This is a genomic window from Paraburkholderia sediminicola, from assembly GCF_046027355.1.
Lineage (GTDB): Bacteria > Pseudomonadota > Gammaproteobacteria > Burkholderiales > Burkholderiaceae > Paraburkholderia > Paraburkholderia sediminicola_B.
The window spans coordinates 1-57263 of the sequence record NZ_JAQQEK010000023.1; the positions used below are offsets into that span (position 1 = coordinate 1).

Sequence of the window (57263 nt, forward strand, 5' to 3'; positions counted from 1 at the left end):
CTGGAATTTATTCAAGGCAGCTTTTTTACCGGCCCCGGCTCGTCGACGACGGACGCTTTCACATCGGGTGCCAAGGCGCGCGCAGCCGACGCACCGATCGTCCAGTCGTGAAGCACGGTATAGGCGACCGCCAGCAAAGTCGGGCCGATGAAAACACCGAGGAAGCCGAAAGCAAATGCGCCGCCGAGGATACCCAGCATCACCAGGATCAAAGGCATGTCGCTATTCTTGCCGATCAGGATCGGCTTGATAACGTTGTCGGACATGCCGACCGCCAGCACGCCCCACACCACCAGAAAGATCGCCCATCCAGTCGCGCCGCCGTGGTACAGCCAGATTGCCGCAGGCAACCAGACGACAACAGGGCCGCCCGGTATCACCGACAGAAAGAATGTCGCCAGCCCGAGCAGCGCCGGCGCCGGCACGCCGGCGATCCAGCATCCGAACCCAGCCAGGATACCTTGCACGAGCGCCGTGCCGAGAATCCCATAGACCACGCCCTTCACCGTGCTGCCAGCCAGCGTCAGCAGATAATCGGCGCGCTCGCCGGCAATACGCCGCATGCCCGCATTCAGCCAGGCCGCTGCGCCCTCTCCCCCCGTATAAAAGAAGAAAGCGAGCACGATGCTCAACGCCAGCAACCCGAGACCATGCGTAACAGCAATCGCAGCCGCCAGAATCCACTTGCCGGCCGGCGCCGCGAGCGTACGTAATTGCGCGATCAGTTCCGAATTGCTGCTTGTGAGCCGCTCCCAGAATGCCTCGATGTTGGAGCCCACCAGCGGGATCCGGGCAACCCACGGGGGCAAATCCGGCAAGCCGGCCTCAAAGAGCCGCTGAACCAGCGCGACGATGTCATGCACGTGCGCCCCGAAGGCAAAGCCCGCATAAACGAACGGTCCAAGCACCACAATCAGAATGATCAACACGATCAAGGTAGCGGCCCATTTACGCCGCCCGCCGAGGGCCGCGGTCAGCCGCCGGTACAAACCCCACGAGCTATAGCTGAGAATGGCGCCCCAAAGGAGCGCGGTCGTGAAAGGCGCCAGCACCAGCAGCGAGCCGCCCACCAGAATAATCAGCGCGAACACCGCGGCAAGACGTTCGATCAGTTGGTCCGATTTCACAATGAATCTCCTGTTGCGCCAAACCCCAGTGACGAGCGGACATAAGCTTGTCGGGCGCCGGCTGAAAGGGTCAGTATAGAAGCGAGTCATGCGCCCGGGGGCGTCTTATATCATCGGGCCAGGTCGCCATGCAACGGCCCCGCAGACACGCTCAGCAGCGCTGATTTTGCGTGTGGAAACGTCCTAATTCATCCGGCATTGCCGGCCAAACAATATGGCGGCATAGAAAAGACTAGAATATAAGGTTCTGTGCACCCCAATTTCCGGATTTATGCGCTCGCGAATCGCCAAACGTCTCCCCCCCGATGCCGACAAGCTTGTCGGTCTCTCGCTCGCGCTTTTCGCGTCGGGCAGCCGCACCGAGGACCGCTTCTGGGAAGCAAAACTCGATGCGCTGCTGGCCAAGATCGTCCGCAACGCCAACCAGACTACGCTGGACGCCGCGCTCGATCATCTGCAGCAAAATCATCCCGATGCTTACGGCGCGCTCGCCGATATGGCGGAAACCCACAGCGAGTCGTTCATCGTCGAACACGAAGGCGTGCCTTACGAAGCGCTGCTGATCGCCGCACCCGTGCTCGCCTGGACGCGCTACATGATTCCGTCCGGTCCGCTCAAGGCCGATGCCGCCGACGCCCTGCGCGCGCATCTGCAGGCGCACGTGCTCGCGGCCAACACACGGGTCGCCATGGCGCCGTTCCTGTACAGCATCGATCAACTGCCGCGTCATCATGTCGAAACCTGGCGAATTGCCCAGCAGCTCGCCCAGGCAGCCATGGCTGGTGGCAACGTCAAGCTGAATTTCGGCGAGTTGCCGGAGACCTCGCCGATCCTGGCCGACCCGCGCTTCCTGCTGGCCGTGGTCGCAGCGCCGGTCGGCGAGCCGACGTTCCGCTGGCAGGAAGAAGAACACGGTAGCCGGATCGAACGTGGGCAATGCCTCGAACAATGGGCCACGCAAGGCGGCGCCAATTTGTCGCTGGTGCTGCCGGGCTGCGAATTCGAGTGCCTGCTGCCGGATGCCTATTACTCGGCCTGCCGCGATGCCGACGAACGCGTACGCCCTCACACGGTGCGCACCGCCGTGCGCTATCTGTTCGACACGATCGGCGCGGCGCCGCAGGAGTTGCGCGCGGTTGTCGCGGGGTTCGGCGAACGCCGCATCGACGAATACCGCGTCGGCTTCACGCGCCGCGGCAGCAATGAGGTGATCTACGGCGTCGTGTGGCCGCTGTACGGCCGTGAGAACGGCGAACCCGGCATCGACGAGGAACCGCAGGAAACCGCCGCCTCGGACGATCCGCTCGAAGAAATCGTCGCGTTGCTCAAGGAGACCGGCGTAACCGAAGTGCGCCGCCACGCCGGCCGCTTCGAGCCGGAATATTGCGACGACTGCGGCGTACCGCTCTATGCCGATCCGCTCGGCGAAATTGTCCACGCCGAAATGCCGGAAGACGCAGAACCCGCGCAGCCGCACTTCCATTGACCTTCCTCGCCGACGCGTTTTGCGCGTTGGAGTCGACACAAAAAAGCCCCGCCGCGCGCGGGGCTTTTTTTGTGCCGGTTCATTTTTACGTCATTCCTCTTATGCCTTTTGGACAGGCCGTCAAGTCGAAGGGAATTTGTCATCATACGAACGGCGACGCATCGCGAACGCATCCGGCTCTCATGTGCCGTGCGCACGCATCGCGCCACTTCGCCCGACTCATCTGGAGACATGCATGCGATTCTCGATACTCAACTCAGACGCGGAACGACGTGATGGGCTCAAAGCGCTGCTGCGGCAAATCGACCGCCTGGCGCGTTTCAACGAGGCACAAGACTGGCGTCAGGTCGAACGCACGCTCAAGCGTCAGCGGCCCGACCTGCTCCTGGTCGATTGGCAGGACTGGATGTCGATCGCCGATATTCGCCATCTGCTCAGCCATTACCCCGACCTGCGCATTGCCGTGCTCAGCGACCAGATCTCGCCGGTCGCCGTGCGAGAACTCATGGACGAAGGCGTGCTCGGCGTCGTGCCGCGCGACACCGATCCTTGTTTGATCGTGCGCGCGTTTGAAATGGTGCTGCTGGGCGGTCACTACGTGCCGCCCGGCGCGCTGGCGCTCGATCCTCCGCTGCCGCCGGACACCACTATCCGGCCGTTCGACGAGAAGAGCCCGCCGCCGCGCCGCACCAGACTGGCCAATGTACTGTCGCCCCGTCAGCAGCAGATCATGCGCTGTGTCCACATGGGCAGCACCAACAAGATGATCGCGCGCACGCTCGGCATCAGCGAAGGCACCGTCAAGATCCATCTGACCAGCATATTCCAGCAGCTCGGCGCGCCGAATCGCGCCGCCGCGGTCGCGCTTTACAACGGCTGGCTGTCGAACCATTTGCAAGTGCTGCGCAATGGCGGCGATGGCCTGCTGCGCCCGATCATGGGGCAACCCGGCGTGGTGCCGTTGCGGCGCCGCACGCGGCGGCGCTATCAGTATCCGTTGCCGGCTAACGACACGGCCGCCTCGTTGCCCATGGCGGCCGAACCAGGCGCGCCATATGGCGACCCGCCACCCGCCGGAGCGGCACCGGACCCGCTCGCACAAGGTCCTGCATGAACGCAGCCGACACGCGCAACAGAATTCGGGCGAGCACTTTCCGGCAGCGTTTGCGCCCGCTGGCATGGAATCCGCTCACACCTTTTCTCGTCCAACGAGTAATATGAGACTCATGGGTTTCCTCTACACACCGCTTCCGTTCTGGGTCGCTGTCGGTGGCTGGATCGCCACTGCGATAGTGGTCGCGCTCGCGCTGTGGAAAAATCCTTTCAAACGACTTCAGGACGGCACACTGCAGCATGTCTGGCTTGCGATCATCGTCGCAGTGTCGGTGCTGTGGGCAAGTAATGCATGGCTCGACGACGGCACCGTCATGCATCTGCTTGGCGCCACGCTAGTCGTCACATTGTTCGACTGGGCGTTGGCGCTGATCGCCATGGCGGTGGTCACGGGTCTTGCCGCCGTCATCTTCGATGCCCCCTGGCAGGGCATCGCGCTAACTTTCCTCGTGTACGGTGCGCTGCCGGTTGGCATTTCCACCTTGCTCCAGCGCATCAGCATCGCGTGGCTTCCACGCAATCTCTTCATGTTCATCCTCGGCCAGGGTTTTGTCTCGCCTGCCATCGCCGTGTCGCTCACGGCGGCGGCTGCCCTCGGCATTCATATCGCGCTCGCCGACGGTTCGATGACCGTGGTGCCCGCGGGCTACGCGTTCAGCGTGTTTCTACTTGCCATCGGGGAATCGTGGTTCACTGGCATGTCGACGGCATTGATCGCGGTCTACCGCCCTGCGTGGGTCACCACTTATGATGTGCGGAGATACCGACTGGGCGGACCACGCACCTGACACTCGCGCGGGCACCGAACGCTACCAACGGCGATTAGCGACTCGGCCACGTCGAGCCGCCCCGGCCCGCACACTACCAACAGGACAAAATATTTGTGTCAGGATTGAACTCCACCCTGTCGCCGGGCATCTTACGTGCCTCATCTCATTAGCGTCTAACGAACTAGATGGATCGCACCAACGTACCGCGCCGATTGCTGCGGTTGGTCGGCCGGTTGGCAACATGTGCGGCGAGTCTCTCGCTCATATGCTCTGCTCCCGCATTCGCCGATCAACTCGAGCAGCACAACGATCTCGTCAACAAATTTGTCAATGATATGCATGCGGACCCGCTCGTTGCGGACTGCGCGGCTCACGGCAACTTTGTCGCCAGCACGTCGACCGCCTTCGACCATGTCGAATTTCCACCTAGTTCGTTCGACAGCGCGCATGCGTCGGTCACGCCCTGGAACGATTCATTCGACGAGGGCAAGCAGCGCGTCAAGGTAGATAACATCGTCACCGTCGAAGGGCTTGGCATCCGCCAGAGCGGCGGCGGCGATCCTGCCGATCTGAAGTTCCGCTGCGGCTATGTCGGCGCGCAGATGCTGGCGTTCAGCTGGAACGATCCGGTGCCGCCGGCCCGTGCTCGCAGCGCTGAACCATCGGGGTCGCAAGCGTCGTCGGGCAAGCATAAAAGCGCCAAAGGCAAGCACTCGGCGAGCGGCAAAACGACGAAGAAGGCGACCACGAAGTCTTCCAAACCGACCTCAGGCAAATCGTCGCGAACGAGTTCGAACAAAGCAAGCGCGAAGAAGACGCCGGCGAAGAAAAAGACTCAATAGTGGGTCACGCTTGCGGCATCAGGCCGCTGGCGCCGCAGATCAAAACAAGCGCTCCAATGAAAACGAGGCACACACCGTGAAGTGTGTGCCTCGTTTTTTATGCGCAGCGATGTTCAGGCAAATGTTTCCACGTGCCGCAAGATCGCCTGCAGCATCGCAGCGCCGAGCGACGCGCTACGCTCGCCATTCCAACCCACCCGTTCGTCGGGCAGATTGGCGTTGTCCTTGAACGGCATCTCCAGAGTCAGCGACAGGCAACCAAATTCGTTGCCGATGTACTTCGACGCCAGCTTCAGTGCGTCCTCGCGATACTTGCTCGCGGCGTAGCCGTACTTGTCCTGGAAATCAGGGCTCGCCTGCTTGAACGCTTCAATGAACGCTTTCTGCTCCTGCCCTTGCCGTTCGGTGAAGCCCGGCAGCATTTCGGAGCCGGCCACGAACACGTAAGGCAGCGCCTCGTCGCCGTGGATATCGAAGAACAGATCGCAACCGGTGGCATGAATCGCATCGCGCACGACCAGCACCTCCGGACTGCGCGCGGCATCCGGCTCCATCCATTCGCGATTCAGATTCGCGCCGGCCGCATTCGTGCGCAGATTGCCGTGCACGCTGCCGTCCGGATTCATGTTCGGCACGATGTAGAAGACGGCGTGATCGTAGAGCTTGCGCGCGACCGGATCGCCTGCCCAATCGCCCCAACCCGCGAGCCGCTTGACGAGACCTTCGATAAACCATTCGGCCATCGTCTCGCCGGGATGCTGACGCGCGATCAGCCAGATCTTCTTCTTGGGCGTGTCGCCGGTTTGCGGCGTGCCGAGCGTGATCAGCGACATGGGCCGGCCTTCGACGGTCGTGCCCAACTCGGTGAGCGTGGCCTGCGGCATCTGCTGCACCGCGCCGAGAAACTCCGAATGACGCTCCTCGCTGTACGGCTCGAAGTACGCGTAGTAAATACGGTCGAAATCCGGCGTGTGATCGATCGTCAGTACGCGGCCGTCGTACGACGTGGGCACGCGAAACCAGTTCACGCGGTCATAGCTCGCCACCGCCTGATAGTCGCGCCAGCCTTCGGCGAAGGCACACGCGGCCGCATTCTCGAAGGTCATCACGCAGCGTTCGCCCGCCGCGCCGGACAAGCGGAAATAAAACCACTGCGCGAACTCGGCGTGACTGTCCGGCCGCACGCGCAAACGGATATTGCCCGCGTCTTCGCAGGACAGCACTTCGATCGCGCCCGCGTCGAAGTTGCTTGTAATAGATAACGTCATGATGTTCTTCCCTGCTTGTCTGCGCCGCGACGCTTATTCAGCGACGCGGCGGCGGAATACATAAGTGGAATCGTTCGAGGCTTCAGCGTCGAACGCATAGCCGTCGACGTCGAAGTCCTTCAGTTGCTCAGGCCTGTCGAAGCGGTTTTCCACGGCATAGCGCGCCATCAGGCCGCGCGCGCGCTTCGCATGGAAGCTGATGATCTTGTAGCGGCCGCCCTTCCAGTCCTCGAAGACGGGCGTGATGATCGGCGCTTCGAGCAGCTTCGGCTTGACCGATTTGAAGTACTCGCCCGATGCGCAGTTCACCAGCACGCGCGATGACGCGGCGTTCTTCTTCAATTGCGCATTCAACGCCTGCGTGATGCGCTCGCCCCAGAACGCGTACAGATCCTTGCCGCGCGGATTAGCGAAGCGCGTACCCATTTCGAGCCGGTAAGGCTGCAGCAGATCGAGCGGACGCAGCAAACCGTACAAGCCGGACAACACGCGCACGTGATTCTGCGCATAGTCCAGATCCGCTGACGAGAGCGTCTTCGCGTTGAAGCCCTCGTACACGTCGCCATTGAACGCCAGCACCGCCTGCTTGGCGTTGTGCGTGCCGAACTTGGGCGACCACTCCGCGTAGCGCTGGAAATTGAGGTGCGCGAGCTGATCCGAAATGTCCATCAGGGAGGCGATCTGCTGCGGCGACAAACGACGCAGTCCGCCGATCAATTCGGCCGCGTCGTCGACAAAATCGGGGATCGTGTGCTTTTTGACGTGAGGCGGGGTTTCGTAGTCGAGCGATTTCGCCGGCGACAGAACGATTATCATAGAGGCTTGCAGGCACGCCGTGCCTGGCGGTCAAAGACGAAAGCCAGATTGTAACGAATGCCCGGTTCCCATGCCTCACCCGACGCTTTGCGCGTCGTCCTCGATTCCAATGTGTGGATCGACATTCTCGTGTTCGACGACCCGCACACGCGGCCGATCGCGGCCGCGCTCGAAAGCGGCGCGCTGGCCGCGCTGATCGACGCGCGCTGCCTCGCCGAACTCACCTACGTGCTCGACTACCCGCAATTCGTGCATCGGAATGTGGACAAGGCCGCGGCGCTGGCGGTCGTCGCACGGCTCGCGCAGTTGGTCGAACCCGAGGCGCAAGCGGAAGACGCCAAGCCCTTGCCCAAATGCAAAGACCGCGACGACCAGAAGTTTCTCGAACTCGCGCACGCCGCGCAGGCCGACTGGCTGGTTTCGAAGGATCGCGCGGTGTTGAAGCTGGCCAAGCGGATTGCGCGTGACTTCGGCTTTCAGATCGCGCAGCCGGCGCCGTTCGTCGCCGCCATCGGTATGTCGCTGAGCGCCGCGGGCGAGCCTTTAACCGCATGACCCTCCAGCCGCATGGCCCTGGCCAGACGGCTAACGTGAGTTCCGTGGCGCGCACACCGCGCCGCGATTCCCTACAATCAGGCTTCGCCCGTTTCAAACGACGCCTTTGCCTAACCCACTTGCCCACGCTCCGGACAGCGCCATGAATGCACCGCACGACACGCCCACGAATCCCACGTTTCCGTCTCGCCTGCCGGATGTCGGCACGACGATATTCACGGTGATGAGCGCGCTCGCCGCCGAAAAAGGCGCGGTGAATCTGGGTCAGGGGTTTCCCGATTTCAACTGCGATCCGCGGATCGTCGACGCGGTCGCGAACGCCATGCGCGACGGCCACAACCAGTATCCACCGATGGCCGGCGCCGCGCCGCTGCGTCAGGCGATCTCGGACAAGATCGAGAACCTGTACGGCCGCCGCTACAACGCCACCACCGAAATCACCGTGACAGCGGGCGCGACACAAGCGTTGCTGACCGCGATTCTCTGCACGGTCCACCCGGGCGACGAAGTGATCGTGGTCGAGCCGACTTACGACAGCTACCTGCCGTCCATTGAACTGGCCGGCGGCAAGCCGGTGTTCGTCACGCTCGACGCGCCCGACTACGCGATCCCGTTCGACAAGCTCGCCGCCGCGATCACGCCGAAAACGCGGCTCCTGCTGATCAACACGCCGCACAATCCGACCGGCACGGTGTGGCGCGCGGAGGACATGCGCAAGCTCGAAGAGATCGTGCGCGGCACCAACGTGCTGATCCTGTCCGACGAAGTGTATGAACACATGGTCTACGACGGTGCGCCGCACGAGAGCGTGGCCCGCTATCCGGAACTCGCGCAACGCAGTTTCGTGGTGTCGAGCTTCGGCAAGACCTATCACGTAACGGGCTGGAAGGTCGGCTACGTGGCCGCGCCCGCCGCGCTCACCGCCGAATTCCGCAAGGTGCACCAGTTCAACGTGTTCACGGTCAACACGCCGATGCAGATCGGCCTTGCCGACTACATGAAAGATCCGGCTCCGTATCTCGACCTGCCGGCGTTTTATCAGAAGAAGCGCGACTTCTTCCGCGCCGGCCTCGCCAATTCGCGCTTCAAGCTGTTGCCGTGCACGGGCACGTACTTTCAGTGCGTCGACTACTCGGCGATCAGCGACTTGCCCGAAGCCGAATTCGCGCAATGGCTGACTGGCGAGATCGGCGTCGCGGCCATTCCTGTCTCGGCGTTCTATCACGAGGCCCATGAGTCGGGCGTGGTGCGGTTCTGCTTCGCCAAGCAGGAAAGCACGCTCGCCACCGCGCTCGAGCGGCTGGCGCGCCTCTAGCATGTCCCGCGCGATGCTGCGAACGAACCTACGTTCCTCGCCATCGCGCGCAGCGGCCTGGGCGTGCGCGGCACGCCCCGGTTCGCTTTCCTTCGGGCTACGTCCCTCAAGCCGGGCGCGACGCCGCAATATGCGCCTTGCGATCCTCGGTCACACGCTGCGCGGCCGGCCGCGGGTTGATCGCTTTCAAGTAGCTCTTCCAGTCGATGCCGGCGTCGAGCAGAAAATCGTGGCCGTAGATGGTCTGCGTCGCCATGCCCACCAGCGGCAAGCTCACATACCCGGCCGTATCCGCCACGCTGAAGCGCTCGCCCCTCAGATACGGCCCGAACTTCGCGATCCGTTTGAAGCCGGCAATGTGGTGCTTGAGCAGTTTCTCAACACGCCCTTTGGTCGCGTCCGTCACCGTGCCGCCGAAGAACGCTTCCTTGTAGAGATTGCGCGCGGTCAGTTCGAGATGCACGTCGACGAACATGATCAGTTCGCGCTCCTTGGCCGCTTCCCATGGATCGGCGGAGAAAATCGCCTTGTCGGGAAACCGCGCGGCCAGATACTCGACAATGCATTGCGATTCGCACAGATCGCCGTCTTCAGTCTGCAGATAAGGCACTTTGCCGAGCGGCGAATGCTCGAGCATCGCCTCGTCCTGACTGGGCTTCACGGACACTTCCTCGAACGGAATGCCGTGTTCGAGCAGCACGAACTTCACTTTGTTGTAATAGTTAGAGAGCGCGAAACCGCACAGCTTGATCATTGGGTGTCTCCTTCATTCGGGTTGTATCCAACCGCCCATCACTGTCAAAGCAGCGGCCTTCGATCAATCATCCAGTAAATTGCACGATCGTGCTATTCTAAAATAACCATGGAGTCGAGCATCACAATGACCTCTCGCAATTTCAGCATCGAGACCATCGGCATTGTCGGAACCGGAGCGATGGGCCGCGGCATCGCCCAGATTGCCGCGCTGGCCGGCCTCACCGTGCGTCTGTACGACACCAACCCTGCGGCAATCGGCGCCGCGCGCGACTACCTTGCCGAGACTTTCGCCAAATTGACCGCCAAAGGCAAGCTCGACCAGGCGCGCTCGCTTGCGGCGCTCGCGAACGTGAGCGGCGCGCAGGCCATCGGCGATCTGGCCGGTTGCGATCTGGTCGTCGAGGCGATCGTCGAAAAACTCGACGTGAAGCAGGCACTGTTCCGCGAACTCGAGACCGTCGTGAGTGGCCGCTGCGTGCTGGCGTCCAATACGTCTTCGTTGTCCATCACGGCGATTGCCGCCGGCTGCAACGATCCGTCGCGCGTGGTCGGCTATCACTTCTTTAATCCCGTGCCGCTGATGAAGGTCGTCGAAGTGATCGACGGTCTGCGCAGCGACCCCGCGGCCGGCGACGCGCTGATGGATCTCGCGCGCCGCATGGGTCACACGCCGGTGCGCGCGAAAGATATGCCCGGCTTCATCGTGAATCACGCGGGCCGTGGCATGAATACTGAAGGCTTGCGCGTGGCCGGTGAAGGCGTGGCGAGCTTCGCCGATATCGACCGCATCATGCGCGAGCAGGCGGGCTTTCGCCTCGGGCCGTTCGAGTTGCTCGATCTAACGGCGCTGGACGTCTCGCATCCGGTGATGGAGTCGATCTATCACCAGTTCTATGAAGAGCCGCGTTTCACACCGTCGCCCATTACCGGCACGCGGCTCGCGGGCGGGTTGATCGGCCGCAAGACGGGCGAAGGCTTTTATCGCTACGAAGACGGCAAGCAGCAAGTGCCTGCCGAAGCGCCCGCGCCGACCGAATTGCCGGCCAGCGTATGGGTCAGCAAGCGTTATCCGCAGGCCCACGACGCTGTCGTGCAACTGATCGAGAAAGCCGGTGTGAAGCTCGACGACGGCGCCACGCCCGCAGCGAACTCGCTGATCGTCGTCACGCCCTTCGGCCACGATGCGACCACGGCCGCGGTCGATGAAGCGCTCGACGCCCGCCGCGTCGTCGCAATCGATGCGCTCTTCCCGCTCGTCGGTGCGCAACGCCGCACGCTGATGACAACGCCCGCCACCACGCGCACCACGCGTGACGCGGCGCATGCGCTCTTTGCCGCCGACGGCGTGCCCGTCACCGTGATCCGCGACTCGACCGGCTTCGTCGCGCAACGCGTGGTGGCGACCATCGTCAACATCGGCTGCGACATCGCGCAAAAACAGATCGCCACGCCGGAGGATATCGATCTCGCCGTGACACTCGGCCTCGGCTACCCGCGCGGCCCGCTAGCCCTCGGCGACGCGCTCGGCTCGACGACCATTCTCGCGATCCTGCGTAACATGTTCAGTGTGCTCGGCGATCCGCGCTATCGTCCGTCGCCTTGGCTCGCGCGGCGCGCCCAGCTTGCCCTGTCGCTCACTCAACGCGACGCGGCCGACACCGAAATGCAGACTCAGGAGACGCAACAATGAGCGCCGAACTGCTGACCTCGCGCCCCACCGAAAGCGAATCGACGCTGGTCCTCACGCTCTCGAACCCCGGTGCACGCAACGCGCTGCATCCGGACATGTACGCCGCCGGCATCGAGGCGCTCGACTCGGTGGAGCGCGATCCGTCGATTCGCGCCGTCGTGATTACCGGCGCCGACAACTTCTTTTGCGCGGGCGGCAATCTGAACCGCCTGCTGGAAAACCGCGCGAAAGATCCGTCCGTGCAAGCCGAGAGCATCGATCTGCTCGGCGAATGGATCTCGGCGCTGCGTCTTTCGTCGAAGCCAGTGATCGCCGCCGTCGACGGCGCCGCAGCCGGCGCGGGATTCTCGCTCGCGCTGGCGTGCGATCTGATCGTCGCCGCGGACGATGCCAAATTCGTCATGTCGTATGCACGCGTCGGCCTGACGCCCGACGGCGGCGGTTCGTGGTTTCTCGCTCAGGCGCTGCCGCGTCAATTGGCCACCGAAGTCCTGATCGAAGGCAAACCGATCGGCGCCACGCGTCTGCATGAACTCGGTGTCGTCAACAAACTGGCCAAGACCGGCGCCGTGCGCGACGCCGCGATCGCGTGGGCCGACGAGCTCGGCAAGATTTCGCCCAACTCGGTCGCGCGCATCAAGGGGCTGATCAGTGCAGCCGGCGCGCAGCCGCTCGCCGATCATCTCGTGGCGGAGCGCGACAGCTTTGTCGCCTCGCTGCATCATCGCGAAGGGCTGGAAGGGATTTCCGCGTTCCTCGAAAAACGCGCGCCGGTCTATAAGTGAACGAAGGGACGATGCCTGACTATCAACTGCCCAAGCGCCGCCGCATCTTTCTGATGCGTCACGGCGACGTCACCTACTTTGACGACTCCGGCCGCGCGATCGATCCTGAAACCGTGCCCCTGAACGCCAACGGCCGCGAGCAGGCCAGCGCGGCGGGCCGCGTGTTCGCCGAACGGCAGGTGCGTTTCGACCGGGTGATCGTCAGTGGCTTGCCGCGTACCATCGAAACCGCGCAGCGGGTTTTGGCCGAGACCGGCCAGCAGATCGAACTCGAAATCGAGCCCGCCTGGGAAGAGATTCGCGGCGGCAAGCTCAACAATATTCCACCGAAGGATATCGAAGCCGCGTTTCTCGGCGTGTTCGACGGCATCGTGCCGGAAAGCACGCGCTTTCTCGACGGCGAGACCATCGGCGCCTTGTTCGATCGTGTATTGCCTGCGATAACGGCGTTGCGCGAGGACACGTCGTGGGACACTGTGCTGCTTGTGCTGCACGGCGGCGTCAACCGGGCCATCCTGTCGCACGCGCTCACGGCCGGCGGCCGGACGTTCTTCGGCCATCTTGCGCAAGCCACCGGCTGCATCAATGCGCTCGACGTGGGTGCCGCGCCGCGAGACTGGGTGCTGCGCACCATCAACTATTCACCTCCGTCGCCGCTGCATCGCGACGTCCGCAACACCACGATGGAAATGCTCTACGCACAATTCATTCAATACAAGCGTAGCTGAACCCGAACTGGAGGAGACAGATGGTGCAAGCCACACAGACCGGCAAACCAGAACACCAACCGGACTATTCGGACTTCGAGGGCACGCGCCCGGTCAGCGAGCGGCAACGCTTCGATACCGATGCGCTCGCCGCCTGGCTGACCCAGCATGTCGACGGATTTTCCGGGCCGCTCACGCTGGAGCAATTCGCCGGCGGCCAGTCTAATCCGACGTTCAAGCTGCTCACGCCGTCGCGCTCGTATGTGATGCGCGCCAAGCCGGGGCCGGCGGCGAAACTGCTGCCGTCCGCGCACGCCGTCGAACGTGAATACCGCGTGATGCACGCGCTCGCCGACACCGACGTGCCGGTCGCGAAAATGCTCGCCCTGTGCGAGGACGAAAGCGTGATCGGCCGCGCGTTCTACGTGATGGAGTTTGTCGAAGGCCGCGTGCTGTGGGATCAATCGTTGCCCGGCATGACGCCAGCGGAGCGCGCCGCCATCTACGACGAAATGAATCGCGTGATCGCGGCGCTACACAGCGTCGACGTCGCGGCTGTCGGTCTCGCCGACTACGGCAAGCCGGGCAATTACTTCGCGCGCCAGATCGGCCGCTGGAGCAAGCAGTACATCGCATCCGAAACCGAACCGATCGACGCGATGCAGCGCCTGATCGAATGGCTGCCGCAGCATATGCCGGCCGAAACGGGCGAGCGAGCATCGGTCGTGCATGGCGACTACCGGCTCGACAATCTGATCTTTCATCCCGACGAGCCGCGAGTGCTTGCGGTGCTCGACTGGGAGTTGTCGACGCTCGGCGATCCGCTTGCCGACTTCGCGTATCACTGCATGGCGTGGCACGTCGACCCGGCGCAATTCCGCGGCATCGCGGGCCTCGATTGGGCGGCCCTCGGCATTCCCGACGAGCGCCGGTACGTCGAACGTTATTGCCAACGCACCCGCTTGGAGATTCACGGCGACTGGAATTTCTACCTGGCGTACAACATGTTTCGCATTGCCGCGATCCTGCAAGGGATCATGAAACGCGTCGTCGACGGCACCGCGGCCAGCGCTCAGGCACTCGACGCCGGCCGTCGCGCGAAGCCGATGGCCGAACTCGCCTGGCGCTACGCGCAGAAAGTGCGCTGACCGGATTTGCGCGCCGAGTCGCGCGTCCGGTTGTGCGCTCCGAACAAACGTCGTCCGTTACTCATCATCCGCGAGGTCCTACGTGAATTTCGACTACACCCCGAAGGTTCAGGCGTTGCGCGAGAAACTGCTCGCCTTCTTCGACGAGCACATCTATCCGAACGAGCAGGCGTTCTACGCGGAGATCGCCCGCAATCGCCAGAGCGGCAACGCGTGGCTGCCGACCGAACTGATCGAACAACTCAAACAGAAAGCGCGCGACGCCGGCTTGTGGAACCTGTTCCTGCCCGACTCCGTGCGCGGCGCCGGCTTGACGAATCTCGAATACGCGCCGCTGTGCGAGATCATGGGCCGCGTGCCCTGGGCGCCTGAAGTATTCAACTGCAACGCGCCCGACACCGGCAACATGGAAACGATCGAACGCTACGGCAGCGACGACAACAAGCGCGCGTGGCTCGAACCGCTGCTGCAAGGTCAGATCCGTTCGGCGTTTCTGATGACGGAACCTGAAGTGGCGTCGTCGGATGCGACCAATATCCAGACCAGCATCGTGCGCGATGGCGATTACTACGTGATCAACGGCCACAAGTGGTGGTCGTCCGGCGCGGGCGATCCGCGCTGCAAGATCTATATCGTCATGGGCAAAACCGATCCGGAAGCACCGCGCCACCAGCAGCAGTCGATGATTCTGATTCCCGCCGACGCCACCGGCATCACCGTGCACCGTCCGCTCACCGTCTTCGGTTACGACGACGCGCCGCACGGGCACATGGAAATCACGCTCGAGAATGTGCGTGTGCCGGTCGGCAACATGCTGCTCGGTGAAGGCCGTGGCTTCGAGATCGCGCAGGGCCGACTCGGACCGGGACGCATCCATCACTGCATGCGTCTAATTGGGCTCGCTGAACGCGCGCTCGAATTGATGGCGAAACGCTCGCTGCAACGTGTCGCGTTCGGCAAGCCGGTCGCTGCGCAAGGCGTCACGCAGGAGCGTATCGCCGAAGCGCGCTGCATGATTGAGCAAGCGCGGCTTCTCACGCTGAAAACTGCGTACATGATGGACACTGTCGGCAACAAGGGCGCACGCGGCGAGATCGCCATGATCAAGGTCGTCGCGCCGAACATGGCGTGTCAGGTGATCGACTGGGCAATTCAGGCGCACGGCGGCGGCGGTGTTAGCGACGACTTCCCGCTCGCGTATGCCTACGCATCGGCACGAACGCTGCGTTTCGCCGACGGTCCCGACGAGGTGCACCGCAATGCGATCGCCAAACTCGAACTCGCGCGTTATATGGATGCCGGCGCGGCGGCTCGTGTGGAGACGCCGATTACGCGAGTTTGAGGTTGCACTGAGTGGCCGCGCTTGCGCCGCTGCAAGCAGCATCGCGCGATCTATGCTCTAATTTTCGTCAATTGCGGCGCCCTTCGAGGCGCCGCTTTCACGAAACAAAGGAGCTACGATGATCGACGTCTATAGCTGGGCGACCCCGAATGGCCACAAGGTTCACATCATGCTCGAGGAAACGGGCCTCGCGTACAACGTCCACGGTGTGAATATCGGCGCGGGCGACCAGTTCACACCCGAGTTTCTCGCCATCAGCCCGAACAACAAGATCCCGGCAATCGTCGATTCCGAGGGCCCCAAGGGCACCGACGGCCAGCCGTTCGCCTTGTTCGAATCCGGCGCGATTCTGATTTATCTCGCCGAGAAAACCGGCAAGTTTCTGCCGACCGATCCGGCCGCGCGCTATTCAACGCTGCAATGGCTGATGTTCCAGATGGGCGGTCTGGGTCCGATGCTCGGCCAAACGCACCACTTCCGCAACTACGCGCCGGAGCAGATTGAATACGCGGTCAACCGTTACACGAACGAGACGAAGCGTCTATATGGCGTGATGGACACGCAACTCGGCAAGACGCAATATCTCGCGGGCAACGACTATACGATTGCGGACATCGCCGCATTCCCGTGGACGCGCTCGTGGCAAAACCAGGGCTTGGAACTCGATTCGTTTCCGAATGTGAAGCGCTGGCATGAAGATATCGCCGCGCGTCCTGCGGTCGTGCGCGGTGTGGAAGTGCTGGCGTCCGCGCGTCAACCGCTCATGGACGACAAGGCGAAGGAAATACTGTTCGGTGCGACGCAATACGCGAAACATTGAATTCGCCGCCGCATCTGAATCTGCATCATTAAAAAAGCGCGAGCGGCATTCATGCCGGCTCACGCTTTTTTAACTCGCATGCGCCGCTGCAACGCTAGAAATAATGCCGCGTGATGAACTCCGCAACACACACCGGCCGCTCACTACCCTGCCGCTCCAACGTCACGTTCCACACCACTTGTACGCCGTTGTTATCGACTTCGGTAACGGACTCGACCGCGAATTTCGCGCGCAACTGCGAGCCAACCAGCACCGGCGATGTAAACCGCACGCGATTCAGCCCGTAATTGACGCCCATGCGCTGCTCAAGCGCCACCGTCTTACTGAGCAGTGCCGGGATCAGCGACAGCGTCAGGAAACCGTGCGCGACAGGACCGCCGAACGGCGACTCGCGCCGCGCCCGTTCCGGGTCGACGTGAATCCATTGATGATCACCGGTCGCTTCGGCGAAACGATCGACGCTCGCCTGATCCACCGTCAGCCATTCGCTCACGAGCGGCTCGGCGCCGACCAACGCGCCCAAGGCCGCGGCGCTGCCGAAGGTTGCGGCAGGCGCCGCGCTGCCCATCACGACGCGGCGCCCGGATTGCGCAGGCCGAACAGTCCCTTCGAGCGCACCGTGATCACCGTCTCGCCATGCTGATTGATGCCTTCCCACTGCGTCGACACGATGCCGCGATCCGGCTTGCTCTCCGAGATGCGCTTGTCGAGCACGGCGTTCATCATGGTGATCGTGTCGCCGACACGCACCGGCTTCAACCAGCGGATATCGTCGATACCGGGCGAGCCCATCGACGTGGAACCCGCGAACGCGTTGCGCACCAGCATGCCCATCATGACCGAACAGGTATGCCAGCCACTCGCCACCAAGCCGCGGAACGGCGACTCGGCAGCCGCGGCTTCATCCAGATGAAACGGCTGCGGATCGAACTTCTGTGCAAACTCGACGATCTCTTCGCGCGTGAACGTGTGCTTGCCGATTTCGATGCTCGTGCCGACTATCAAGTCCTCGTAACTCAAACCCATCGTCGCATCTCCTTGTATCCGATTCGAATGTCTGATCAGGCTTCGGCAGTCACGAAGCCGGGTAGCGCGGCGAACCGCGCGAGATGGTGATCGACATCGCCCAATGTGGTTTCGATGATAGCAAGCCGCTTGAACAGATGCGCCGCCGCCACTTCGTTCGTGACGCCCATGCCACCATGCAACTGAACCGCCTGCTGGCCGACGAAACGCGCGGCTTGACCGACTCGCGCCTTCGCGGCGGAAACCGCGCGGCGACGTTCGTCTGCATCCGTGCTGGCGTAGCGCATCGCGGCCAGATACGTGACGGAACGCGCTTGCTCGGCGTGAATCAGCATCTCAACCATGCGATGCTGCAAGGCCTGAAAGCGCGCGATCGGCTGGCCGAACTGCTGGCGCGTCTTGGTGTAGTCGACGGTGGCGAGGTTCAAGGCGTCGAGCGCGCCGATCGCCTCGGCGCACAACAGCACCGTGCCGTAGTCGGCAATATGTTCGAGCGCAGCCGCGCCGGCGTGTTTGCCGGCAAGCCGGCGCGCGGGCGTGTTGTTGAACTCGAGTGTGGCGGCACGCTGACCGTCGATCGTGCGGTAGTCCGTGATCTTGACGCCCGCCGCATTGCGCGCCACTACGAAGAGCGCGATCTCGCCGTTTAGCCGGGCCGGGACGATCCAGTGATCCGCTTGCGCGCCGTGCTGCACCACAGACTTCGTGCCGGTCAGTGTCAGCTGTTCGCCCTGCCCGCTTGCGGTTGTCTCGACCGCGAACAGGTCGTAGCGTGCATGTGGTTCGTGAAATGCCACGGCCAGTTTGATCTCGCCTTGAGCCGCGCGTTCGAGCAGCGACGCGTCTTCGCCCTGGTCGCTACCCGCGAGGCGCAACGCCTCGATGCCGACCGCAGTCGCCCAATAAGGCTCGACGACCAGCGCGCGGCCGAGTTCCTGCATGACCACCAGCATGTCGATCGGGCCGCCGTCGAAGCCGCCCTGCGCTTCCGGCACCGGCAACGCCGTCAGGCCCAGTTCGGCAAACGCGGCCCAATGCGCGTTCGACACGCCGGTTTCCGATCGCACGATCGCCTGGCGCGCTTCGAACCCGTAGCTCTTGTCCAGATAGCGGCGCAGCGCGTCAGCGAATTGCTGTTGTTCGTCGTTGAAAGTGAAGTCCATGCGCCGCTCCTCAAAGTCCGAGAATCATCTGCGCGATGATGTTCTTTTGAATTTCGTTCGAGCCGCCGTAAATCGACGTCTTGCGGAAGTTGAAGTAGTACGCGGCGAGAGGCGCGGCATCATCGTCGCCGGCCCGGCTGTGTTCGCGTTCGCCTTCGAGGAACGGTACGTCGAATGGTGCGGCAAGCGGCCCGACCGCTTCGAACATCAGTTCGGTCAGCGCTTGCTGGACTTCCGTGCCCTTGATCTTCAGCATCGACGCTTCCGGTCCCGGTCCGCGTCCGCCTGTCTCATTGGCGACGACGCGTTGCACGGTGACTTCGAGCGCCATCAACTCGATCTCGAGGCTCGCGACTTTCACGGCAAATACCGGGTCTTGCAGCAGCGGCTTGCCGTTCTTTTTCTGATTCAGCGCAAGCCGTTTCAGGAAAACGAGTTCGCGCTTCGACTGGCCGACCCGCGCGATGCCGGTACGCTCGTGGCCGAGCAGATATTTCGCGTAAGTCCAACCGCGATTCTCTTCACCGACCAGATTGTCGACCGGCACCTTCACGTCTTCGAAAAAGACTTCGTTGACTTCGTGATCTTCGTCGAGCGTAATGATCGGTCGCACGGTGATGCCCGGCGTTTTCATGTCGATCAACAGGAACGAGATGCCCTCCTGCTTTTTGGCGCCGCTGTCCGTGCGCACGAGGCAGAACATCATGTCGGCGTACTGGCCGAGCGTGGTCCATGTTTTCTGACCGTTGACCACGTAATGGTCGCCGACACGCTCGGCGCGTGTGCGCAGTGAGGCCAGATCAGAACCCGAGCCCGGCTCGGAATAGCCTTGGCACCACCAATCCGTACCATCGAGAATGCGCGGCAAGTAATGGCGCTTCTGCGCCTCGTTGCCGTACTTCATCAGGACCGGCGCCACCATGGAGACACCGAAAGGCAGCACGGACGGCGCGCCGATACGCGCGCACTCTTCGTCCCAAATGTGCCGCTGAGTCGCGTCCCAGCCCGGCCCGCCATATTCTTTCGGCCACGCGATCGCCGACCAGCCGCGCGTGCCGAGCAGCTTATGCCAGCCTGCGAAGTCTTCGCGGGCAAGACGCTTGTGATTGAGTACTTTGTCGCTCAGTTCGCGAGGCAGATTCGCTTCGAGCCAGGCGCGAATGTCCGCGCGGAACGCGTTATCAGCGGGGGAATAGTCCAGATTCATGCGTCGTGTCTCCTGGCCGCCACCGCCCGCCGCCAGTGAGCCACTGCGCTATTGCAGCGGTTCCTTCAAGGCAGCCGGGACCGGCAGCGACATCACTTCGATGCCTTCTTCGACCAAGGCTTTCGCGTCTTCCGGTGTCGTGACACCGCGAATATTGCGTGCAGGCGCTTCATTGTAGTGAATGCGCCGTGCTTCCTCGGCGAAGCGGTCGCCCACGTTCTCGGTCTTTTCCAGTACCTCGCGCAAGGCACGCATCACACGCGCCTGCATTTCCCCTGCGCCCGCTGGCGCTTTCGTTTCGGTCGCACCCGACAGGTTCAGGCGCGGCGCCGACGGCAAACGGCTCACCTCGTTCGCACCGCAGATCGGACATTCGACGAGCTTGCGGGACTGCTGCGATTCGAAGTCATCAGCCGAAGCGAACCAGCCTTCGAACCGATGGCCATGCGGACACTGTAAATCGAGGACCTTCATGTGGAATCAGGGCTTGCGTGCCAGTTTAGCGCAAAACGGAAATTTGTGAACGGTCGTTCGCAAAAATTTACGGACGACGGCGCCGACGCCGGAAGTCGCTGACAATTCGGACGCGGTGGGCGATTTTAACGCTTTGCGCAAAGGCCTGCCGAAGGTGTTCCGGAAGACAAATGGCTTGCCGATCACCTACGCCGGCGCGGCTTCGCACGCTGGCTGCCGCCCTGCTCCTATGCCACGAGACATTCCAGTTGACGACCAAGCCGCGGTTCGAGTTCGCGTGCCTCTTTAGCGAGGTTGATCTGCTTGACCGCTCTCGCGATGTCGAACACGTCTGCCTTGATTTCATAGCCGCCGCGCGCAGCGAGCCAATCAAGGATGTCCGACAGATGCCATACCGATGCACTGCCCTCGTGGACCGGCGGCGGGAAATCAATTGCGTGACTCAGCATTAGCCTGCGCATGTTTTGCCGCGATACACCAGCGACTTCGGCGACGTCGGTGAGGCCGACAAAATCGGGGCCCGCCTCGACGAGACGCGCTGACGGCACCACGCGCTTGATGTCCTGCAGCGCGCTGACCAGCGCCTCGAATGCGGACTCGCCTTCGCGAGTAAAAAATAGCGCGATGCGGCCTGGTTGCCCGACGCCGACGGTCGCATCGTCGCACCCGGCCTCGCCCAGACGCTCGACGATCGCGTCAAGATCGCAGTCTTGCGCTGCGAGCCGGTACTTCAACGTGAACACATATTCCATAAGTTACTCCTGCCTTCGTTCAGCCCAAGCCTTTCGCCAACAGAACGCTTCTGCTACCGGCGAGCCGTGCAATTGTCGACGATGCGCCGCAGATGTCTGGCGTGGTTGCCAGGGTTCTTCGGCGTGCTCCAGACGCTCGATATGCAGAACTCGCCGCACCGACACTCAGCGTCTTTATCAGGACAGTACATTTTTCCCCAAGCGTGGCCTTTGCCACCGCCCTGAACACGCCAGCCATTTCTTTCGGCATAAGCCAGCGCTGCCTCGACCTCTTTCTTAGAGTGGGTTCCTCGAACCATCTAATGCCCTCCAATTTAGCCAGTGACGATCAGGTTGTCAAGTGACAACCTGACTTTATTCGCCCGGAATTAAACACCTCTCACACGCTTCGTCATCCGAAGTAAAGGAGATGCCTGGTGCCGTCGTCAGAGGTCGATACTAGAGACACAACGGCCAAGGAGCGAGACTGTCTGAAGTCATAAGACGAAAGCACGTTTTCGAGACACGGTGCCAGCCTGCGCAGATGATCTATTCGATTGATGAGTACCGGCAGTCTCCTATGTGAAGGCGGACCAGCGCGCCCGCCTTTTTTGTGCCTTGCGTGCAACCTGCGTCATCCTTTGAATAGCCGTTTGACGAACCATGCGTACAAACGATCCAGCGTCGGCTCGACGTGCCGCTCACTCCAGTCGAGCGCGAGAATCGTAAACGTCACGAGCGCTGCACTTGCGACGAACCCGGCCAACCACGGTTCGACCTGCGGCCAGTTCAAGACGATTCGCTGCCCGAGAAAATTGCCGCCTACGAGTGACACGACGAAATAGATTGCCTTGCGCCACATCGTGGTCTCGTGCGAACGCGTCAGATACAGGAGCGCTCCGCAAGCGACGCCTAATACGATTTCGAAGTCGCTGATCATGTGTGACACGACGAAGACAACACCGCCTTTCAAGCTTTCAAGCAATACAGGAGCGGATAAAAAAGCAACAGGATAAGTGGCCATGATCGTATTCAACTCCAAGGTCCAGAAATCGACCGGCTTGCGTGCGGCGACGCTCGGCGAGCGCCGCCGCACTTCGCGGTCAAGGCAGTATCAGCCGCAAACAGTGATCAGGCGCTGCCGAGGTCCTGCCAGACCTTGCCGTCATTCTCGTGCGTGCTTGTGCAAGCAGGATCGCCCGGCTCGTCGGAGCGGCTAGCCCACCACAGCGAGCAGTACTTGCGCAGGCCTTGACCGCGATAGTCGTGCGTCACCTCCGAGCCGCCGGGATAGTCCTGCGGCTTCCACGTGCCGGTGTCCTGGCTGGCGACGACCGTCACGATCACCGAGGCGACCGATTGCGCGCCGTCGCCGCCGTGCCCGGTCACCGACAACTGGACCGGATACTCGGTGGTCTGCGTGAGCGCCGGCGTGGTCACGGTGACGCTGACCTGGTCGGATCCGTCGAACGACAGTCCCGGCGCGCTCCACTTGTACACCAGCGGCGCCGGGCCGGTCGAGTCCGCACCCGACAGCGACAGCGGCGCGCCGCTCTCCACTTTCGTCTTGCCCGTGATCACCGCCTGCACGGAGCCTCCGGGCGACGGCGTGGCTTCCAGATAGATCGCCTCGCTCGACGTGGACGTGCCGTCGCTCACCGACAGTTGGATCCAGTAGTCGGTCGTCTTGTCGACGCCGGGCACGACCCCGTTTACGACTGGCTCCCGCGAGCCGTTGAACGGCAGTTGCGGCGCCTCCCACGCGTAGGACAGCGGGTCGCCGTCCGGATCGAACGACGCGGTGCCCGACAGCTGGAATGCCAACCCCGACGCGAGTTGCATCGTCATCCGGGCCACCGGCGGCTGACCGGTTCTCGATTTCACGTTCAGCGTGACCTGCGCGGTGTTCGCGTTGCCATGACCGTCGTCGACCGTCAGCTTCACCACGTAGCTCGTGGCGCCATCCGTCGGCACGACGCCGTCGACCTCGACGGTGGTCGCGCCGTCGAACGGCAGTCCCGACGCCGACCAACGGTAGGTCAACGCATCGCCGTCCGGATCATTCGAGCGCTCACCGCTGAAGTGAACCGTGTCCCCAGCGAAGGCTTCCAGCGGACCGTCGATCGCGGCCACCGGCGGCCGGTTGCCGCCCTGCACATTGATGCCTTTGAAGTAGAACGGCGACATGTCGATCGTCTGCTTCGCGATCTCGTTGCCGAGCCCTTCGCGCGCGGCATTGACGAGCACGCCGGCATCCATGTCGATGGTCCATGTGAACAGACCCGCAAGACCGCGCTGGCACACATACTCGCCCTTGGCTTTCACCGTGCGCGGCGTATCGACCGAAACGAAGAGTTTCGAGTCAGCGCTATACAGGTAATCGGCGTCGGCAACTTCGTCGGTATAGACGTCGTAGCCGTTGATACCTCGCTGGTTTTCCAGATCGAGGTAGTTGTAGATCAGGTCGTACCACTCGGTCGCGCCCGATTCGAAGCTGCCGGTGGTCGTGCCCGTGCCGGGGTCATAGGTGCCCTCGAGCGGCGACAGGCTTGTGATCTTCGCATTGCGCGCGCTGCGGCTATACGCCGCGTAGCCGATCGCCACACGGTTCAACGGCACGCCGATCTGGACCAGATAGTCGATCGCGACGTCAACGTTGAACTCGTCCGGGTCGCCCGGATGGCTCGGATGCAGGTTCGTATGATGCGCGAGCTTCGGCGCCCACGGCGTGCCGAAGAAGTCGTAGGTCATCAGGTTGATGCCATGCACGCCGGCATCGAGCATGCCCTTGAGGTCGGCTTTCTGCATTTTGGACAATGCAGCGGATGCGGCGATGCTGATCATCACATCGTTGCGGCCCGCGCCGTCGAGCGCCTGTCTGAGTTCGCGCACCAATGCCTGGAAGTTCGGCGTGTCGCTATCGGAATAGGTATTGCCGTCATTGCCCTCTGCCGCCGGGTACTCCCAGTCGAGATCGATTGCCGCGAACATCGGGAAGCGCTCGAAGAGGTCGAGGATGCTGTTGATCAGCGTCTCGCGCCGCGCCGGATCGGCGACCACCCAGTGAAACGCCTCGCTCATCGTCCAGCCGCCGATACTGAACGACAGCACCAGGTCCGGATTCTTTGCCTTCAACTTACGCAGCCCGCCCAGCACTCCTTGCGCGGTGTCCTGATGGAACAGTGCCTTATAGTCGTTGCTCACCCAGCCCGCGAAGCCACAGTTGCGGTACGAAGCGACGTCGCCCCATGCATCGACGAAAGTCGCCTCGTCTTTCTTGCGGCCGAAATCCAGCGCTGCCTGGTCGACGGTCTGCTGCTTCTCGCCCTTGTCGCCGACGATGCCGGCAAAGCCGAGCACGAGCTTGTCATACGCCTTCGCATCGAGCAGCATCAGGTCGATGCCGCGGCCACACTGATCGTCGCCGAATTCGCCGTCGTAACGGCCGTCGTATTGCGACCAGTCCGTGTAGTAGCCGAACACCTTCGTGTCGTTCGGCTTGTAGCTGTTGTAGACCCGCTTCGCCACCCGGCCCGACGTGTAGCTGAACTTCTCGACTTCGGTCGCCGGCTTGTAGCTGTTCATCTGATACTTCTTTTCCGTCGCACCCTTGGCGCCAGACTTGTCGCCTGGATCGCCGTTGTACACCAGCTTGCTGTCCTTGCGGCCCTGCTGTGCGGAGCCGCTTGCAGACGTGCGATTGTTCCGTTGTGTCATAAGAACCTCGTTCATGAAAAGTGGACGTCGACGGCTGCGCACAGAGGCGTTGCCTGATCGACCCGTTCATGTTCGGGTGCCTGATCGACGAACGACATGGAAAGTCCGTCGAAAATCCGCGCTCCGCAAGCGGGCGACGTAGGCGATTGGCTACGTCATCTCCCCTACGCCGACCCTCTATGTGGGAGCGCGTCGAAACGCGCGAAGCATCGCGGCGTCGCGTTCAATGAAGCGAACGAATGCATCGAGCTGACTGCGCTCATCGATGTTCATCGACGCGGCAAAGTCGGACGCACTGGGATAATCCAGATACAGCCAATGAAGGCCCACGATCTGAATAGCCCGCAACTGCAGGCTTCGATCGCACAATCGCAATCGAGCCCGCTGGCTGTAAAAAACAACGCTCGTGCCGCGATTCATCGATGAATTCATGATCGGCAACCGTGAAGTGGCAAAACGTCGCAGCAGAAAGGAAAGCTAACTAATGACACGAGATCATGGTTTTTCCTCCAGTCGGCGGCCGCCATAGAAGAGGGCGAACATTCGCGTCCCGCCTGCCGTGCCGGCTTCGATGTTGCTGTCTGCTACATGGAAGTCGCGATATTCCATCTGGCGTCAGGGTATGTCGGTGACATTGCCCCCCAACCCGGATTCCTCCATTGGCCGCGATAGCTCACCGATGCTACGTTATGCAGATCAAGGGCTCTGGAGGAATTCGTGAGTAAAGATAGTTGCATCGTTCGTTTCGACTGGCAGCATGACCGTGTATCCGTCGGCCATATTGCCATCCGCGTTTCGGGACAAGAAAAGCAAGTGCTCCGCCTGATGGTGGAGAGAGCCGGACGTGTATGCGACCGTGAAGCATTGATGGGAGTCGTGTGGGGCGCGCGCGCGGCCCACATGGACGAGCTCTATCTGACACAACTGGTCTACCGGTTGCGCAAGTCGTTAAGGCCGCTCGGCCTCGGCGACCATATCGTGACGATGCCGCGTGCGGGTTATCGGTTCGACCCGGAAGGGCTTCGGATCCATGCCGACGACCTCCCGCCGGATGACCCGCCTATGTCAGTTGGCGCGCTCGCCGTGGATGGGCCCACACCACGCGGTGCAAGCTTTCGAAACTGGTTTGCGCGGTTGCGCGACACGGCTTCCTATCAGCCGACATTGCCCGAATCGATCGGTCTGCCGGCAATTCATACCGAGGAGGGTGTGGTCACCCATGCTGGGGCAACCGTTTATCTGACGGGTTTCGAATGCGCGTTGCTAGAAGCGTTCGTCGAACAGCCGGACGTCACACTCAAGCGCCACGAGTTGATCTCACGGATCTGGGGCGATGAAGAAGATGTCGACGTGAATCGCCTGACGCGGCTAGTGTCGCGCTTGCGGCGTTCACTGCAGCCGCTTGGGCTCGAGCAGCAACTGATCTATATACCTTGTAGCGGATATCGATTCTGCCGGACTGGGTCGCCTTCGCCCACCGACATCGGTGGCGTCGGCAGCGGTACGCTGCCGTCAGTGGCTGCAGCTCGTCAGTCGTCGCCGCGCGTGGTCGCCGCACTCACGTGGATTGCGCCGTTGCCCGCATCGCGGCGTGCCGTCGTGCCAATCGGCGTCGCGTTGTTCGCACTCGCGACCGCGCTTGTGATGCCAGCGGACCTCGGCAACGCGAGCCGGTTCGGCCGACCTGTCGCCGCGCTGCGCACTGGACGCGGTATTCCTATAACCTGTAGCCCCGATTTTGTTCATCACCTATTCATTCGCGACGTGGTCGCGTCATTGGCGGCGTCAAGCTCCCCAACCGTGCCAACCACCGTGGACAACGCGTGGAGACGGATCGTCACGGATTTGCGCGCGGCGGGATGCCTTGGCGTGACATCTTCCGAACCGTCGTACCCACCGTAGCGGATCGGCACCGGTTCTGTCGGCTGGCTGCGCGCTGAACCGTGCGGCGATACCAGTTGGTCAGCGTGATAGGTCCGGCGCCACCGTCCACGCGAGACAGCGTGGGGCCGATCGTCACTCGTCGCGATTCAAATCGTCATTGGGATAGCGCAGTGGAGCGCACCGATCAACGCGGCGTCGGGAAACGGCGCTCGCCGTGCAGCGTTCTCAGCGACTGGAACAATCAGCGCGCATTCTGAACGGGCACGTTATTCCGGTTCCGCCAACGGCCATGCACCCGACAACACCTTCTCCAGCCAGAATGTGCCGATCACCGTCTTCACATCAGTAACCTTGCCGGTGCGCACCCACTCGGACATCTCGGGCACAGTCGCCGTGAACAGTTCCAGAAATTCGCCTTCGTCGAGCTTGCGCTCACCGGCGGTCAAACCGCGCGCGAGGTAGATGTCGATGAATTCGGTCGAATAGGAAATGATCGGGTGAATGCGCGTCAGATAAACATACTCGCGCGCGGTATAACCCGTCTCTTCCCGCAGCTCACGTTTCGCACAGGCCAGCGCGCCTTCGTTCGGATCGAGCTTGCCGGCCGGATACTCGACCATGACCTTGCCCATCGGATAGCGATACTGGTTTTCCAGCAGTACGCGGCCGTCGTCGAATAATGGAATCACCATCACGGCGCCGGAATGCTGAACATATTCGCGCGTGGCGTGCTTGCCGTCCGGCAGACGAACGGTGTCGCACTTGAGCGTCAGAAACGGTCCTTGATGGATCGTTTTGCTCTCGATGCAAGTCTCTTTGAGCGCGGCGTCGTGATCGGGAAGTTCAGCCATTTGCGGACCTTGGGGACTTGGTGCGCCGACGGCGAGACGCCGTCAGCGGCGTTTGACGAGATACTGGAAGGTGAAGCCAGGGAACGCGAACACCACGAAGAGCGCGAACGTGATCGCGTAGAACTGCCAACCCTGCTCGAAGCGGTTACCCGCGCGCGCTTCCAGCAGAAAACCGAGCGCGCCGACCACGAAGTACAACAGGATCAATTCGGCAATCCGGATCCAGGCGCTTTTCTTCGCCGCTTTCAACGGCACGGCGGCGAAGAGGCGCTGATTCAGGAACGGCAGGTTGGCGCCGACCAGCGCCAACAGCACGATAAACCAACCCGCTGCCGACATCAGAGCAACAGCGTGTGCTGGATCGCCTGCAGGCAGGCCTTCAACAACGGATCCGGCACAATACCAAGCACCAGCACGGCCACACCGTTGAACGCGAGCAGAGCACGCGTGCTGGTGTCCGCGAGGATGGGCGACTTGTCTTGCGGATCGTCGAAATACATCAGCTTGACGATACGCAGGTAGTAGAACGCGCCGAACAGCGAGGTGATCACGGCCAGCACCGTCAGCCAGGTCAAACCGGCGTTCATGGTGGCCTGCAGCACCGCGAGCTTCGCGTAGAAGCCGACCGCGGGCGGAATGCCCGCGAGCGAGAACATCATGATCATCATCACGAACGCGAACACCGGGCTGCGTTGATTCAGGCCCTTGAAGTCCTCGAGCGTGTCCGCTTCGAAATCGCGGCGCGCCAGCAGCATGACGACGCCGAACGTGCCCATCGTCGTGATCAGATAGACGATGCTGTAGTACATGGCCGAACCGTATGCATTGGCGGCACCCGTCGTCTTGTGGTCGACCACGCCGGCCAGCAGGCCCAGCAGCACGAAGCCCATGTTCGAGATCGCCGAGTACGCGAGCATCCGCTTGACGTTGCGTTGCACGATACCGGTGATGTTGCCGACGATCAGCGACAGCGCCGCGAGAATCACCAGCATTTCTTGCCATTCGACCGCGAGCGGCAGCAGGCCCATCACGAGAAAGCGCAGCCCCCAGGCGAACGCGGCAACCTTCGGACCGCCGCCGACCAGCAGGGTCATTGCCGTCGGTGCACCTTGATAGACATCGGGCACCCACATGTGGAATGGCACCGCGCCCATCTTGAACGCCACGCCCGCCACGATGAAGATCACGCCGAACAGCAGCACGCTCGGGTCGTAGTGGCTCGTGCCGATCGCCTTGAACACTTCGTTCAGGTCGAGCGAACCGGTCGCACCGTACAACATGGAAATGCCGTACAACAGAAAGCCGGAAGCCAGCGCGCCGAGCACGTAGTACTTCATGGCCGCTTCGTTCGACGGCGCTGCGTCACGACGCAAGGCAATCACACCGTACAGCGACAGCGACATCAGTTCCAGGCCGAGATACAGCGTCAGGAAGTTGTTGCCGGAGATCATGACGAGCTGGCCGAGCAACGAGAACATACCCAACAGGAAGAACTCGCCGCGGAACAGTCCGCGATCTTCGAGGTAACGTCGCGAATACACGATCGACACTGCGTAGCCGAGCGTCACCACCGCTTTCATCACATTGGCGAACGAATCCACCACGTACATGTGGCCAAAGTAGTAGCGCACCTGCGGGTCGAACGCGTTCATCGCGAACCAGACGCCGGCGACCAGCGACGAGAAGAACGCGATGAAGTACGTGGTACGGCGACCGGCCTGGCCGACGAACGTGTCGTTGAGCCACGCGACGACAACGGCGAGCATCAGCAGCGCGTCGGGCAACAGAGCAGTCATAGGGGCGTTTTGCATGGTCTTTAATTCCTCGCTCGGCGTTACTGAGGCAACGGCAGCTTTGACTGCGCAACGTGGGCGAGGAGGTTTTCCACGGATACGTGCATCACATCGGTAAAGGGCTTCGGATACAGGCCCATGAACAGCGTCAGTGCGGCAAGCACTGCCAGCATGAAAAATTCGCGACGGTTGATGTCGAGCAGACCCTTCACGTGATCGTTGGCGATCGCGCCGAAGTACACGCGCTTATACATCCACAGCGTGTAGGCCGCGCCGAGAATCAGCGTGACTGCCGCGCCGCCCGCGATCCAGAAGTTGTACTGGACAGCAGCCAGAATCACCATGAACTCGCCGACGAAACCGGAGGTGCCCGGCAGGCCGCAATTCGCCATGGAGAACAGCATGACGAACGCCGCGAACTTCGGCATTACGTTGACGACACCGCCGTAATCGGCGATCTGGCGCGAATGCATACGGTCGTACAGCACGCCGATGCTCAGGAACATCGCGCCCGACACGAAGCCGTGCGAGATCATCTGCACGATCCCACCTTCCACGCCGAGCTGGTTGAAGATGAAGAAGCCGAGCGTCACGAAACCCATGTGCGCGATCGACGAATACGCGACCAGCTTCTTCATGTCCGTCTGCACCATCGCGACCAGACCGATGTAGATCACCGCGATCAGCGACAGCGTGACGACGACCGGCGCCAGAAAGTGGCTCGCGTCAGGCGTGATCGGCAAGGAGAAGCGCAGAAAACCGTATGCACCCAGCTTCAGCATGATCGCGGCCAGCACGACCGAGCCGCCGGTCGGCGCTTCCACGTGGGCGTCGGGCAACCACGTGTGAACCGGCCACATCGGCACCTTCACGGCGAAAGCCAGGAAGAACGCTATGAATAGCAGCACCTGAGGCGTCATGGCGATCTGCGCATGCTGCCACGTGGCGAGGTCGAACGTGCCGGTCTCGACGTACAGGTACAGCAACGCGACCAGCATCAGCAGCGAGCCCATCAGCGTGTAGAGGAAGAACTTGAACGCCGCGTACACGCGGTTCGCCCCGCCCCACACGCCGATGATGATGTACATCGGAATCAGCGTCGCTTCGAAGAACACGTAAAACAGCATGCCGTCGGCGGCGCTGAACACGCCGACCATGATGCCCGACAGGATCAGGAACGCGGCCAGGTACTGACCCACGTTCCTGGTGATCACTTCCCACGCGGCGATCACGACGATCACCGTAATCAAGGCGGTCAACACGACGAACCACATCGAGATGCCGTCGACACCCAGGTGATACGTGATATTGAAGCGCTCGATCCAGTTCGCCTTTTCGACGAACTGCAGATCGGCGGTGCTCGAATCAAAACCGGTAATCAGCGGGATCGTCACGAGGAAGCTGACGACCGAGCCGATCAGCGCAATCCAGCGCGCGGGTGCCGGGTTCTGGTCGGAACCGATAGCCAGGACCAGGAGGCCGACGAGGATCGGTAACCAGATCGCAATACTGAGAATCGGATAAGCGTGCATTAGTGTCCCTCGCCTTATTTGCCGCCGAGCGTTACAAACAGGGTCAGGAGCCCCAGCATGCCGATAATCATGGCGAACGCGTAGTGATAGATGTAGCCGGATTGGAGGAAGCGGATCACGCCGGCGAACCAGCCGATAAAGCGTGCGCTGCCGTTGACGATGCCGTCGATCACCACGACGTCGCCTTCCTTCCAGAGACCACGGCCAATTGCCACGGCGCCCCGCGCAAACACGACTTCGTTGATCTTGTCCATGTAGTACTTGTTATCGAGCAGCGTATAGATCGGACCGAACGCGCGCTTGACGACAGCGGGCAGGTCCGGACGAACGAGGTACAGGAACCACGCGACCACCACGCCCGCGAGCGCCAGCCAGACCGGCAGACCCGCGACCGAGTGCAGCCCCATCGCTGCCCAGCCCTGGAACTCCTCAGCCATCTCATGCAGCGCCGGATGGTTTTCGCCGATGAAGATCACCTTGTCGAACGCCACGCCGTGCTGGAAGAAATCGCCGAACAGCATCGGGCCGATGGCGATCGCACCGATCACCACCGACGGGATCGCCAGCAGCACCAGTGGCAGCCACACCACCCACGGCGTTTCGTGCGGCTCGTGAGCGTGGTCGTCGTGACCATGGCCATGGCCATGCGAATCGTGACCATGACCGTGCGAATCATGGCCGTGCGCGTCGTGCGCATGCGCCGCGGCTTCGATGCCCATCGGCGATTCCGGATGCTTGGGATCGCGGAAGCGCTCCTTGCCGTGGAACACCATGAAGTACATGCGGAACGAATACAGCGCGGTCACGAAGACGCTCGCCACCACGGCGAAGTACGCGAAGCCCGAGCCCGGCAGATGCGACAGCTTCACTGCGTCGATGATCGAATCTTTCGAGTAGAAGCCCGAGAAGAACGGCGTACCGATCAGCGCCAGCGAACCAACCAGCGACGTGATCCACGTGATCGGCATGTACTTGCGCAGGCCGCCCATGTTGCGCATGTCCTGATCGTGGTGCATGCCGATGATTACCGAGCCCGCGCCGAGGAACAGCAGCGCCTTGAAGAACGCGTGCGTCATCAGGTGAAAGATGGCGACCGGGTATGCCGACACGCCCAGTGCAACCGTCATGTAACCGAGCTGCGACAACGTCGAGTAAGCCACCACGCGTTTGATGTCGTTCTGGACGATCCCGAGGAAGCCCATGAACAACGCTGTAATCGCACCAATCACGGTAATGAACGACAGCGCGCTATCGGACAATTCGAACAGCGGCGACATGCGCGCGACCATGAAAATACCGGCCGTCACCATGGTTGCCGCGTGAATCAGTGCGGAGATCGGCGTCGGGCCTTCCATCGAATCCGGCAGCCAGACATGCAGAGGGAACTGCGCCGACTTACCCATCGCGCCGATGAAGAGGCAGATGCAGGCGACCGTCAGCAGACCCCAGTCCGTGCCCGGGAAGCTCAATGCCGCGAGTTCGGTGCGCTTCGCGAAGACGTCGCCGTAGTTCATCGAACCGGCGAAAGCAAACAGCAGGCCGATGCCGAGCAGGAACCCGAAGTCGCCGATGCGGTTCACGATGAACGCCTTCATGTTCGCGTAGATCGCGCTCTCACGCGTGAAGTAGAAGCCGATCAGCAGGTACGACACCAGACCCACCGCTTCCCAGCCGAAGAACAGCTGCAGGAAGTTGTTGCTCATCACGAGCATCAGCATCGAGAACGTGAACAGCGCGATGTACGAGAAGAAGCGCTGGTAGCCGTCGTCGTCGGCCATGTAGCCGATCGTGTAGATGTGCACCATGAGCGACACGAAGGTCACCACGCACATCATCATCGCCGTCAGCGAGTCGACCAGGAAGCCGATCTCGAACTTCGTCTTGCCGATCGACATCCATTCGTAGACGGTCGCGTTGAAGCTCGCGCCGTCCATCACCTGGAAGTAGACGATAACCGAGAGGATGAACGCGATCGCGACGCCGAGGATCGTAACCGAGTGTGCACCGGCTCGCCCTACCGCTTTCCCGAACAGCCCCGCAATCAGGGAGCCGGCCAGCGGTGCCAGCGGGATCGCCAGCAGCAGGTTTTCATTGAGTATCGTTGACATAACCGCTTTACCTGAAATTAACCTTTGAGCTGATCGAGGTCCTCGACATTGATCGTGTCGAGGCTACGGAACAGGGTCACCAGAATTGCGAGTCCGATCGCCGCTTCAGCTGCTGCAACCGTCAGCACGAAGAAGACGAAGATCTGGCCATGCACGTCGCCGAGGTAATGCGAGAACGCGACGAAATTGGTGTTTACCGCCAGCAGCATCAGTTCGATCGCCATCAGGATGATGATGACGTTGCGACGGTTCAGGAAAATGCCGACGATGCTGATCGCAAACAGGATCGCGCCGAGGACAAGGTAATGGGCAAGGGTCAACATGATTTCTATCTCCTGTCCGCTCAGCTGTTCTTAGCCGGTGCCGAGTCGGCCGCTGCTGCAGCCGCTGCCGCGGCTTCTTCCGCCGCGACGGTTGCCGCGGTCTTTTCCGATTTCATCTTGACGACGCGCACACGGTCCTGGGCACGCACCTTGACCTGTTCGCTGATGTTCTGACGTTTGCTGTCTTTCTTGTGGCTCGTGGTCAGCGCAATCGCCGCGATGATCGCCACCAGCAGCACCAGGCCGGCCACTTCGAACGCGAAGATGTAGTCGGTGTAGATGACCTTGCCGATCAGGCGCGTGTTCGACCAGTCGCCCATGCCGTTCGCGGCGGCCGTGGTGTCGCGCAGCGCCGTGGCGGTCGCGCCGTAACCGTGCCAGAGAATCAGCGCGGTTTCGATCACGATGATCGCGCCGACCAGGGTGGCCATTGGCACGAAGCGTTTGAAGTCTTTACGCAGCACGTCGATGTTGATGTCCAGCATCATCACGACGAACAGGAACAGCACCATCACCGCGCCGACGTAGACCAGCACCAGCAGGATCGCGAGGAACTCGGCCTGCAGCAGCATCCAGATCGCGGCTGCGTTGAAGAACGCCAGCACCAGAAACAGTGCGGACGACACCGGGTTGCGCGAGGTGATCACCTTCAGCCCTGAAACCACCAGGAGCAGTGCGAAGATGTAGAACAGTACGGTCGTGAATTCCATGATTACCGGTTCATCGTTAGGCCATCGTCAGGCATTGTTCTTTGGCACTTGTGGCTGGCATACCGCCAGAACAGCCGCACAGGTGCGCCGTGCCGCGGCGTTCAGGCCGCGGCGCCCGGCCCGACAACAGGCCGTGATTGCTGCATTTACTGCTTTAACTAAAACGCTTCAACGATACGGTGCGTCGGCTGCCTTGCTCGCCGCGATCTCCGCTTCATAGCGATCGCCCACGGCCAGCAGCATGTCTTTCGTGAAGTACAGGTCGCCACGCTTCTCGCCGTGATACTCGAGAATGTGCGTTTCGACGATCGAATCGACCGGGCAGCTCTCTTCACAGAAACCGCAGAAGATGCACTTGGTCAGGTCGATGTCGTAACGCGTCGTGCGGCGGGTGTTGTCCGCGCGCGTTTCCGACTCGATGGTAATGGCGAGCGCCGGGCACACTGCTTCGCACAGCTTGCAGGCGATGCAGCGCTCTTCGCCGTTTTCATAGCGGCGCAGCGCGTGCAGGCCGCGGAAACGCGGCGAGATCGGGGTCTTCTCTTCCGGGAATTGCACGGTCACCTTGCGCTGGAACGTATAACGTCCGGTCAGCGCGAGGCCTTTGAGCAGTTCCGTGAGGAAGAAGGTCTTGAAAAAGTTTTGGATTGCGGTCATGGGTTCATCCGCCCTTTATTTCCAGATGTTCAACGGCGACATGATCCAGAAGCCGACCACCACCAGCCACACCACGCAGACCGGAATGAAAATCTTCCAGCCCAGACGCATGATCTGGTCATAGCGATAGCGCGGGAATGTGGCACGCGCCCAGATGAACACCGACAACAGGAAGAAAACCTTGGCGACGAGCCATACGATGCCCGGGACGAACGACAGGAAGCCGAACGGTGCGCTCCAGCCGCCGAGGAACAGTGTTGCAGCCAATGCCGAGATCACGATCATGTTGATGTACTCGGCGAGGAAGAACAGCGCGAACGCCATACCCGAGTAATCGATCATGTGGCCCGCGACGATTTCCGACTCCCCTTCCACCACGTCGAACGGGTGACGGTTCGTTTCGGCGATGCCCGAGATGAAGTACACAACGAACATCGGCAGCAGCGGCAGCCAGTTCCACGACAGGAAGTTCAAGCCGTACGACGCGAAGATGCCATGTTCCTGCGAATTGACGATGCCCGACAGGTTCAGCGTGCCGGCGGTCATCAGCACGACGACGAGCGCGAAGCCCATCGAGATTTCGTACGAGACCATCTGCGCCGCGGCGCGCATCGCACCGAGAAACGCGTACTTCGAGTTCGACGCCCATCCCGCCAGAATCACGCCATACACGCCGATCGACGAGATCGCCATGGCGTACAGCAGACCGGCGTTGATGTCGCCGAGTACCGCGCCCGCCTGGAACGGAATCACCGCCCAGACCGCGAAGGCCGGCACCACCACCATGATCGGCGCGATCAGGTAGATCCAGCGGCTCGCCTGCGCCGGCTGAATCACTTCTTTCAGCAACAGCTTCAGCACGTCGGCGATCGGCTGCAAGAGACCTGCAGGGCCGACGCGGTTCGGGCCGAGACGCACGTGCATCCAGCCGATCAGCTTACGCTCCCACAGAATCAGGTAAGCCACGCACAGCAGGATCACGACGGCCACCACCAGGATGCGCACCAGTGCCCACACCGTGGGCCATGCCACACCGAGAAGCTGGGTGCCGCCCGAGTTGATCGTATCGAACAAGCTCATTTACGCCTTCTCCACCACCAGTTCACCGAACAGGCTGCCCAGCGCTGCACCGGCAGGCGTAGCCGCCGATACGCGGACGACCGTCTCCGCAAGATTTGTGTCGCGCACGGCCGGCAACTGCACCGATTGCTCGCCCTGGCGCACGCGCACTGCGTCGCCTTCCTTCAAACCCAGTTTGTCGAACAGCCCAGCCGGCAAGCCGACCGTATTCGCTGCACGTGCCGCTGCGGTCAGATGCAGCGACTCCGCGCGACGCACCAGCGCGTCGGCGTGGTAGATCGGCACGTTCGCGATACGCTCGAACTTGCCTTCGGACGCTTTCACCGACTTGCCGCGTGCAACCGTGACGCCCGTCTTGTTCGACAGACGCGACGTCAGTTCGCCGTCGCCGAGGGCGGCCGTGCGCACTTCTTCCGAGGTGTCGAATTCGAAACCGGGCACGCCCAGCAGGCTGCCCAGCACGCGCAATACCTTCCATGCCGGACGCGTATCGCCGAGCGGACGCACGACGCCGTTGAACGTCTGCACCGTACCTTCGGCGTTGACGAACGTGCCGGCCGTTTCCGTGTACGGCGCGATTGGCAGCAGCACGTCGGCGTATTCTGCGCCGGTCTGGAACGGCGACAGCACGACAACCATTTCGGCCTGCTTCAACGCGGCCAAAGCCTGCGCCGGATTGGCCGTGTCGAACTCCGGTTCGACGTTCAGCAGCACGTAACCCTTGCGCGGTTGCTCGAACACTTCACGAGCGTTCAGACCGCCCTCGCCCGGCAACGCGTTCACGAGATGCGCGCCGACCGTGTTGGCCGCTTCCGAGAGGAAGCCCAGCGTCGCGCCGGTCGCGTCCGCGATCCATTGCGCCGCGGCGTGGATGACAGCGAAGTCCGGATGACGGACCGCGCTGTTGCCGAGCAACACGAGGCGGCGTTCGCCCGTGGCGAGCGACTTCGCGACTTTCTTGTTGGCGTCCGTCGGCTGCGTGCCGGCGAAAGCTTCCGGCAGTGCCACGCCGTTCGCTTCCGACACCGCGCCGGCGATACCAGCGAGTGCCTCGAGCCATGCCGACGGCGCAGCAACCACGCGCTCTGCTTGCGGAATCAGCGCGTCGTCGTTGGTGGACTGCACGAGCGTGAGCTTCGCGCCGCCCTTCGCGGCTTGACGCAGACGCGCGGCGAACAGCGGGTGATCGCGGCGCAGATCCGAGCCGACGACCAGTGCGGCGTCGACGTTCGACAGATCGGCGATAGCAGTGCCGAGCCACGGCGCACCGTTGGCCGGCGCGGAGAAATCCGACTGACGCAGACGGAAGTCGACGTTAGGCGTGCCGACTGCTTGCGCCAGTTGCTTCAACAGGAACAACTCTTCAACCGTGCTGTGGGCGCTGCCGAGTGCGGCCAGCGCGTTCGCGCCGTGGTCGCCCTTGATACCCTTCAAACCCTTCACCACATATTCGAGCGCGGTTTGCCAGTCAGTCTCGACCCACTTGCCGCCTTGCTTGAGCATCGGCTGAGTCAGACGCTCCGGGCTGTTCAGGCCTTCATACGAGAAGCGGTCCTTGTCCGAAATCCAGCATTCGTTGATGGATTCGTTTTCGAACGGCAGAACACGCATCACGCGATTGTTCTTCACTTGCACCACGAGGTTCGCGCCGACGGAATCGTGCGGGCTCACCGACTTGCGGCGCGACAGTTCCCACGTACGGGCGCTGTAACGGAACGGCTTGCTGGTCAGCGCGCCGACCGGGCACAGATCGATCATGTTGCCCGACAGTTCCGAATCCACCGTCTTGCCGACGAACGACGTGATTTCCGAATGCTCGCCGCGGCCCAGCATGCCGAGTTCCATGACGCCGGCGACTTCCTGGCCGAAACGCACGCACCGCGTGCAGTGGATGCAACGCGACATTTCTTCCATGGAGATCAGCGGGCCGACGTTCTTGTGGAACACCACGCGCTTTTCTTCGCTGTAGCGCGATGCCGACTTGCCGTAACCCACGGCCAGATCCTGCAACTGGCACTCGCCGCCCTGGTCGCAGATCGGGCAATCCAGCGGGTGGTTGATCAGCAGGAATTCCATCACGGCTTGCTGGCCCTTCACCGCCTTGTCCGACTTGGTGCGCACGATCATGCCGGCCGATACCGGCGTGGCGCATGCGGGCACCGCCTTCGGCATCTTTTCGACATCGACCAGACACATCCGGCAGTTGGCCGCAATCGACAGCTTCTTGTGATAGCAGAAGTGAGGAATGTACGTGTCGACCTTATGCGCAGCCTGGATCACCATGCTGCCTTCGGGCACCTCTACTTTCTTGCCGTCTATTTCAAGTTCAACCATGATGGTCAATCTTCCTTAACCTGTTACCGCTCAATCGTTCGCCTGTTCAGCGCCTATTTCAGGCGATGAACCCCGCGGATGACATGTTCTTCTGCGTGCTTATCTGCTGACTCAAGCCGCTACGGTTTCCGACGCCGCTGCTGCGCCGGCATGACCGCCGACGAGGCAATGCTTGTGGGCGACGTGGTATTCGAATTCGTCCCAGTAGTGCTTGAGCATGCCGCGAACCGGCATGGCCGCTGCATCGCCGAGCGCGCAAATCGTGCGGCCCATGATGTTTTCAGCGACCGAGTTCAGCAGATCCAGATCTTCCGGACGGCCGAGCCCGTGCTCGATACGATGCACGACGCGGTACAGCCAGCCCGTGCCTTCGCGGCAAGGCGTGCATTGACCACACGATTCTTCGTAATAGAAATACGACAGACGCAACAACGAGCGCACCATGCAACGCGTCTCGTCCATGACGATGACCGCGCCCGAACCAAGCATCGAGCCGGCCTTGGCGATCGAGTCGTAGTCCATGTCGGTCTGCATCATGATGTCGCCCGGAATCACCGGTGCCGACGAGCCGCCAGGAATCACGGCCTTGATCTTCTTGCCGCCGCGCATGCCGCCGGCGAGGTCCATCAACGTGGAGAACGGCGTGCCGAGCGGAACTTCATAATTGCCCGGACGCTCGACGTCGCCTGCGACGGAGAAAATCTTCGTGCCGCCGTTATTCGGCTTGCCGATCTCGAGGTAATTCTGCGGACCGATCGCGAGCAGGAACGGCACTGCGGCGAACGTCTCGGTGTTGTTGATCGTGGTCGGCTTGCCGTACACGCCGAAGCTCGCCGGGAACGGCGGCTTGAAGCGCGGCTGACCTTTCTTGCCTTCCAGCGATTCGAGCAGCGCGGTTTCTTCGCCGCAGATATAGGCGCCGTAACCGTGGTGCGCATGCAGTTCGAACGAGAAGCCCGAACCCATGATGTTTTCGCCGAGGAACCCGGCGCGGCGAGCTTCGTCCAACGCTTGTTCAAAGCGTTTGTAGACTTCCCAGATTTCGCCGTGAATATAGTTGTAGCCGACCGTAATGCCCATCGCGTACGCGCCGATGGCCATGCCTTCGATCAGCGAATGCGGATTGAAGCGCAGGATGTCGCGGTCTTTGAACGTGCCCGGCTCGCCTTCGTCCGAATTGCAGACGAGGTACTTCTGGCCGGGGAACTGACGCGGCATGAAGCTCCACTTCAGGCCAGTCGGGAAGCCTGCACCGCCACGGCCACGCAGACCGGACGCCTTGACGTCGGCGATCACCTGCTCGGGCGGAATCTTCTCTTCCAGAATACGGCGCAGCTGGGCGTAACCGCCGCGCGCGACATAATCTTCGAGATGCCAGTTGTCGCCGTTCAGGCCGGCGAGAATCAGCGGTTTGATGTGACGATCGTGTAAAGACGTCATTTCGAAAGTTCCTCGAGCAGCTGGTCGATCTTCGCGCGGCTCATGAAGCTGCACATGCGATGGTTGTTCACCAGCATCACCGGCGCGTCGCCGCACGAACCCATGCACTCACCTTCTTTCAGGGTGAATTTGCCGTCGGGCGTGGTTTCGCCGAAGTCGATGCCGAGCTTCTGCTTCAGATATTCAGCAGCACTGTCCGAGCCGCCGTCCGGGCCGAGCTGGCACGGCAGGTTGGTGCAGAGCGTGATCTTGTACTTGCCGACCGGCGAGGTCTCGTACATCGTGTAGAAGGTAGCCACCTCCTGCACGGCGACTGCCGGCATGCCGAGATAGTCCGCGACGAACTGCATGAGTTCGGGCGTCAGCCAGCCATGCTCTTCCTGAGCAGTGGCCAACGCCGACATCACGGCGGACTGTTTCTGATCGGCGGGATACTTCGCGATCGCGCGATCGATTTCTTTCAGGCCTTCAGCTGAGATCATTTTCAGACACGACTCTTTCAATTCCTACCGAACGAAAACCTGTCGCGCGCTGCATGATGCGACAGACCCGGCGTTCCTTTGCTTGACGCGCGCTTCGGTGCAATCTGAAGGCGCGCTCTGATGAATACGTCCTAGCGATCCACTTCGCCGAACACGATGTCCTGCGTGCCGATGATCGTCACGGCGTCGGCGATCATGTGACCGCGCGCCATTTCATCGAGCGTGGACAGGTGTGCGTAGCCCGGCGCGCGGATCTTCAGGCGATACGGCTTGTTGGCGCCGTCGGAGATCAGATAGATGCCGAACTCGCCCTTCGGATGCTCGACCGCGGCATACGCCTCGCCTTCCGGCACGTGGAAGCCTTCCGTGAAGAGCTTGAAGTGGTGAATCAGCTCTTCCATGTTCGACTTCATGCCCACGCGCGACGGCGGCGCAACCTTGTGATTGTCGACCATCACGGGGCCGGGATTCTTACGCAGCCACTCAATGCACTGTTTCACGATCCGTGTGGACTGGCGCATTTCTTCGACGCGCACCAGATAGCGGTCATAGCAATCGCCATTCACGCCGACCGGAATGTCGAAATCGAGCTTGTCATAGACTTCGTACGGCTGCTTCTTGCGCAAGTCCCACTCGATGCCCGAGCCGCGCAACATCGCGCCGGTCATGCCGAGATTCAGCGCACGTTCCGGGCTGACCACACCGATACCGACCAGACGTTGCTTCCAGATCCGGTTGTCGGTGAGCAGCGTTTCGTATTCGTCGACGCACTTCGGGAAACGCGTGAAGAAATCGTCGATGAAGTCGAGCAGCGAACCCTGGCGGTTCTCGTTCATCCTCGACAATGCCTTCGCATTGCGAATTTTCGACGCCTTGTATTGCGGCATTGCGTCAGGCAGATCGCGATAGACGCCGCCCGGACGGTAGTAAGCCGCGTGCATCCGTGCGCCGGACACCGCTTCGTACACGTCCATCAAATCTTCGCGTTCACGGAACGCGTACAGAAACACCGCCATTGCGCCGACGTCGAGCGCGTGCGCGCCGATCCACATCAGGTGGTTCAGCACGCGCGTGACTTCGTCGAACATCACGCGAATGTATTGCGCGCGCACCGGCACCTCGATGCCGAGCAGCTTTTCGATGGCCATCACATAGCCGTGCTCGTTGACCATCATCGACACGTAGTCGAGACGGTCCATGTACGGCACCGACTGGATGAATGTTTTGGTTTCGGCGAGCTTTTCAGTCGCACGATGCAGCAGGCCGATGTGCGGATCGGCGCGCTGGATGACTTCGCCGTCGAGTTCGAGCACGAGGCGCAGCACACCGTGCGCTGCCGGGTGCTGAGGGCCGAAGTTGAGCGTGTAGTTCTTGATCTCTGCCATGGCGTTCTCTTAGTGTTTCAGACCGCCATAGCGATCTTCGCGGATCACGCGCGGCGTGATTTCTCGCGGCTCGATCGTCACAGGCTGATAGACGACGCGCTTCTCTTCCGGGTCGTAACGCATTTCGACGTAACCGGAGACAGGGAAATCTTTACGGAACGGGTGACCAATGAAACCGTAGTCGGTCAGGATGCGGCGCAGATCCGGGTGGCCTTCGAAGACGATGCCGTACAGGTCGAATGCTTCGCGCTCGTACCAGTTGACCGAATTCCAGATTTCGACGACAGACGGCAGGATCGGCACTTCGTCGTCCGGTGCGAACACGCGCAGACGCAGACGCCAGTTGTTCTGCACCGACAACAAATGCAGAACGGCCGCGAAACGCGGACCGTCGTAAGCGCCGTCGGCGTAGGTCTGATAGTCGACGCCGCACAGATCCACGCATTGCTCGAAACCGAGCGAGCGGTCGTCGCGCAGACGCGTTGCCACGTTGATGTAGTCGCCAGGCTTCACGACGATCGTCAACTCACCGATTGCTTCGCTGAGGTTCAGCAGGAGGCCGCCAAAGGCCGCCTCGAGGTTCGCTTTCAGGGTCTCGAGTTTGCTTGCCATATTGTGGGGGAGGCGTTGGCCTTATTGACGGGCGATTGTGTTGGTGCGGCGAATCTTGGCCTGTAACTGGATCACGCCGTACACCAGCGCTTCCGCCGTGGGCGGGCAACCCGGCACATAGACGTCGACCGGCACGATCCGGTCACAGCCGCGGACCACCGAATACGAGTAGTGGTAATAGCCGCCGCCGTTCGCGCACGAACCCATCGAAATCACCCAGCGCGGCTCGGCCATCTGGTCGTAGACCTTACGCAGAGCCGGCGCCATCTTGTTGCACAGCGTGCCGGCGACGATCATCACATCCGACTGACGCGGACTTGGACGGAACACCACGCCAAAACGGTCGAGGTCATAACGGGCAGCGCCCGCATGCATCATCTCGACCGCACAGCACGCAAGACCGAACGTCATCGGCCACAGCGAGCCAGTGCGCGTCCAGTTGATCAGTTTGTCAGCCGTGGTGGTGACAAACCCTTCCTTCAAGACCCCTTCGATACTCATTTGCTTTCCACTCCAGACGGGGCGGCAAGCCTTGGCCACCCACGCAAACCGGCGATTAATCCATCATTCCCAGTCGAGGCCGCCCTTCTTCCAGATATAGGCGAAGCCCAGCAGGAATTCGAGCAGGAAAATCATCATTGCCATGAAGCCGGGCCAGCCGATGTCGCGCAGGGCAACGCCCCACGGGAACAGGAACGCGGTTTCAAGATCGAAAATGATGAAGAGAATGGCGACGAGGTAATAGCGCACGTCGAACTTCATGCGCGCATCTTCGAATGCTTCGAAGCCGCACTCGTACGGTGCGTTTTTCTCGGTATCGGGCTTGTTGGGACCGAGGATCTTGCCGATACTGACCAGTGCTACGCCTAAACCGGTGCCCACAACGAGGAACAACAAGACGGGGAAATAGGCTGCGAGGTTCAAGACTATCCTCAATCGGTTGGTTCTGAGTGCCGTCAGGAGCATAGCACTCCTGACGCGAAATCACTTCCGAAACGCACAAGCCGCAAGCCCAACGCAAGCCGCGCGCCAGAAGTGAAAATGCCAGCCGAAGCGAAGCAAGCGGCTGGCATTTAGATAACATTTTGGTGCCGACGGCGAGACTCGAACTCGCACAGCTTTCGCCACTACCCCCTCAAGATAGCGTGTCTACCAATTTCACCACGTCGGCACTGCATGCAATCCGGGAAAACAACTTATAAAACCCGCGAATCGCTTCAAGACTTAGATTGTAACTGGTCTAAACAGATTGTTCAACGCACAAAAGCACGTTTGAACGAAAATTTATTTCGGCACGTCGGTCGCCGGGACGGACGCAGCCGATGCCGGCAAAACAGCCGAGCCACCTGCCGGTGCCGAGGCAGCCGAAGCCGCGACCGGTGCAGTCACAGCCGTGCCCAGCACGCCTGCGGAAGGTTTCGCACGATACGCGCCGAGGTAAGTGAGCGTCAGCGTGGTGACAAAAAACACCGCTGCGAGCACCGCCGTTGTACGCGACAAAAAGTTCGCCGAACCGGTCGCGCCGAACAGGCTGCCCGACGCGCCGCTACCAAAAGCCGCGCCCATATCGGCGCCTTTGCCGTGTTGCAGCAAAACGAGGCCGATAACCCCGAGTGCCGACAACAGCTGAACGACGATAATCAATGTTTTCAAATACAGCATCACACTCACCTGAGTCTTTATTTAACCGCGCCACACACTGCGTGTTGCACGGGATGGGGTCATCCTCGCCAAGGCGCCCTGCTTTAACCGGCGACGCTCGTTGCGGCCGCCGCCTTGCAGATCGCCAGGAAATCCTGGTCTTTCAACGACGCGCCGCCGATCAGGCCACCGTCGATATCCGGTTGACGGAACAATTCTTCCGCGTTTTCCGGTTTCACGCTGCCGCCGTACAACAACGGCACATCCGCCACCGCCGCGCCCTTGGCCGCCAGACGCGCACGCAGGAACGCGTGAACTGCCTGCGCCTGCTCCGAGCTTGCGCTTTTGCCGGTGCCGATCGCCCAAACCGGTTCATACGCGACGACAAGCCGCGCCGCCTCTTGCACCGACAATTTCGCCAGCACTTCGTCCAGTTGCGTGCCGACCACCTGCTCGGTCGAACCGGCTTCGCGTTCTTCAAGCGTTTCGCCGACACAGACGATCGGCGTCAAACCCGCTTCCAGCGCGCGCTGCGTTTTCACCGCGACCAGTTCAGCGCTTTCGCGATGATAGGCACGGCGTTCCGAATGCCCGACGATCGCGAGCGTGGCACCGAACTCCACCACCATCGGCGCGGCAACTTCGCCGGTATAGGCGCCGTGCGTGAACGCTGACACGTCCTGCACGCCCCACACGACCCGGCTGCCTTCCAGCAACGATTGAGACTGCGCGAGATACGGACTCGGCACGCAGACGCCGACGCGCACGTCGGCCGGCAATTCGCCCGCGCCTTGCGCCACCGCTTGCAACAGCGTGGCATTCTCGGCGAGGCGCCCGTGCATCTTCCAGTTACCGACTACCAGTTTGGCTCGTTGTTTCGACATCGTCTCGTCTTGTCTTGGCGGCGGACTTCGTTTGCGCTTACAGTCCGCCTTTCGGTTTCATGCGGCGTGCGCAAAACGCGCAATTTTACTGCGTGGGGTGGATCGGGTCAAACCGACCGTGTCAAGCGTCCTGACCCCAAGACAGTACGATCTTGCCGACATGCGTGCTGCTCTCCATCAGCGCGTGCGCGTCGGCAGCCTGCGCGGCCGGAAACACGCGATGCACCACAGGCTTGATGCGGCCGTCTTCGAGATGCGGCCAGACATGCTCTTTCAACTGCGCGGCAATCTTCGCCTTGAATTCGATCGGCCGCGGACGCAGCGTCGAACCGGTCACCGTCAAACGGCGGCGCAGCACCTCGTTCAGATTCAACTCCGCTTTGGCGCCGCCCAGCAACGCGATCAGCACGATGCGGCCGCCGTCGGCCAACGCCGTCAACTCACGCGACACATAACTGCCGGCCACCATATCGAGCACCACGTCGACGCCGCGATCGTTGGTCAGCGACTTGATCACTTCGACGAAATCTTCAGTCTTGTAGTTGATCGCCCGCTCAGCGCCCAACGCTTCACACGCGCGGCACTTCTCGTCTGAGCCAGCGGTCGCGAACACGCGAAAACCGAGCGCATGAGCAATCTGGATCGCCGTCACGCCAATGCCGCTCGAACCGCCCTGCACCAGCAGCGTTTCGTTCGGTCCGCCTTCGCCCTTGCCGAGTTGCGCACGGTCGAACACATTGCTCCAGACCGTGAAGAACGTTTCGGGCAGCGAAGCCGCCTCGACATCCGACAAACCGGCCGGCACCGGCAGGCATTGCAGCAGCGGCGCGACCGCGTATTCCGCGTAGCCGCCGCCGGCCAGCAACGCGCAGACGCGATCGCCCACCTTCAGACCGAACGGGTTGTTCTTCTCGTCGATGATTCCTTCGACGATTTCGCCCGCCACTTCCAGCCCCGGCAGATCCGACGCGCCCGGCGGCGGCGCATAGCCGCCCTTGCGCTGGAACACGTCCGGACGGTTGATGCCGGATGCGGCCACCTTGATCAGCACCTCGCCTGCTTTAGGCTGCGGCATCGGCCGCTCAGCCAACTTCAGGACGTCCGGCGCTCCGAATTCGGTGATTTCGATCGCTTTCATCTGCGTCAACTCCAAGATTGGATTGCGTTGCATGCCGGGATGAACAAGTAGAGTACCCGTTTCTAATTACCTGCAACGCAATCCACCCTGCGCCCTTCATAAAAAACGGCCGGCGCGCCTTCGCGCTGCCGGCCGTTGTTCTGCTACCGCATTACTGCGGTGTCGGTTCGCCTTGCGGCGCGCCGTTTGCACCTTCATTCAGCAACGCCTTGGCCGACAAACGCACGCGGCCCTTTTCGTCCGTCTGGATGACCTTGACCTTCACCTGCTGACCGTCTTTGAGATAGTCGTTGATGTCCTTGATACGCTCGTTAGCGATTTCGGAGATGTGCAGCAGACCGTCCTTGCCCGGCAGGATGTTCACGATCGCGCCGAAATCGAGCAGCTTGAGCACGGTGCCTTCGTACACCTGGCCCACTTCGACTTCCAGCGTGATGTTCTCGATACGCTTCTTCGCTTCGGCCATCCCTTCGCTGCTCGTGCTGGCGATGGTGACGACGCCATCGTCCGAAATATCGATCGTCGTGCCGGTTTCTTCGGTCAGCGCGCGGATCACCGAACCACCCTTGCCGATCACGTCGCGGATCTTTTCCGGATTGATCTTGATGGTGATCATGCGCGGTGCGTAGTCCGACAGCACCGTGTTCGCGCCCGACACCGCCGAGGTCATCTTGCCGAGGATATGCAGACGGCCTTCCTTCGCTTGCGCGAGGGCGACCTGCATGATTTCCTTGGTGATGCCCTGGATCTTGATGTCCATCTGCAGCGCGGTCACGCCTTGTTCCGTGCCCGCCACCTTGAAGTCCATGTCGCCGAGGTGATCTTCGTCGCCGAGGATGTCGGTCAGCACGGCAAACTTGTTGCCTTCCAGGATCAGGCCCATGGCGATGCCGGCGACGTGCGCCTTCATCGGCACGCCGGCATCCATCAGCGCGAGGCAGCCGCCGCACACCGAAGCCATCGACGAGGAACCGTTCGATTCCGTGATTTCCGACACGACGCGAATCGAGTAGCCGAATTCGTCGGCGCTCGGCAGGCAGGCAGCCAGCGCGCGCTTGGCGAGACGGCCGTGACCGATTTCACGGCGCTTCGGCGAACCGACGCGGCCCGTTTCGCCGGTTGCGAACGGAGGCATGTTGTAGTGGAGCATGAAGCGTTCGCGGTACTCGCCTTCGAGCGCGTCGATGTTCTGCTCGTCGCCCTTCGTGCCGAGCGTCGCCACCACCAGCGCTTGTGTTTCGCCGCGCGTGAACAGTGCCGAACCATGAGTACGCGGCAGCACGCCGGTACGGATTTCGATCGGACGCACGGTACGCGTGTCACGGCCGTCGATGCGCGGTTCGCCGTTCAGGATCTGCGTACGGACGATCTTCGCTTCGATGTCGAACAGCACGTTGCCGACGGTTGCCTTGTCGGCCGCCACGGTGCCGCCTGCCGCGGCGTCTTCTTCCAGCTTCGCCGACGTGGCTGCGCAGACTTCCTTCAGCTTGGTCGAACGAGCTTGCTTGTCGCGCAGTTGGTAAGCGGCGAGCAGGTCGGCTTGCGCCAGTTCCGCCACGCGTGCGATCAGCGGCTCATTCTTCGCCGCCGGCTTCCAGTCCCATTCCGGCTTGCCGCCTTCGCGGACCAGTTCGTGGATCGCGTCGATCGCGATCTGCATCTGTTCGTGGCCGAACACCACGCCGCCGAGCATCACTTCTTCGCTCAGTTGCTGCGCTTCCGATTCCACCATCAGCACCGCGCGTTCCGTACCGGCGACGATCAGGTCGAGTGCCGATTCCTTCATTTGCGGACGCGTCGGGTTCAACACGTATTCGTTGTTGATGTAGGCCACGCGTGCTGCACCGACCGGGCCGTTGAACGGCAGACCGGACACGGCGAGCGCCGCCGACGCGCCGATCAGCGCGGGAATGTCAGCGGGGATTTCGGGGTTCAGCGACAGGACGTGGATCACGACCTGGACTTCGTTGTAGAAGCCTTCGGGGAACAGCGGACGAAGCGGACGGTCGATCAGGCGCGAGATCAGCGTTTCGCCTTCCGACGGACGGCCTTCGCGACGGAAGAAGCCACCCGGAATCTTGCCGGCGGCGTAGGTCTTTTCGAGGTAGTCGACGGTCAGCGGGAAAAAGTCCTGACCCGGCTTGGCCGTCTTGGCGCCGACCACGGTGGCCAGCACCACGGTATCTTCGACGTCGACGATCACGGCACCGCTCGCCTGGCGAGCGATTTCGCCGGTTTCGAGGCGAACCTTATGTTGTCCCCACTGAAATTCTTTGACGATCTTATTGAACATAGTCATTGCTTTTCCTCTTCGTAATGCCGCGCGGACCAGAAGCGGCGCGGCAACGCCAGGACCGGCGCCGCATGGGAAGAGTAGTGTTATGCCATTCCAGAGAACCACGCCTTACGATGAGTACGCGCGCGAACCGCTGGAATGACACAAAGCTCCGCCCCTGAAGCCCGGCCATGAATCTCTTCTTTACTGCTTGCTCTACTGCTTGATTACTGCTGCCTGCTGCCTGCTCCCGCCGCATGAACCGGCACGCCACTGCGGAGAACAGCCGGCGCGCATCACATGAAGCGCACCGTGCAAAAACAAAATGCCTGTATCAGTGGAACTGACACAGGCATCTTGCTGAACGACTGGCCGATTACTTACGCAGACCCAGCTTCTCGATCAGTGCGCGGTAACGATCCGCGTCCTTACCCTTCAGGTAGTCGAGCAGCTTACGACGGCGGCTCACCATGCGCAGCAGACCGCGGCGGCTGTGGTGATCTTTCGTGTGTGCCTTGAAGTGAACGGTCAGTTCGTTGATGCGGGTCGTGAGCAGCGCGACCTGAACTTCGGGGGAGCCGGTGTCGTTAGCTGCGCGTGCGAATTGCGCAACGACTTCGGACTTCTTGCTTGTTTCAACTGCGGACATGTCGATTTCCTTAAGAACTAGACAGGCGGTCACGGAAGAAAGGCCGTGCCGTGGGTTACCCGTGTATTTGACAGTCCTTGGATAAAGGCTTGCCTCACAACGGGACGCGTATTGTAGCACAGCGCAATCCGGCCGCGAACCCCGCTGTGCCGGGCGATGGCGTGCCTCGCCCGCGTCACGGCCGCTTCATCTTGCAGACGGTCGGCAAGACGGTGCGCTCGGGCGGCAGCGCCAGCACCGTGCGAAAACCGTTGCCGGAGCCTTCGTTATCGAAATGCACGCCCGGCGTGCCGGCTTTGTCCATCTGCATCACGTAAAGGGGCTGGATCAGTTGATGATCGTCGGCGCGCATCCACGAGGCGTGGAAGCCGTTGTCGAACTTGATTCCTTCGAGGGCTTTCGCCACGGCCGTCGGGTCGGCACTGCCGGCGCGCGTCATTGCCGCGGCCAAGGTTTCGATCATCAGCGGCATGCGCAGCACCGGGTAATCGTCCTGCGCGGCCGGGAAACGGGCCCGGAAGGCGGCGTACCAGGCGTCGGACGCCGCGCCGCCGGCGTTCGGATGCCAGTCGGCCACCGCAATCACATGGCCGACGCCGGCGTCTCCCAACGCGGCGGGCGCGCCGAGGCTGTTGCCGTAGAACGTGTAGAACTTCGTGTCCAGCCCCTGCTCGCGCGCGGCCTTGACGAGCAGCGTCAGGTCGTTGCCCCAGTTGCCCGTGATCACCGCGTCCGCCCCGCTCGCGCGGATTTTCGCGATATACGGCGCGAAGTCCTTCACGCGCCCGATTGGATGAAACTCGTCGCCGACCACCGCGATGTCCGGACGCTTCGTCGCCAGCGTCGAACGCGCGAGGCTGCTGACGTCGTGGCCGAAGCTGTAATCCTGGTTCAGCAGATAGACCTTCTTCACCGCCTTGTCGCGCTGGATCACATCGGCCAGCGCGTCCATGCGCATGCCCGCGTGCGCGTCGAAGCGGAAATGCCAGAAGCTGCAGTTGGCGTTGGTCAAGGCGGGGTCGTCGGCGGAATAGTTGAGGAACAGTTCGCGGTTGGCCGGTTCGCGGCTGTTTTGCTTGTCGATCGCGCCGATCAGCGCGGCGGCGACCGCCGAACTGTTGCCCTGCATGATGTAGCCGATATGGCGGTCGGCGGCCGCGCGCAATTGCGTGAGCGCCTCTTCGGTGCCGCCCTTGCTGTCGAGCACGACCAGTTCGAACGGATGCGCGCCGTCGGCGAGCTTCACGCCGCCGTGCGCATTGACCTGCTCGACGCCGTAGCGCAAGTTGCGCTCCACCGCCGCGCCCGCGTTGGCGAACGGGCCGGACATGCCTTCGATCAGCGCCAACTGGATCGGCGCGCCGGTGGGTTTGCTCGCCGGCTTCGCCGCCGCGTTAGCTACCAAGTTAGCCGCCGGGCTAGCTGCGGGGCCGGCAACCGGGTTAGTCGCAGTCGCGCCCGGCTCGCTCGCCGCGTACGCCACCGCAGCCATCGACATCGCCGCCAGCGCCGCTGCCGCCGTCCGTTGCCACTTCGCCATCGTCATCGCCCCGCCTGATTGGTGAAAGCGCGGATCATAGGGCGTTCAGGACGGAATAAGCAAGCCGGTGCAAGCGTTATCGTATTGCCCGGCCGGCTCTTCACGAAGCGCAAATCTTTTGCCACAGCGCGTGTCAAAATAATGCGTCTCGATGATAAAAACCGCTACTCAAACGCCATCGGAGGAATACATGTTCAACCGCCATCACACCACGGCGGCCTCGATCGGAGCGCCGGCCGCAGGGCGCCTGCGCCGCGCGGCGCTTGTCTGCCTGAGCGCGCTGGCGCTTGCCGGCTGCGTGCAGCCGTGGCAGCAATACACCCAAGGCGCGGACGAATCGACCATTGTCGCGCGCCTCGGGCCGCCGCGCGAAAGCTACGACCTGCCCAACGGCGGCAAGCGGCTGATGTGGCCGACCCAGCCGATGGGCGAAACCACCACCGCAGCCGACATCGACGCGGCCGGCAAGATCGTCAATGTGCGCCAGGTGCTGCAGCCCAACGAGTTCTATCGCGCGGAAATCGGCAAATGGACCAAGAGCGACGTGCTGGTGAACTTCGGCCGCCCGGTCGAAACGTCGTATTTCCCGCTGATGAAGCGCGAAGTCTGGACCTATCGCTATCTGGAAGACAACGTCTGGTACATGATGTACAGCTTTTATTTCGACGACCAGGGCATCGTGCGGCTTACGCAGAAGACGCCCGATCCGTTGCACGATCCGGATCGCCGCAGCCTGTTCTGAGCGCCGCCTGATCCGATTCGCATGGATCTACGAAGCCGCCTTCCCGGGCGGCTTTTTTTTATTTATTACGCATGGCGGCGAATTTTATTTCGCGCACAGCGGATTTATTTTTTGATAGAAAGGCATTTGTAAGTATTGATTTGGCGCTGGCCTCTTGTGAGGCCACACGGGCTTAGCCGTGAATTCGGCGCCGAATGAATGCGCCCCACTTACGGAGCCGCTATCGATGAATCGTCCCAAACGCCTGCTGGTCGCCAACGTCGCCTGGGCGCATGAAACCGCCGTGCGCAACCCCGAGTTTTTCCGTGATCTGGTGCGTGGCCAGAATCCCCACGTACTGTGGATCGGCTGCTCGGACAGCCGCGTGCCCGCCGAGACCATCACGCATTGCGAGCCGGGCGACCTGTTCGTCCACCGCAACATCGCCAACCTCTTTCAGCCCGACGACGACAATTCGGCGAGCGTCCTCGAATATGCGGTGAAGGTGCTGAAGGTCGGCCACGTGATCGTCTGCGGCCACTACGGATGCGGTGGCGTGCGCGCCGCGCTGCTGCCGCCCGAGCCGAGCCTGCCGCATGTGAATCGGCGGATCGCGCCGCTTTGCACGCTAGCCAAAGCGCATCGCGAAGAACTGCGGGACCACGAGAGCGAACGTGAGCGTGTGAATCGCCTCGCCGAGCTGAACGTGCTCGAACAGGTGCGTGGGTTGCGCGCGCACCCCATCGTACGGGGCGCCGACCCGGCGCCGCTCGTGCACGGCTGGATCTTCGCGCTCGAAGACGGGCGCATCAAGGTCCTCACGTCCGGCTATGAAGCCGACGACGCGATGACCTGCACGACCGCCGCCCACAGCGCCGCCGCCTAGCGTGACACCCACGCGACACCTCATGCGAATCCGATCCGGTTCAGCTTTCGCCGCATACCAGGCCCCACTCCTCACTGCACCGACACCATGAACCTTCGAGCTTTTTTCTCCACGTTTCAGCGCGACCTGCTTGCAGGCACGGTCGTTTTTCTGGTTGCCCTGCCGCTCTGTCTGGGCATTGCCAACGCATCGGGCGTCGAGCCATTTGCCGGGCTCGTCTCGGGCATCGTCGGCGGGCTGGTGGTGGCCGTGCTGAGCGGCTCACGCTTGAGCGTGAGCGGGCCGGCGGCGGGCCTCGTCGTGATCGTCATCGACGGGATCGCGCAGCTTGGCAGCTTCTCCGCGTTCCTGCTGGCCGTGCTGCTGTCCGGCGCGATCCAGTTCGGTTTCGGCATGCTCAAGGCCGGCCGTTTTGCGGCCTATGTACCGTCGCCGGTGATCAAGGGCATGCTCGCGGCCATCGGCGTGCTGCTGATCGTCAAGCAGTTTCCGCTCGCGCTCGGGTTATCCAGCGTGAATGCGGCGTCCGGTGCGCAAGCCACTGCGCAGACAGCAGGTGCGATTGCGACGCCATTCGGTTCGATCTCAGTGGCGGCTTGCGTGATCACCTTGCTATCGCTAGCAATTCTGATCGGCTGGGAAACGCGCGCATTTCGACGTTTTGCTTTGGTGCGCCGCGTACCGGCGCCGCTCGCCGTCGTTCTGCTGGGGATCGGCGCGACGTTGCTGCTCAGCGTGCTGGCGCCGTCGCTCGCCCCGCCCGCCGAACATCGGGTCGCCCTGCCGCCGCTGGAATCGTTCGCGGCGTTGCAACTCGCCTTGGAATGGGCCGACTTCGGTCCGCACTTCGCGCAACTCGTCAATCCCGATGTGTGGCGCGTCGCCATCACGCTGGCGATCGTCGCGAGTCTGGAAACGCTGCTGAGTCTCGAAGCCGTCGAGCAGATCGATCCCGAACGGCGCGCCGCGCCGCCGGATCGCGAGCTGAAGGCGCAAGGTGTCGGCAATCTGATTGCGGGCGCGATCGGCGGATTGCCGATCACGTCGGTGATCGTGCGTAGTTCAGCCAATGTTCACGCGGGCGCGCAAAGCCGGCTCTCGGCGATCATTCACGGCGTGCTGCTGCTCGTCAGCGTGTTTGCGCTCACTAGTGTCATCAACCTGATTCCGCTCGCCTGTCTCGCGGCGATCCTGATCTTCACGGGGCTGAAGCTCGCCAAGCCGTCGCTGTTCGTCGCCGTCGCGAAACAGGGCTTTGCGCCGTTCGCACCGTTTATCGTCACCCTCGTCGGCGTGCTTGCGACCGACCTACTGATCGGCATCGTGCTCGGCATTCTGTGCAGCGTGCTGCTCGCGCTGTATGCGAATCTGCGCAGTCCGATCGTGCTCGCGCAACACGGCGATCACTATCTGTTGTCGTTTCGTAAGGACGTGTCGTTTCTCGGCAAAGTGGCGCTCAAGCACTACCTGCAGCAGGTTCCCGACGGCGCCACCTTGATCGTCGATGCGACGCGCGCCGATTTCGTCGACCACGACGTGCGCGAACTGCTCGACACGTTCGTGGCCGATGCGCCGCGCCGCGGCATCGCCGTCGAAGTACGGCACCAGGTGCAGGCACAGGCGCGCGCGTCACGCGGCTGGTCGATGCGGCGCGCGGCGACGGAGTAACGCTGCTCGCAATGAACAAAGCCCCGTGCCAATCAAGGCACGGGGCTTTCTTAACTCATACGACAACGATGGCCACGCTGTCGTGCCGTCAGCGCGCTGCTACCACGCCGCTCACTCCGAACGTTGCGGATTCAACTTGTCCGCGTTCGAATACAGCTTGTTGAGCGCCGAGATATACGCCTTCGCCGAAGCCGCGACGATATCCGGATCGGTGCCCACGCCGTTGACGATGCGCCCGCTCTTCGACAAGCGCACGGTCACTTCGCCTTGTGCCTGCGTACCGGTGGTGATCGCGTTCACCGAATACAGCAACAGTTCCGAGCCGCTGCCCACTTCCGTTTCGATCGCGTTCAGCGTGGCGTCGACCGGACCGTTGCCGCGCGCTTCGCCGGTCACTTCCTTGCCTTCCATGGAGAACACGATCTTCGCGTGCGGCTGCTCGCCGGTTTCCGAATGTTGCGACAGCGACAGGAACTTGTAGTGCTCCTTCTCCTGCGCCTCAGCCGATTCTTCCGTGACGATCGCGATAATGTCCTCATCGAAGATTTCCGATTTGCGGTCGGCCAGTTCCTTGAAGCGCGCAAACGCCGTGTTCAATTCGGCTTCGCCATCCAGCGCGATGCCCAGTTCCTGCAGACGCTGCTTGAACGCGTTACGGCCGGACAGCTTGCCGAGCACGATCTTGTTCGCGCTCCAGCCCACGTCCTCGGCGCGCATGATTTCGTAGGTGTCGCGCGCCTTCAGTACGCCGTCCTGATGGATACCCGAAGCATGCGCAAACGCGTTCGCGCCGACCACCGCCTTGTTCGGCTGCACGACGAAACCGGTGATCTGCGACACCAGCTTCGAAGCCGGCACGATCTGTGTGGTATCGAGCCCGATATCGAGGCCGAAGTAGTCCTTGCGGGTCTTCACCGCCATCACGATTTCTTCGAGCGACGTGTTGCCCGCGCGCTCGCCGAGGCCGTTGATCGTGCACTCGACCTGACGCGCGCCACCGATCTGCACGCCGGCCAGCGAGTTCGCCACCGCCATGCCGAGGTCGTTATGGCAATGCACCGAGAACACCGCTTTATGCGAGTTCGGAATGCGCTCGCGCAGCGTTTTGACAAGCTGACCGTACAACTCCGGCACGCCATAACCGACTGTGTCGGCGATGTTAATCGTGGTCGCGCCTTCGGCAATCACCGCTTCCAGCACGCGGCACAGAAAGTCCATATCCGAGCGGCTGCCGTCTTCCGGCGAGAACTCGACGTCGTCGGTGAATTTGCGGGCGAAACGCACGGCCAGCTTCGCTTGCTCGAACACCTGGTCCGGCGTCATGCGCAGCTTCTTTTCCATGTGCAACGGCGAGGTTGCAATGAATGTGTGGATGCGAAAGTGATCGGCGGGTTTGAGCGCGTCGGCCGCGCGCTGAATGTCTTTGTCGTTCGCGCGGGCGAGCGAGCAGACCGTGCTGTCCTTGATCAGGCCCGCGATCGTATGGATCGAATCGAAGTCGCCGTTCGAGCTTGCCGCGAAGCCTGCTTCGATCACGTCCACTTTCATCCGCTCGAGCTGCTTCGCGATACGGATTTTCTCTTCTTTCGTCATCGACGCGCCGGGCGATTGTTCGCCGTCTCGCAACGTGGTGTCGAATATGATCAGTTTGTCGGACATGTCGAGTCTCCTGCGGAGTCGTTCAATTGTGGGGATGGGATATTGGAATTCGGCTGTCTGCGCCACCGCTGGCGACACTCGATCACGGAGAAGGCGGACGGAGGGTAAAAACGATCAGCGTGACCCAAAGCGTGACAATCAGCGCGGCGGACGCTCCAGCATGGGCACCGCTCAGCGGCGCGCCGCCTGTCGAGGCTCGTTGCGCGTTTCGACAACGAACGTGAACGCATTGATCCAACGACTATAGCGACATTCCCGCCGCCATGCAATTAGCGCCGGACCTGCCTGTGACGGGCCGCGGGGCGCCGCCGGACGGGCTCGCCGAACGAAAAACGGCGGGCCGAGAGCCGCCGTTTTCCCATGTCGTGCCTGGCAGCGCACGCAAACGAGCCGCTACCTGTCTACCGACACCGATCGAGCCGGATTCGCCCTGCCCCGTACCGCCTGATAACCCCAGAACACGTAGCCGGACAGGCCGTACAGCACGAACAGGCCGAACAGCATCAGCGGCGGGTCCGAGGACACCAGCACGAACGCGACCACCACCAGCAGAATCACGCCGAACGGCACGCGATGTCGCACGTCGAGCGCCTTGCCGCTATAGAACGGCGCGTTCGACACCATCGTCACGCCGGCATAGATGGTCAGCACGAAGGCCACCCACGGCAGCCAGACCAGCTTGAGCGGCACGCGGTTGTCGGTGGCGAGCCACACGAAACCGGCGATCAGCGCCGCCGCGGCCGGGCTCGGCATGCCCTGGAAGAAACGCTTGTCGACCACGCCGATGTTCGTGTTGAAGCGCGCGAGACGCAACGCCGCGCCCGAACAATAGACGAACGCCGCGAGCCAGCCCCACCGGCCGAGGTCCTTCAGAATCCACTCGTACATCACGAGCGCCGGCGCCACGCCGAACGACACCATGTCCGACAGGCTGTCGAACTGCTCGCCGAACGCGCTTTGCGTATGCGTCATGCGGGCGACGCGGCCGTCCATGCCGTCGAGCACCATGGCCACGAAGATCGCGATGGCCGCGACCTCGAAGCGCACATTCATGGCCTGCACCACGGCAAAGAAGCCGCAGAACAGCGCCGCCGTGGTGAAGGCGTTCGGCAGCAGATAAATGCCGCGCTTTCTCAGGAACTGCTGACGCTTGGCGCGCCGACTGTCGACCGCCGCCTCCGTCACCATCGGCTTGTTACGGCGAAACGGACGCGGAAGCGGTCCGCTGTTACGGGGTCGACGCGGTTTGAATGCGGCCATTCGGAAACCCTCCTTGGTGCCGCTTTATAGTTCAGCGAGGATCGTGGACGACGCCGAAACCTTCTCGCCGATCGACACACGCGGACGGCTGCCCACCGGCAGATACACGTCGACGCGCGAACCGAAGCGGATAAATCCGTAACGTTGACCACGGGTGAGCGGCTCACCTGCCCGTACGTAGCAAAGAATGCGCCGCGCGATCAGACCGGCGATCTGCACCGAGGTCACCGTCTGGCCACCGGCCATTTCGATCACCACCGCATTGCGCTCATTTTCGGTGGAAGCCTTGTCCACCGCGGCATTCAGATACGCGCCCGGGAAATATTCGACCTTGGAGATCGCGCCATCCACCGGCGAGCGTTGCGAGTGGACGTTGAAGACGTTCATGAACACGCTGATCTTCAGCGCTTCACGATTGGCATACGGATCATGCGCGGTTTCGACCGCGACGATACGGCCGTCGGCCGGGCACAGCACGGCATTCGCCTGCGTGGGGATCGGGCGCGCCGGATCGCGGAAGAACTGCACGACGAAGATCAGGAGGAGCCAGAACAGCCATGAAAAGCCGAACCCCGCGATGAAGTGAACCAGGAGTGCAACGACGGCCGCGATGGCGATGAACGGCCAGCCTTCTCGCGCGATGATCGGATGAGGGTAATTCATGAATGGCTTCTGTGTTTTTGTAAAACCGTAGGATAGCAAAAGCCGCCCAGGGTTCAGCACCCTTGGACGGCTTTTCGATCTGTCCGGCACTTACGGCATAGCGCCGCACCGGACATGAGCTGGAACCCGCTTAGTTCTTCGACTGGTCGACCAGCTTGTTCGCAGCGATCCACGGCATCATGGAACGCAGCTTCGCACCGACCTGTTCGATCTGATGCTCGGACGTCAAA

General features: G+C 61.9%; 56 protein-coding genes and 1 tRNA gene (1 of these 57 running past the window's edge). 16 read left to right on the forward strand and 41 right to left on the reverse strand.

From position 1 onward, the window contains the following. Window positions 1-11: 11 nt before the first annotated feature. A complete protein-coding gene (locus tag PQR42_RS31205) occupies window positions 12-1127 on the reverse strand; it encodes an AI-2E family transporter (protein ID WP_408214647.1) in 1116 nt (371 codons plus the stop codon). A gap of 271 nt (window positions 1128-1398) precedes the next feature. On the opposite strand from PQR42_RS31205, the gene PQR42_RS31210 reads away from it, so the two are divergent. The 4 genes from PQR42_RS31210 (at window position 1399) to PQR42_RS31225 (ending at window position 5338) form a co-directional block, all read left to right on the forward strand. After that, window positions 1399-2613, forward strand: coding sequence for a DUF2863 family protein (locus PQR42_RS31210; protein WP_408214643.1), 1215 nt, complete (start codon window positions 1399-1401; stop codon window positions 2611-2613). 235 nt (window positions 2614-2848) lie between these two features. Further along, window positions 2849-3727, forward strand: coding sequence for a response regulator transcription factor (locus PQR42_RS31215; RefSeq protein WP_408214640.1), 879 nt, complete (start codon window positions 2849-2851; stop codon window positions 3725-3727). Window positions 3728-3839: 112 nt separating this feature from the next. Beyond that, entirely contained in the window at window positions 3840-4514 is a 675-nt protein-coding gene (locus PQR42_RS31220) for an energy-coupling factor ABC transporter permease (protein ID WP_132375227.1), read from the forward strand. 167 nt (window positions 4515-4681) lie between these two features. Beyond that, entirely contained in the window at window positions 4682-5338 is a 657-nt protein-coding gene (locus PQR42_RS31225) for a BspC domain-containing protein (protein ID WP_408388304.1), read from the forward strand. A gap of 113 nt (window positions 5339-5451) precedes the next feature. Here PQR42_RS31225 and PQR42_RS31230 read toward each other — a convergent pair whose 3' ends face one another. Continuing rightward, on the reverse strand, window positions 5452-6606 hold the full coding sequence (locus PQR42_RS31230; RefSeq protein WP_408388306.1) for a M14 family metallopeptidase: 1155 nt from the start codon (window positions 6604-6606) through the stop codon (window positions 5452-5454). Between the two features lie 33 nt (window positions 6607-6639). Then, window positions 6640-7422, reverse strand: coding sequence for a peroxide stress protein YaaA (yaaA, locus tag PQR42_RS31235; RefSeq protein ID WP_408388308.1), 783 nt, complete (start codon window positions 7420-7422; stop codon window positions 6640-6642). Window positions 7423-7479: 57 nt separating this feature from the next. On the opposite strand from yaaA, the gene PQR42_RS31240 reads away from it, so the two are divergent. Then, a complete protein-coding gene (locus tag PQR42_RS31240; RefSeq protein WP_408292979.1) occupies window positions 7480-7977 on the forward strand; it encodes a putative toxin-antitoxin system toxin component, PIN family in 498 nt (165 codons plus the stop codon). Window positions 7978-8119: 142 nt separating this feature from the next. Then, window positions 8120-9292, forward strand: coding sequence for a pyridoxal phosphate-dependent aminotransferase (locus PQR42_RS31245; RefSeq protein ID WP_408214624.1), 1173 nt, complete (start codon window positions 8120-8122; stop codon window positions 9290-9292). A 106-nt stretch (window positions 9293-9398) separates the two neighbouring features. Here PQR42_RS31245 and PQR42_RS31250 read toward each other — a convergent pair whose 3' ends face one another. Beyond that, the gene (locus tag PQR42_RS31250; protein ID WP_408214621.1) at window positions 9399-10046 is read right to left on the reverse strand and encodes a glutathione S-transferase family protein; all 648 of its coding nucleotides are present in this window, start codon (window positions 10044-10046) and stop codon (window positions 9399-9401) included. A 126-nt stretch (window positions 10047-10172) separates the two neighbouring features. Between PQR42_RS31250 and PQR42_RS31255 the strand changes: the two genes are divergently transcribed. The 6 genes from PQR42_RS31255 (at window position 10173) to PQR42_RS31280 (ending at window position 16540) form a co-directional block, all read left to right on the forward strand. Further along, on the forward strand, window positions 10173-11738 hold the full coding sequence (locus PQR42_RS31255; RefSeq protein WP_408388310.1) for a 3-hydroxyacyl-CoA dehydrogenase: 1566 nt from the start codon (window positions 10173-10175) through the stop codon (window positions 11736-11738). Further along, complete coding sequence (locus tag PQR42_RS31260; protein WP_408214615.1) at window positions 11735-12523, forward strand: oxepin-CoA hydrolase, alternative type; 789 nt, start codon at window positions 11735-11737, stop codon at window positions 12521-12523. Before PQR42_RS31255 ends, PQR42_RS31260 begins: the two co-directional genes overlap by 4 nt. 11 nt (window positions 12524-12534) lie before the next feature. Then, entirely contained in the window at window positions 12535-13251 is a 717-nt protein-coding gene (locus PQR42_RS31265; RefSeq protein ID WP_408214613.1) for a histidine phosphatase family protein, read from the forward strand. 20 nt (window positions 13252-13271) lie between these two features. Further along, the gene (locus PQR42_RS31270; protein WP_408388312.1) at window positions 13272-14378 is read left to right on the forward strand and encodes a phosphotransferase; all 1107 of its coding nucleotides are present in this window, start codon (window positions 13272-13274) and stop codon (window positions 14376-14378) included. Between the two features lie 82 nt (window positions 14379-14460). Beyond that, window positions 14461-15720, forward strand: a complete 1260-nt coding sequence (locus PQR42_RS31275; protein ID WP_408388314.1) for an acyl-CoA dehydrogenase family protein — start codon at window positions 14461-14463, stop codon at window positions 15718-15720. Window positions 15721-15838: 118 nt separating this feature from the next. Next, a complete protein-coding gene (locus PQR42_RS31280; protein ID WP_408214604.1) occupies window positions 15839-16540 on the forward strand; it encodes a glutathione binding-like protein in 702 nt (233 codons plus the stop codon). Window positions 16541-16634: 94 nt separating this feature from the next. On the opposite strand, the gene PQR42_RS31285 is transcribed toward PQR42_RS31280, so the two are convergent. From PQR42_RS31285 to PQR42_RS31330, 10 genes are all read right to left on the reverse strand, one after another. Next, entirely contained in the window at window positions 16635-17111 is a 477-nt protein-coding gene (locus PQR42_RS31285) for a MaoC family dehydratase (protein WP_408388316.1), read from the reverse strand. After that, window positions 17108-17566: a MaoC family dehydratase gene (locus PQR42_RS31290; RefSeq protein ID WP_134456655.1), complete on the reverse strand. Its 459-nt coding sequence runs from the start codon at window positions 17564-17566 to the stop codon at window positions 17108-17110. Before PQR42_RS31290 ends, PQR42_RS31285 begins: the two co-directional genes overlap by 4 nt. Window positions 17567-17601: 35 nt before the next feature. After that, window positions 17602-18729, reverse strand: a complete 1128-nt coding sequence (locus PQR42_RS31295; RefSeq protein WP_408214597.1) for an acyl-CoA dehydrogenase family protein — start codon at window positions 18727-18729, stop codon at window positions 17602-17604. Window positions 18730-18739: 10 nt separating this feature from the next. Continuing rightward, on the reverse strand, window positions 18740-19936 hold the full coding sequence (locus PQR42_RS31300) for an acyl-CoA dehydrogenase family protein (RefSeq protein ID WP_408388318.1): 1197 nt from the start codon (window positions 19934-19936) through the stop codon (window positions 18740-18742). 48 nt (window positions 19937-19984) lie between these two features. Then, window positions 19985-20410: a DUF1178 family protein gene (locus PQR42_RS31305; protein ID WP_408214591.1), complete on the reverse strand. Its 426-nt coding sequence runs from the start codon at window positions 20408-20410 to the stop codon at window positions 19985-19987. A 227-nt stretch (window positions 20411-20637) separates the two neighbouring features. Beyond that, complete coding sequence (locus PQR42_RS31310) at window positions 20638-21162, reverse strand: helix-turn-helix transcriptional regulator (RefSeq protein WP_408388320.1); 525 nt, start codon at window positions 21160-21162, stop codon at window positions 20638-20640. 53 nt (window positions 21163-21215) lie between these two features. Next, window positions 21216-21461 (reverse strand): hypothetical protein, encoded by a 246-nt coding sequence (locus PQR42_RS31315; RefSeq protein ID WP_408214587.1) that lies wholly within the window; start codon window positions 21459-21461, stop codon window positions 21216-21218. Window positions 21462-21775: 314 nt separating this feature from the next. Further along, window positions 21776-22081, reverse strand: coding sequence for a putative holin (locus PQR42_RS31320; protein ID WP_408214584.1), 306 nt, complete (start codon window positions 22079-22081; stop codon window positions 21776-21778). Between the two features lie 191 nt (window positions 22082-22272). Beyond that, on the reverse strand, window positions 22273-24858 hold the full coding sequence (locus PQR42_RS31325) for a glycoside hydrolase family 18 protein (RefSeq protein WP_408388322.1): 2586 nt from the start codon (window positions 24856-24858) through the stop codon (window positions 22273-22275). A 177-nt stretch (window positions 24859-25035) separates the two neighbouring features. Beyond that, a complete protein-coding gene (locus tag PQR42_RS31330; RefSeq protein ID WP_408388324.1) occupies window positions 25036-25278 on the reverse strand; it encodes an N-acetylmuramidase domain-containing protein in 243 nt (80 codons plus the stop codon). 297 nt (window positions 25279-25575) lie between these two features. Here PQR42_RS31330 and PQR42_RS31335 point away from each other — a divergent pair, with 297 nt between their 5' ends. Then, the gene (locus PQR42_RS31335) at window positions 25576-26760 is read left to right on the forward strand and encodes a winged helix-turn-helix domain-containing protein (RefSeq protein WP_408388326.1); all 1185 of its coding nucleotides are present in this window, start codon (window positions 25576-25578) and stop codon (window positions 26758-26760) included. Between the two features lie 248 nt (window positions 26761-27008). On the opposite strand, the gene PQR42_RS31340 is transcribed toward PQR42_RS31335, so the two are convergent. From PQR42_RS31340 to PQR42_RS31450, 23 genes are all read right to left on the reverse strand, one after another. Further along, on the reverse strand, window positions 27009-27593 hold the full coding sequence (locus PQR42_RS31340; protein ID WP_408388328.1) for an NUDIX domain-containing protein: 585 nt from the start codon (window positions 27591-27593) through the stop codon (window positions 27009-27011). A gap of 42 nt (window positions 27594-27635) precedes the next feature. Further along, window positions 27636-27932, reverse strand: a complete 297-nt coding sequence (locus PQR42_RS31345; RefSeq protein ID WP_408214570.1) for a DUF2818 family protein — start codon at window positions 27930-27932, stop codon at window positions 27636-27638. Next, window positions 27932-29404, reverse strand: coding sequence for an NADH-quinone oxidoreductase subunit NuoN (gene nuoN / locus PQR42_RS31350; RefSeq protein WP_408214567.1), 1473 nt, complete (start codon window positions 29402-29404; stop codon window positions 27932-27934). Before nuoN ends, PQR42_RS31345 begins: the two co-directional genes overlap by 1 nt. Window positions 29405-29427: 23 nt before the next feature. Then, complete coding sequence (locus PQR42_RS31355) at window positions 29428-30918, reverse strand: NADH-quinone oxidoreductase subunit M (RefSeq protein ID WP_408214564.1); 1491 nt, start codon at window positions 30916-30918, stop codon at window positions 29428-29430. Window positions 30919-30932: 14 nt separating this feature from the next. Continuing rightward, window positions 30933-33026, reverse strand: a complete 2094-nt coding sequence (gene nuoL, locus PQR42_RS31360) for an NADH-quinone oxidoreductase subunit L (protein ID WP_408388330.1) — start codon at window positions 33024-33026, stop codon at window positions 30933-30935. A 17-nt stretch (window positions 33027-33043) separates the two neighbouring features. After that, entirely contained in the window at window positions 33044-33349 is a 306-nt protein-coding gene (nuoK, locus tag PQR42_RS31365) for an NADH-quinone oxidoreductase subunit NuoK (protein ID WP_006052894.1), read from the reverse strand. Window positions 33350-33369: 20 nt separating this feature from the next. Further along, window positions 33370-34059 (reverse strand): NADH-quinone oxidoreductase subunit J, encoded by a 690-nt coding sequence (locus PQR42_RS31370; protein ID WP_408214558.1) that lies wholly within the window; start codon window positions 34057-34059, stop codon window positions 33370-33372. Window positions 34060-34227: 168 nt separating this feature from the next. Further along, window positions 34228-34716, reverse strand: coding sequence for an NADH-quinone oxidoreductase subunit NuoI (nuoI, locus tag PQR42_RS31375; protein ID WP_054034957.1), 489 nt, complete (start codon window positions 34714-34716; stop codon window positions 34228-34230). A gap of 15 nt (window positions 34717-34731) precedes the next feature. Beyond that, window positions 34732-35796 carry an NADH-quinone oxidoreductase subunit NuoH gene (nuoH, locus tag PQR42_RS31380; protein WP_408214554.1) on the reverse strand — a complete coding sequence of 355 codons (1065 nt, stop codon included), beginning with the start codon at window positions 35794-35796 and terminating at the stop codon, window positions 34732-34734. Beyond that, the gene (gene nuoG, locus PQR42_RS31385; RefSeq protein ID WP_408494398.1) at window positions 35797-38130 is read right to left on the reverse strand and encodes an NADH-quinone oxidoreductase subunit NuoG; all 2334 of its coding nucleotides are present in this window, start codon (window positions 38128-38130) and stop codon (window positions 35797-35799) included. A 111-nt stretch (window positions 38131-38241) separates the two neighbouring features. Beyond that, window positions 38242-39570: an NADH-quinone oxidoreductase subunit NuoF gene (nuoF, locus tag PQR42_RS31390; protein ID WP_408214549.1), complete on the reverse strand. Its 1329-nt coding sequence runs from the start codon at window positions 39568-39570 to the stop codon at window positions 38242-38244. Further along, window positions 39567-40052 (reverse strand): NADH-quinone oxidoreductase subunit NuoE, encoded by a 486-nt coding sequence (gene nuoE, locus PQR42_RS31395; protein ID WP_106280364.1) that lies wholly within the window; start codon window positions 40050-40052, stop codon window positions 39567-39569. The genes nuoF and nuoE overlap by 4 nt, the downstream gene beginning before the upstream one ends. 131 nt (window positions 40053-40183) lie before the next feature. Beyond that, entirely contained in the window at window positions 40184-41437 is a 1254-nt protein-coding gene (locus tag PQR42_RS31400) for an NADH-quinone oxidoreductase subunit D (RefSeq protein ID WP_132375254.1), read from the reverse strand. 9 nt (window positions 41438-41446) lie between these two features. Beyond that, on the reverse strand, window positions 41447-42049 hold the full coding sequence (locus tag PQR42_RS31405; protein ID WP_408214544.1) for an NADH-quinone oxidoreductase subunit C: 603 nt from the start codon (window positions 42047-42049) through the stop codon (window positions 41447-41449). A gap of 21 nt (window positions 42050-42070) precedes the next feature. Beyond that, window positions 42071-42550: a NuoB/complex I 20 kDa subunit family protein gene (locus tag PQR42_RS31410; RefSeq protein ID WP_006052903.1), complete on the reverse strand. Its 480-nt coding sequence runs from the start codon at window positions 42548-42550 to the stop codon at window positions 42071-42073. A gap of 63 nt (window positions 42551-42613) precedes the next feature. After that, entirely contained in the window at window positions 42614-42973 is a 360-nt protein-coding gene (locus PQR42_RS31415; RefSeq protein ID WP_013339872.1) for an NADH-quinone oxidoreductase subunit A, read from the reverse strand. Between the two features lie 162 nt (window positions 42974-43135). Next, a tRNA-Leu gene (locus tag PQR42_RS31420) sits at window positions 43136-43220 on the reverse strand. A 113-nt stretch (window positions 43221-43333) separates the two neighbouring features. Then, entirely contained in the window at window positions 43334-43711 is a 378-nt protein-coding gene (gene secG, locus PQR42_RS31425) for a preprotein translocase subunit SecG (RefSeq protein ID WP_408214541.1), read from the reverse strand. Between the two features lie 83 nt (window positions 43712-43794). Then, window positions 43795-44574, reverse strand: coding sequence for a triose-phosphate isomerase (tpiA, locus tag PQR42_RS31430; RefSeq protein WP_408214538.1), 780 nt, complete (start codon window positions 44572-44574; stop codon window positions 43795-43797). A gap of 121 nt (window positions 44575-44695) precedes the next feature. Next, the gene (locus tag PQR42_RS31435) at window positions 44696-45712 is read right to left on the reverse strand and encodes an NAD(P)H-quinone oxidoreductase (protein WP_408388332.1); all 1017 of its coding nucleotides are present in this window, start codon (window positions 45710-45712) and stop codon (window positions 44696-44698) included. Between the two features lie 151 nt (window positions 45713-45863). Continuing rightward, window positions 45864-48011 carry a polyribonucleotide nucleotidyltransferase gene (gene pnp, locus PQR42_RS31440; RefSeq protein ID WP_408494400.1) on the reverse strand — a complete coding sequence of 716 codons (2148 nt, stop codon included), beginning with the start codon at window positions 48009-48011 and terminating at the stop codon, window positions 45864-45866. A 352-nt stretch (window positions 48012-48363) separates the two neighbouring features. Beyond that, a complete protein-coding gene (rpsO, locus tag PQR42_RS31445; RefSeq protein WP_011487489.1) occupies window positions 48364-48636 on the reverse strand; it encodes a 30S ribosomal protein S15 in 273 nt (90 codons plus the stop codon). Window positions 48637-48811: 175 nt separating this feature from the next. Next, a complete protein-coding gene (locus PQR42_RS31450) occupies window positions 48812-50182 on the reverse strand; it encodes a branched-chain amino acid ABC transporter substrate-binding protein (protein WP_408388336.1) in 1371 nt (456 codons plus the stop codon). A gap of 184 nt (window positions 50183-50366) precedes the next feature. Here PQR42_RS31450 and PQR42_RS31455 point away from each other — a divergent pair, with 184 nt between their 5' ends. The 3 genes from PQR42_RS31455 (at window position 50367) to PQR42_RS31465 (ending at window position 53451) form a co-directional block, all read left to right on the forward strand. Then, window positions 50367-50918: a hypothetical protein gene (locus PQR42_RS31455; protein WP_408214528.1), complete on the forward strand. Its 552-nt coding sequence runs from the start codon at window positions 50367-50369 to the stop codon at window positions 50916-50918. A gap of 226 nt (window positions 50919-51144) precedes the next feature. After that, window positions 51145-51783 (forward strand): carbonic anhydrase, encoded by a 639-nt coding sequence (locus tag PQR42_RS31460; protein ID WP_408388338.1) that lies wholly within the window; start codon window positions 51145-51147, stop codon window positions 51781-51783. 87 nt (window positions 51784-51870) lie between these two features. Continuing rightward, the gene (locus tag PQR42_RS31465; protein ID WP_408388340.1) at window positions 51871-53451 is read left to right on the forward strand and encodes a SulP family inorganic anion transporter; all 1581 of its coding nucleotides are present in this window, start codon (window positions 51871-51873) and stop codon (window positions 53449-53451) included. A gap of 111 nt (window positions 53452-53562) precedes the next feature. Here PQR42_RS31465 and PQR42_RS31470 read toward each other — a convergent pair whose 3' ends face one another. The 4 genes from PQR42_RS31470 to ilvC form a co-directional block, all read right to left on the reverse strand. Continuing rightward, the gene (locus PQR42_RS31470; protein ID WP_408388342.1) at window positions 53563-55110 is read right to left on the reverse strand and encodes a 2-isopropylmalate synthase; all 1548 of its coding nucleotides are present in this window, start codon (window positions 55108-55110) and stop codon (window positions 53563-53565) included. 393 nt (window positions 55111-55503) lie between these two features. Next, window positions 55504-56370, reverse strand: coding sequence for a CDP-diacylglycerol--serine O-phosphatidyltransferase (gene pssA, locus PQR42_RS31475; RefSeq protein ID WP_408214516.1), 867 nt, complete (start codon window positions 56368-56370; stop codon window positions 55504-55506). A gap of 24 nt (window positions 56371-56394) precedes the next feature. Further along, window positions 56395-57033: a phosphatidylserine decarboxylase gene (locus PQR42_RS31480; protein ID WP_012432365.1), complete on the reverse strand. Its 639-nt coding sequence runs from the start codon at window positions 57031-57033 to the stop codon at window positions 56395-56397. Between the two features lie 130 nt (window positions 57034-57163). Next, window positions 57164-57263, reverse strand: partial view of a ketol-acid reductoisomerase gene (ilvC, locus tag PQR42_RS31485; protein WP_408214512.1) — the 3' portion only. Its footprint extends 917 nt past the window's final position; only the last 100 of its 1017 coding nucleotides appear in the window; its start codon lies beyond the right edge, outside the window; it ends in the stop codon at window positions 57164-57166.

Coding starts and splice junctions, on each gene's coding strand:
- PQR42_RS31210 (WP_408214643.1), top strand. CDS start 1,399: ATGCGCTCGCGAATCGCCAAACGTCTCCCCCCCGATGCCGACAAGCTT.
- PQR42_RS31215 (WP_408214640.1), top strand. CDS start 2,849: ATGCGATTCTCGATACTCAACTCAGACGCGGAACGACGTGATGGGCTC.
- PQR42_RS31220 (WP_132375227.1), top strand. CDS start 3,840: ATGGGTTTCCTCTACACACCGCTTCCGTTCTGGGTCGCTGTCGGTGGC.
- PQR42_RS31225 (WP_408388304.1), top strand. CDS start 4,682: ATGGATCGCACCAACGTACCGCGCCGATTGCTGCGGTTGGTCGGCCGG.
- PQR42_RS31230 (WP_408388306.1), bottom strand. CDS start 6,606: ATGACGTTATCTATTACAAGCAACTTCGACGCGGGCGCGATCGAAGTG.
- yaaA (WP_408388308.1), bottom strand. CDS start 7,422: ATGATAATCGTTCTGTCGCCGGCGAAATCGCTCGACTACGAAACCCCG.
- PQR42_RS31240 (WP_408292979.1), top strand. CDS start 7,480: ATGCCCGGTTCCCATGCCTCACCCGACGCTTTGCGCGTCGTCCTCGAT.
- PQR42_RS31245 (WP_408214624.1), top strand. CDS start 8,120: ATGAATGCACCGCACGACACGCCCACGAATCCCACGTTTCCGTCTCGC.
- PQR42_RS31250 (WP_408214621.1), bottom strand. CDS start 10,046: ATGATCAAGCTGTGCGGTTTCGCGCTCTCTAACTATTACAACAAAGTG.
- PQR42_RS31255 (WP_408388310.1), top strand. CDS start 10,173: ATGACCTCTCGCAATTTCAGCATCGAGACCATCGGCATTGTCGGAACC.
- PQR42_RS31260 (WP_408214615.1), top strand. CDS start 11,735: ATGAGCGCCGAACTGCTGACCTCGCGCCCCACCGAAAGCGAATCGACG.
- PQR42_RS31265 (WP_408214613.1), top strand. CDS start 12,535: ATGCCTGACTATCAACTGCCCAAGCGCCGCCGCATCTTTCTGATGCGT.
- PQR42_RS31270 (WP_408388312.1), top strand. CDS start 13,272: ATGGTGCAAGCCACACAGACCGGCAAACCAGAACACCAACCGGACTAT.
- PQR42_RS31280 (WP_408214604.1), top strand. CDS start 15,839: ATGATCGACGTCTATAGCTGGGCGACCCCGAATGGCCACAAGGTTCAC.
- PQR42_RS31290 (WP_134456655.1), bottom strand. CDS start 17,566: ATGGGTTTGAGTTACGAGGACTTGATAGTCGGCACGAGCATCGAAATC.
- PQR42_RS31295 (WP_408214597.1), bottom strand. CDS start 18,729: ATGGACTTCACTTTCAACGACGAACAACAGCAATTCGCTGACGCGCTG.
- PQR42_RS31300 (WP_408388318.1), bottom strand. CDS start 19,936: ATGAATCTGGACTATTCCCCCGCTGATAACGCGTTCCGCGCGGACATT.
- PQR42_RS31305 (WP_408214591.1), bottom strand. CDS start 20,410: ATGAAGGTCCTCGATTTACAGTGTCCGCATGGCCATCGGTTCGAAGGC.
- PQR42_RS31310 (WP_408388320.1), bottom strand. CDS start 21,162: ATGGAATATGTGTTCACGTTGAAGTACCGGCTCGCAGCGCAAGACTGC.
- PQR42_RS31315 (WP_408214587.1), bottom strand. CDS start 21,461: ATGGTTCGAGGAACCCACTCTAAGAAAGAGGTCGAGGCAGCGCTGGCT.
- PQR42_RS31320 (WP_408214584.1), bottom strand. CDS start 22,081: ATGATCAGCGACTTCGAAATCGTATTAGGCGTCGCTTGCGGAGCGCTC.
- PQR42_RS31325 (WP_408388322.1), bottom strand. CDS start 24,858: ATGACACAACGGAACAATCGCACGTCTGCAAGCGGCTCCGCACAGCAG.
- PQR42_RS31330 (WP_408388324.1), bottom strand. CDS start 25,278: ATGAATCGCGGCACGAGCGTTGTTTTTTACAGCCAGCGGGCTCGATTG.
- PQR42_RS31340 (WP_408388328.1), bottom strand. CDS start 27,593: ATGGCTGAACTTCCCGATCACGACGCCGCGCTCAAAGAGACTTGCATC.
- PQR42_RS31345 (WP_408214570.1), bottom strand. CDS start 27,932: ATGTCGGCAGCGGGTTGGTTTATCGTGCTGTTGGCGCTGGTCGGCGCC.
- nuoN (WP_408214567.1), bottom strand. CDS start 29,404: ATGCAAAACGCCCCTATGACTGCTCTGTTGCCCGACGCGCTGCTGATG.
- PQR42_RS31355 (WP_408214564.1), bottom strand. CDS start 30,918: ATGCACGCTTATCCGATTCTCAGTATTGCGATCTGGTTACCGATCCTC.
- nuoL (WP_408388330.1), bottom strand. CDS start 33,026: ATGTCAACGATACTCAATGAAAACCTGCTGCTGGCGATCCCGCTGGCA.
- nuoK (WP_006052894.1), bottom strand. CDS start 33,349: ATGTTGACCCTTGCCCATTACCTTGTCCTCGGCGCGATCCTGTTTGCG.
- PQR42_RS31370 (WP_408214558.1), bottom strand. CDS start 34,059: ATGGAATTCACGACCGTACTGTTCTACATCTTCGCACTGCTCCTGGTG.
- nuoI (WP_054034957.1), bottom strand. CDS start 34,716: ATGACCGCAATCCAAAACTTTTTCAAGACCTTCTTCCTCACGGAACTG.
- nuoH (WP_408214554.1), bottom strand. CDS start 35,796: ATGAGCTTGTTCGATACGATCAACTCGGGCGGCACCCAGCTTCTCGGT.
- nuoG (WP_408494398.1), bottom strand. CDS start 38,130: ATGGTTGAACTTGAAATAGACGGCAAGAAAGTAGAGGTGCCCGAAGGC.
- nuoF (WP_408214549.1), bottom strand. CDS start 39,570: ATGACGTCTTTACACGATCGTCACATCAAACCGCTGATTCTCGCCGGC.
- nuoE (WP_106280364.1), bottom strand. CDS start 40,052: ATGATCTCAGCTGAAGGCCTGAAAGAAATCGATCGCGCGATCGCGAAG.
- PQR42_RS31400 (WP_132375254.1), bottom strand. CDS start 41,437: ATGGCAGAGATCAAGAACTACACGCTCAACTTCGGCCCTCAGCACCCG.
- PQR42_RS31405 (WP_408214544.1), bottom strand. CDS start 42,049: ATGGCAAGCAAACTCGAGACCCTGAAAGCGAACCTCGAGGCGGCCTTT.
- PQR42_RS31410 (WP_006052903.1), bottom strand. CDS start 42,550: ATGAGTATCGAAGGGGTCTTGAAGGAAGGGTTTGTCACCACCACGGCT.
- secG (WP_408214541.1), bottom strand. CDS start 43,711: ATGCTGTATTTGAAAACATTGATTATCGTCGTTCAGCTGTTGTCGGCA.
- tpiA (WP_408214538.1), bottom strand. CDS start 44,574: ATGTCGAAACAACGAGCCAAACTGGTAGTCGGTAACTGGAAGATGCAC.
- PQR42_RS31435 (WP_408388332.1), bottom strand. CDS start 45,712: ATGAAAGCGATCGAAATCACCGAATTCGGAGCGCCGGACGTCCTGAAG.
- pnp (WP_408494400.1), bottom strand. CDS start 48,011: ATGACTATGTTCAATAAGATCGTCAAAGAATTTCAGTGGGGACAACAT.
- rpsO (WP_011487489.1), bottom strand. CDS start 48,636: ATGTCCGCAGTTGAAACAAGCAAGAAGTCCGAAGTCGTTGCGCAATTC.
- PQR42_RS31450 (WP_408388336.1), bottom strand. CDS start 50,182: ATGACGATGGCGAAGTGGCAACGGACGGCGGCAGCGGCGCTGGCGGCG.
- PQR42_RS31455 (WP_408214528.1), top strand. CDS start 50,367: ATGTTCAACCGCCATCACACCACGGCGGCCTCGATCGGAGCGCCGGCC.
- PQR42_RS31460 (WP_408388338.1), top strand. CDS start 51,145: ATGAATCGTCCCAAACGCCTGCTGGTCGCCAACGTCGCCTGGGCGCAT.
- PQR42_RS31465 (WP_408388340.1), top strand. CDS start 51,871: ATGAACCTTCGAGCTTTTTTCTCCACGTTTCAGCGCGACCTGCTTGCA.
- PQR42_RS31470 (WP_408388342.1), bottom strand. CDS start 55,110: ATGTCCGACAAACTGATCATATTCGACACCACGTTGCGAGACGGCGAA.
- pssA (WP_408214516.1), bottom strand. CDS start 56,370: ATGGCCGCATTCAAACCGCGTCGACCCCGTAACAGCGGACCGCTTCCG.
- PQR42_RS31480 (WP_012432365.1), bottom strand. CDS start 57,033: ATGAATTACCCTCATCCGATCATCGCGCGAGAAGGCTGGCCGTTCATC.